This is a genomic window from Streptantibioticus cattleyicolor NRRL 8057 = DSM 46488, assembly GCF_000240165.1.
GTDB lineage: Bacteria > Actinomycetota > Actinomycetes > Streptomycetales > Streptomycetaceae > Streptantibioticus > Streptantibioticus cattleyicolor.
Genome location: NC_017586.1, coordinates 6,106,545 through 6,163,253 on the forward strand (window position 1 = coordinate 6,106,545; position 56,709 = coordinate 6,163,253).

The following is a 56,709-nucleotide window of genomic DNA, read 5'->3' on the forward strand; positions in this document are numbered from 1 at the left end:
GCCGGCCACGACGGGGCACCCCGCGCGTTCCGCAGGTTCCAGATCGTCAACGTCTGGCGGCCCCTCGTCGGACCCGTCCGGAACTACCCGCTCGCGCTGTGCGACTACCGCTCGCTGGACCTCACCGCCGACCTGGTGCCGACCCGGCTCCGCTTCCCGGCCTGGCTCAAGGACCGCGAGAACTACTCGGTACGCCACAACCCCGCCCACCGCTGGTACTACTGGGGCTCGCTCACCCCCGACGAGGTGGTGCTCTTCAAGTGCTACGACAGCGCCAGCCGAGGTCTGGCGCCCCTGGGAGGGGAGGCGGCACGGTCCGGGCTGCTCGATGTGGCCGGCCTCAGTCCGCACACGGCGTTCTACGACGAGACGGCGGCCGGCACCGGACACCTGCGCACGTCCCTGGAGATGCGCGCGCTCGTCTTCCACCACTGAGTACCACTGCGCACCATTGAGAACGCGGCCGAAGGAGCAGGTGACATGGCGGACACCACGGTACCGATGTTCAGCCTCGCCCAACTACGGGACGACGCCCACCGGGAGGCGTTCCGCGCCTGCCTGACCGGGATGGGGGTCTTCTACCTCACCGGCTACGGCATGGACGAGCGCGACCACCGCCTGGCCACCCGGACCGCGCTGGACTTCTTCGAGCACGGCACCCCGGCCGAGAAGGAGGCGGTGACCACCGACAACCCCACCATGCGCCGCGGCTACTCCGCGCTCGGCGCCGAGAGCACCGCCCAGGTGACCAACACCGGCTCCTACACGGACTACTCGATGTCCTACTCGATGGGGGTCTCCGGCAACGTCTTCCCCTCCCCGCGCTTCGCCGAGGTGTGGACCGGATACTTCGACCGGCTCTACGCCGCCGCGCGGGAGACCGCCCGCCTGGTGCTCGGCGCCACCGGCACCTACGACGCGGGCGACATGGACACGCTGCTCGACTGCGACCCGGTGCTGCGGCTGCGGTACTTCCCCGAGGTCCCCGAGGAGCGCGCCGCCGAACGGGTGCCCCGGCGGATGGGACCCCACTACGACCTGTCCATCATCACCCTGATCCACCAGACGCCGTGCGCCAACGGCTTCGTCAGCCTCCAGGCGGAGATCGACGGGGAGATGGTGGACCTCCCGGCGGTGCCGGACGCCGTGGTGGTGATGTGCGGAGCCATCGCGCCGCTGGCCACCCAGGGCGCCCTGCCCGCGCCCCGGCACCACGTGCGGGCCCCCGGATCCGGGATGCGGGCCGGCAGCGACCGCACCTCCAGCGTCTTCTTCCTGCGCCCCTCCACCGACTTCACCTTCTCCGTCCCCAAGGCCCGCGCCTACGGCCTCGACGTCAGCCTCGACACCGCGACCGCGACCTTCGGGGAGTGGATCGGCGACAACTACGTCACCATGCACGCGGTACCCGACGCCCCGCGGCCGTTGCCGGGGCAGCGGCGCTGAACCGCACCGGAACCCGACCGACCGACCATGGTCCACCCCGTGGGAAGGACAGGAATGCTCGTCGTTGCGTTCAAACCGGGTCACGACGGCGCCGTCGCCGCGATCGGTGACCGCACCCTGCTGTACTCGCTGGAGTCGGAGAAGGACTCCCGCCCGCGGTACACCCCGCTGCTGCCGGCGACCCTCCTCGACATCGCCGAACGCCTCGACGCCGTACCCGACGTGGTGGCCCTCGGCGGATGGGCCGACCTGCGCCCCAACCGCGTCGCCCCCATCGGCGCCGGGTACGAGGGCGTCCAGGAACCGACCGTCACCACCTCCCGCTTCTTCGGCAAGGAGGTGAGGTTCTTCTCCTCCACGCACGAGCGGTCGCACATCTACATGGCGCTCGGCATGGCGCCCCGGGACGACACCGCCCAGCAGCGGACGGTCCTGGTGTGGGAGGGCGACGTCGGCGCGTTCTACCTGGTCGGCCCCGACCACCGCGTCATCCGCACGGTACCGGTGATGACCGCGCCCGGCGCGCGGTACTCCTTCCTCTTCGGCCTCGCCGACCCCACGTTCCCCGCCACCGGCGCCAAGCCGCGCCTCAACGACGCCGGCAAGCTGATGGCGCTGGCCGCGTTCGGCGACGCCCGCGACGCGAGCCCCGACATCAGACACGTCGTCGAACGCATCCTGAAGCAGGACTCCATGTACCCGGCGCCCAAGTCCGAGTACCAGGACTCCGTGCTCTACAACGCCGGTGTCCAGTCGCCCGAGTGCAAGACCGCCGCCGCGCTGCTGACCGAGCGGCTCTTCGAGACGTTCGCGCGCGCCGCCCGTGAGCACCTGCCGGCCGGCGGTCCGCTGTACATCTCCGGCGGGTGCGGCCTCAACTGCGACTGGAACAGCCAGTGGGCCGAACTCGGCCACTTCTCCTCGGTGTTCGTCGCCCCCTGCACCAACGACTCCGGATCGGCGCTGGGCACCGCCATCGACGCGCTGACCACGTTCACCGGTGATCCGCACATCGAGTGGAGCGTCTACAGCGGACTCGACTTCGTCACCGACACCACACCCGACCCCGCCCGCTGGCGGTCGGTCCCGCTCGACGACGACGCCCTCGCCGCGGCGCTGGCGTCCGGCCGCGTCGTCGCCTGGGTGCAGGGGCGGTGGGAGATCGGACCGCGCGCGCTGGGCAACCGGTCACTGCTGGCCGAGCCGTTCGGCGCCGCCACCCGCGACCGGCTCAACGCCGTCAAGCAGCGCGAGGACTACCGCCCCATCGCCCCGGTCTGCCGCGTCGAGGACCTCGCCACCGTCTTCCACGAGGACTTCGAGGACCCGCACATGCTGTACTTCCGGCGGGTCCGCGCCGCCAGCGGCCTGCGCGCGGTCACCCACGTCGACGGCTCGGCCCGGGTGCAGACCGTACGGGACTCCGGCAACCCGCGGCTGCACCGGCTGCTGACCGCGTTCGCCGCCCGCACCGGGGTCGGCGCCCTGTGCAACACCTCGCTCAACTTCAACGGCGAGGGGTTCATCAACCGCATGTCCGACCTCACGCTCTACTGCGAGTCGCGCGGCATCGACGACATGGTGGTGGGCGAGACCTGGTACCGCCGGGTGGGCGCCCCTGACGCCCTCTGACGCCACGGCGAGCGGCCCCGGCCCGATCACCACCGGGCCGGGGCCGCTCGCACGGCGGCGGACCTCAGGTCTGGCCGTTCTTGACGATCAGCGCCCGCAGCCCGTGCTGGAGGTATTCGCCGTACGGCAGCGGCGCGTTCTTCACCGGCTCGGCGGCGCCCTCCGGCACGAACGGGTCGATGACGGCGTGGTGCCCGGCGTTGAGGAAGAACGGCAGCGAGAGCCGTTCGGCGTTGACGAACTTCACCCGGTGGTTGGGGGCCGGGAAGTAGTCGTTGGTGACGTGGCCCAGGTACGTGCCGCAGTTCACCAGGAAGTCCTCCCCGGACGTCGGCAGGTCACGCCAGCCGTCCACCGTCTCCACCTGGAGGTTCTGCACCTCCGTCTGGAACAGCACGGTGATCATCGACACGTCCAGGTGGTCCTCGAAGCTCAGCTTCGTGCCGTCCGGGCCGGTCTTGACCGGGGGGTAGTCCTCCAGGTACGGGTAGCGGATCAGGGAGACCGAGGAGAGCGTGTCGGCCTCGGCGAGCGCGGCGTCGAAGAAGTGCTCCGGCTTCCCCAGCGCCAGCGCCAGCCCCCGCATGATCACCGTGGAGAGCCGCAGCATCTGCCGGTAGTAGCTCTCGCAGAACGACCGGAACCGCGGATGGCGTTCCTCGTCCGGCCACCGGTTCACCTCGTGCAGGGGCGTACCGGCCTTGATCATCGGGTGGTCGTCGGTGAAGGCCGGGTTGAGGTAGCAGAAGGACTCGACGGCCTTCTTCCCCTTCACCGCCATGTAGTAGCCGTTGCGGATGTGCGGGTTGGCCTTGTTGTACGCGTGGATCGCCAGGTCGTACTTCTCCTGGTCGGTCATGGTCCGGTGGAACTCGTTGACCACGTCCTGGAGCAGCTGGACGTCGACGCCGTGGTGCGAGGCGTAGAAGAAGCCGGATCCGCGGCACGCGTCGTGGATCTCCCGCGCGACCCGTGACTTGGCGTCGGCGTCGGACCCGGACAGCGGCGAGATGTCGATGGTCGGCACGTGGGCCGAGGGCATCGGGATGGGCATGTGACCTCCGTGAGTGTGCGCCTGGCGGCGGGGCCGCGTCATCGCCGCGCCGACCAGGCGTCCGACAGCGACGCGGCGACCCGTTCGCAGATGCCGGCCACCAGACGCTCGTCCCGTACCCACGAGTGGTGGGTGGCGCCGGGCAGCGGACGGACCTCGATCGATCCGGCCGGCAGCAGGGCGTCCAGCCCGTTGCAGGACGACCGCTGGTAGAACGCGAACAGCCGGCGCTGCCGGTCGTCGCGGACGACGTCGTTGACCTCACCCGCCTTGAACAGCACCAGGCTGCCGACGCGGGCGCCGAGCCGTTCCAGGTCGGCCGGGTCGGGGGTGTAGTGGTAGTTGATCGGGTCGAGGATGTCCTCGTCGGCGGGGAGCCCGATGCGGGCCGACGCGTGGCGCACGTCGAAGTACGGGTCGATGAGGAACAGGTTGTCGATCTTCTCCCCGGCCCGCGCCAGTTGGAGCGAGACCTCCACCGCGAGCACCCCGCCGAAGCTCCAGCCGAGGAAGCTGTAGGAGCCGGACGGCTGGAGTCGCCGGATGTGGTCGAGGTGGTACCGGGCCAGCGCCTCGAAGGACTCCATCGGGGTGTGCAGGTGCACGTTGTTGAAGAGCACCAGCCGGTAACCGGGCAGCCGCTGGGCGATGTTGCTCAGATAGCTCTCGGCGCCCCCCTCGCCGGGCGGGAAGACGAACAGCGTCCGTTCGGCCTGCCCGTCGTCGATGAGGATGTACGGGTCGAAGCCGTCCTCGGGGGCGGTGAGCGGGCCGGTCCGCCGGGCCGGTGCCTCCTCGCCGGCCACGGTCGAGGTGTGGGCGGTCAACCGCTCCAGCCACGACCGCAGTTCGGTGGTGAACCGCTCGGTGACGGCCGGGTCCAGGCGGCTGTCGACCGCGGTGACCAGGCGGCCGTCGGCACACCACATCGTCACGTCGAGCGCGGACCGGTCGGCGCCCCGGTCGCGTCCGGAGACGTCGGCACCGCACAGCGCGGGGTCGAGCTGCCAGCCCGTCCGTGCCCGCGGTGCCGCGCCGGAGACCCGGCCCAGGTAGTTGAAGGAGACCGGCGGCAGCGGTGCCCGGTCACCGCCGTACCGGCCGAACAGGGCGCCGTACCCGATGCCGTGGTGCGGCACCCGCCGGCCGGCCGCCTTGGTGGCGAGGACGCTGCCGGCGATGTCGTCGGGGTCGGCCGTCACGGTCAGCGGATGCATCGTGGTGAACCATCCGACGGTGTCCCGCACCTCCGGGGCCCCCGCGAACCGCTCACGGCCGTGCCCCTCCACCGTGACGTGGTGGGCCGCCCGCCCGGTGACCGACCGCAGCGCGTAACCGGTCGCCGTCAGCAACAGGTCGTTCATGGTGGTGTCGTACGCCCAGTGGCTCTCGGTGAGCAGGGTCCGGGTCTCCGCGGCGCTCAACGCGAACTCCTGATGCCCGGTCACCGCACCGGCCGCCGGGGTCAGCGCCTCGGGCCACCCCGCGGCGAGATCCCCGGTCACCTCCGCCCACATCCGCCGCTCGTCCTCCTCGGCGACGTAACGGCGCAGCGCCTCGGCCCACTGCCGGTAGCTGCTGGTCTTCTCCTCCAACCGGCCGCCGTGGTACAGGATTTCCAGGTCCTGCGCGAGGATGTGCCAGCTGACGGTGTCCACGATCAGGTGGTGCAGGGCGAACCAGACCCGGGCGCCGCCGTCGGGGAAGCCGTGCAGATAGGCCACGCTGTGCAACGGGCCGTGCGCCAGGTCGAAGCCGCTCTGCCAGCGCGCGAGCCGCCGCCGGATCTCCTCGTCGCCCAGGCCGCTGACGTCCAGCTCGTGGAGGACGGTCCGTGGATCGTCCGCCTGGTAGGACTGGGTGACCTGGGTGCCGGACGTGGTGTACCGCAGGCGGAACGCGTCGTGGTGGCCGATCAGCCGCGTCACCGCCTCCCGCAGCCTGGCCACGTCGAGCGGCGGGACGCGGACCGCGAAGGTCTGGTTCCACCAGGCGCGGTCCGTCAGCGGTTTGGCGAAGAACCACTCCTGGACCGGGAGCAGCGGGGCCTCGCCGACCGGCCGTGCCTCCGGCGCCGCCTCCCCGGCGTCCCCGGTGCCGGGCCCGTCCTCCGGCGCGGCCAGGACGTTGTCGGCCAGCCGCCGGACGGTGGGGAAGTCGAAGATGTCCTTGACCCCGACCCGGCGGCCCAGTTCACGCTGCATCCGGCCGGCCAGGTGCAGGGCGCTGATGCTGTCACCGCCCGACCGGAAGAAGTCGTCGTCGATGCCGACCGTGTCACCGGGCAGGTGGTCGCCCCACAACCGGCACAGCCGGGCCTCGGTACGGCTGCGCGGGGGCGCGTACGCCGCGCGCCGCGCCGACCCGGACGGAGCCGGCAGCGCCTTGGCGTCCAGCTTGCCGTTGACGGTCATCGGCAGCGGCCCGTCCAGCCGGACCAGCAGCGACGGCACCATGGCCGCCATCAGCCGGGCCCGCAGCGCGGTGAAGACCGCGTCCTCGTCCACGGCCGCGCCGGGCTCCGCCACGTAGTAGGCGACCAGCCGCCTGCCGTCCGGTGAGCGTTCGTCCGGCGCGGCGACGACGGCGCACTCGCCGATCCCCGGGCAGCCGGCCAGCACCGACTCCACCTCGCCGGGCTCGACCCGCACTCCGTGGATCTTGACCTGCGCGTCGTTGCGCCCCACGTACCGCAGCTCGCCGTCCCGGGTCAGCCGTACCAGGTCACCGGTGCGGTAGACCACCGGGTACCGGCCGGCCGCGCGCTCGGCCTCGGTGCGCAGCGGGTTGGGAAGAAACCGTTCCCGGGTGAGTTCCGGCCGGTTGAGGTATCCGTCGGTGACGCACTCACCGGCCAGGTACAGCTCACCGACGGCCCCCGGGGGCAGCGGACGCATGCCTGCGCCGAGCACGTACAGCCGGGTGTTGCCGAGCGGTGCGCCGAGGCTGTTCCGGTAGGGCTCACCGGGCTCGAAGCGCCGGACCGTGTTGTACACGGCCGTCTCCGTGGTCCCGTAGGCGTTGACTATCGGCCCGGAGAACTCCGCGCGGATCTTGGCGAAGTGGCGCTCGTGGAACGCCTCCCCGGCGACCAGCACGCAGCGCAGCCCGGTCAGCCGCGCCAGGTCGAGCTGCTGGATCTGGGTGGGCGTACCGCTCAGGTACGTCACCCCGGCCCGGTTGGCGTAGTCGGCGAAACCGTCGTCGTCGGCGGGGGAGACCGGGGGAACGACGAGTGCGTGGCCGGCCAGCACCGACAGCGCCAACTGCTCGACGGAGAAGTCGAAGACGTAGTTGGCCAGGAAGAGCACGCCCTCGCGGGAGGTGTCCGGGCCGCCGAAGTAGCGGCCGGTCAGCTGCCGCCGGAAGCTGTCCACCGCCCGGTGCGGGACCAGCACCGCCTTGGGCCGGCCGGTGGTGCCGGAGGTGTAGATCGCGTAGGCCGGGTCGGCGGCGGTGACCTCGGTGACCGGGGCGGACGCCGGGTGCCCGTCGAGCGGCAGCCGTTCGACGTCCAGCACCGGCAGCCCTCCGGTCGCGGGCAGCGTACGCAGCCGCTCGCCGTGGACGTGGTTGGCGACCACCAGACGGGCGCCGGTGTCCTGGAGCATGAAGGAGATCCGGTCGTCGGGGTAGCCCGGGTCGATCGGCAGGTACGCCGCCCCGGCCTTCCACACCGCCAGGATCGCGACGACCATCAGCTCGCTCTTGTCCAGCACCAGACCCACCAGCTCGCCCGGGCGCAACGCCACCACGGACCGCAGCTGGTGCGCCAGCGCGTCGGCCCGCTCATCGAGCTGACGGTACGTCAACTCCACGTCTCCGCAGACCACCGCCGTCCTGTCCGGCCAGACCGCCGCCGTCTCCGCGAAGACCTCGTGGAGCGTGCGAGGAGCTGCCGGGACCGGCGTGCCGTCGGTCGCGCCGGTGACGGACGGCGGGGTGACGTCGACGTACCCGACCTCCGTCAGCCGGGACTGTTCGCCGCCGCCGGAGGAGAGGCGGGCGAACTCCCGCAGGACGTGCCGGAAGGTGGTGATGAAGCCGTGCGCGCTGTCGTCCTCGAAGAGGGACGCGGCGTACGTGAGGTTGCCGGTCAGGCCTTCCGCGGTCTCGGTGAGGGTGGCCGACAGGTCGAACTTGGTGGTCGTCCACCCCCCGGCGTCCGGCGTGTAGTCGCTCAGCGCCGACCCCTCGTCCGTGGTCCCGGCGTCCTTCCGCAGCGTGAAGTTGACCTGGAGCACGGGGTGCCGGCTGGGGTCCTTGCGCGGATCCAGCTCCTTGACCAGCTGCTCGAACGGCAGCTCACCGTGGACCTGCGCCGCCACCACACCGGCGCCGACCGCCCTGACGTACTCCGCCAGCGTGGCCCCGGTCTCCACCCGCACCCGCAGCGCGAGCAGGTTGGCGAAGAACCCCACGGTACGGTCGAACTCCGGCCGCCCCCGGTTGGCCGACGGCGTACCGACCACGAAGTCGTCCTGGCCGGTGTACACGTGCAGCGTCAGACACCACGCACCCAGCAGCACGCTGTACAGGCTCACCCGGGCCGACCCGGCCAGCGCCCGCAGCGCCCGCGTGACCGGCTCGTCGAGGGCGAACTCGATCTCCCGGCCCCGGTAGTCGAACCGGGCCGGACGCGGACGGTCCAGCGGCAGCCGGACCGTCTCGTACCCGGCCAGGGCCCCGGTCCAGAACTCCGTCAGCTCGGCCGTCCGCGATCCGGTCAGATGCTGCCGCTGCCACACCGCGAACTCCGCGTACGTGCCCCGGACCGGTGGCAGCTGTGTCTCCGGCACCCCGCGCAGCAGGGCCGCCAGCTCCTCGCGGAAGGTGTTCCACGACCACCCGTCGAAACAGGTGTGGTGGAACACCAGGCCCAGATACGTGCTCTCCCGTGCCCCGGCGAGCCGGAACAGCTCCGCCCGCACCGGCAGTTCCTCGGCGGGCCGGAAGACGTGTCCGGAGCCTTCGACGAGCCGCTCGTCCAGTTCCGCCTCGCCGTCGACGGTGCGCACCGGCACGTCGAACCCGGCGGACGCCTCCTCGGCCGGCATCACGTGCTGGCGGCGGACGCCGTCCTCGTCGGTGCGCAGCAGCGTGCGCAGCGCGGGGTGGCGGCGCAGCAGGGTGTGCAGCGCGCGGGTGATCCGATCGGTGTCACCGGTGGCGATCCGCAGCGCGAACGGGATGTTGTACGCGGCGGTGCCGCCCTCGAACTCGTCGATGAACAGCAGGCGTTCCTGGGCCGGCGACACCGGCACCCGGCCGGTGCCGGCCGCCGGGCGGAGGTCTTCGTCGTCGGCGCGGGCCGCGGCCTGCCGGATGTGCCGGGCCTGGGCGCCGAGCGTGGTGTGCTGGAGGACGGTGGCGACCCCCAGTCCACGCCCGAAGGCGGTGGTGACGGCCTGGGCGAGCACCATCGCGCGCAGGCTGTCGCCGCCGAGCGCGAAGAAGTCGTCACGGACGCCGACCCGTTCCGCCGGTACGCCGAGCACGGTGGACCAGATGCCGCACAGCCTCGCCTCGACGTCGTCGGAGGGCGCCACGTACGCCACGCCGTCACCGGAGGCGAAGTCCGTCTCCGGCAGGCGCCGGGTGTCCAGCTTGCCGCTGGGGGTCACCGGGATGTCGGTGATCCGCAGCACCCGTGAGGGCACCACCGCCTCGGGCAGTTTGCCCCGCATCCACTGCTTGACCTCGTGCTCGTCCAGGTCGCGGTCGCAGACGTAGAAGCCGACGAGGTACTTCTGCGGCGCGGTGAACCCCGCCGCGTGGTGTTCGCGGGCGACCACCAGCGCCCGGGTCACCCCGGGGTAGGAGGACAACGCCGCCTCCACCTCGCCGAGTTCGACGCGCTGACCGCGGATCTTGACCTGGAGGTCGGTGCGGCCCAGGCACTCCAGCTCGCCGCCCGGAAGCCACCGCACCAGGTCGCCGGTGCGGTACAGCCGTGCGTTGTACCCCGCCGCCTTCTCCCGCGGGGTCTGGAACGGGTTGGCGATGAAGCGTTCGGCGGTCAGCTCGTCGCGGTTGAGGTAGCCGCGGGTGACGCCGACGCCGCCGATGTACAGCTCGCCCATGCCGCCGACCGGCACCCGCCGCAGGTGCCTGTCGAGCACGTAGGCCGTGGTGTTGGCCACCGGATGGCCGATGCTCTTGGTGGACCGCCGCTCACCGGGCGCGTACGGCCGCTTGTGGCTGGTGATGGAGATCTCGGTGGGCCCGTACCCGTTGATGATCGTGCCGGGGAACGTTCCGCGGATCTTGTTGAACACCGGCTCGGTGAAGTCCTCGCCGATCGCGTCGATGCGGGTCAGCGAGGTGGTGGTGGACCAGTCGTAGAGCGACAGCACCGACGGCGTGCCGGACAGGTAGGTGACGTCGTGGTCGTTGATGTACTTGTACAGCCGCTCGGCGTCGGTGCGCATCGTGTCGTCGAGCACCACCAGCTTCTGGCCGTTGAGCAGGGCGTCGGTCATCTGCTCGACGAAGTGGTCGAAGACGTAGTTGGAGAACGACAGCAGCGCCTCGTCGCCGGCGCCCTTGTCCAGTCCGAAGATCTTCGCCAGGGACACCTGGAGGTTGACGACACCCTGGTGTTCGACGAGCACCGCCTTGGGCCGGCCGGTGGTGCCGGAGGTGTAGATGGCGTAGGCGAGGTCGGTGGCGGTGACTGCGGTGACCGGGTCGTGCGCCGGGTGCTCGTCCAGCGGCAGCCGTTCGACGTCCAGCACCGGCAGCCCGTCGGTGTCCGGCAGCGCGCGCAGCCGGTCGCCGTGGACGTGGTTGGTGACCACCAGGCGGGCGCTGGTGTCCTGGAGCATGAAGGAGATCCGGTCGTCGGGGTAGCCCGGGTCGACCGGCACGTAGGCGGCGCCGGTCTTCCACACCGCCAGGATCGCGGTGATCATCAGTTCGCTCTTGTCGAGGACCAGGCCGACGAGGTCGCCGGGGCGCAGCCGGGCGACGGAGAGCAGGTGGTGCGCGAGCCGGTTGGCCCGCTCGTTGAGCTGACGGTACGTCAGTGAGGTGTCGCGGTACACCACGGCGGTCTCGTCCGGCCAGGCCGCCGCCATCTCCTCGAAGATCCCGTGCAGGGTCCGGTCGGCCGGGAACGCGGCCCGGGTGCGGTTCCAGGCGTCGAAGCGCCCGATCATCGCGGCCGGGACCAGCTCCAGTTCCGCCACCGGACGCGTGACGTCCTCGGCGACCTGGACGAACAGGGTACGCGCCACGTCCAGCAGCGTCTCGACGGTGGTGTCGTCGAACAGCTCGCCCGCGTACCACAAGGTGACCGTCAGCTCGTCGTCCTCCTCCCGCGCGACGACCGCCAGGGGGTAGTCGACCTTGTCGGCGTCGTACGCCTTCTCGTAGCGGAGCAGTTCGCGGTGGGCCCGCTCCTCGTCCTCGGCGAGCAGCCGCGGATAGTTCTCCAGGACCAGCAGCGTGTCGAAGAGCCGCCGCTTCATCCCGCCGGTCTCCAGCCGCCCCAGCTCCACCGTGCACCTGGCGTTCATGGTGTTCACCGCGGCCTGGATACCGCCGAGCGCGTCGGCCACGCTCCCGGTCTCCTGGTCGTCGTGGTCGACGATCAGCGGCAGGGTGTTGATGAACAGGCCCACCGAGTTCTCGATGCCGTCGACGTGCGGGTCGCGCCCGGAGACGATGGTGCCCACCACCGTGGTGTTGCCACCGCCGATGGCATGCAGCACCTGGTGCCAGACGAACTGGAGCACCGAGTGCAAGGTGACCTGGTGGGCGGCGCACACCGCCTTGAGCGCGGCGGTGGTCTCCGCGCCGAGCGCCAGCCTGCGCGTGCGGTGCTCCCGCACGTGGTCGTACTCGCCCAGCGCGACCTGGTACCGGATGTCCTCCTTGACCAGCCCGGCGAAGTCACCGCGTTCGTCGATACGCTCCACCTGGCGCGTCCAGTACCCGACGTGGTCACCGCGGCGCGCCGCCCAGTGCCGCTGCGCCGCCAGGTACGCGCCGTCCACCGCCGGCTCGATCTCCTCGCCCCGCAGCAGCCGCAGGTACATCCGGTGCACGTCGTCGTGGAGCACCGGCAGGCTCCACCCGTCCAGGATGATGTGGTGGCAGCTGAGGATCAGCGAGAACAGGTCGGCACGCTGCTTGATCAGGTACACCCGGAACAGCCGCCCGGCACCGGGGTCGTACGGCTCGGTGCGGTCGCGCTCCTGCAACCCCCGGATGCGGGCGTCCTGTTCGCCGGGGTCGGCCGTCCCGCTCAGGTCGACGTACCGCCAGTCGAACGGCTTGTCGTCGTTGTCGACGACCTGGAGCGGTTCGCCGTCCCACTCGAAACGCAGCCGCAGCGCGGGGTACTTGCGGCGGGCGTGCTGCCATGCCTCACGCATCAGCTCCGGGTCGATACGGCAGTGGTAGCGGTGCACCGACTGCATGACGTAGGCGTCGTCGCCGTGCCTGCGCTTGAGGGCGTGGTAGAGCAGCCCCTGCTGGAGGCCGCCGGCGAGCAGCCGGACGGGCTCGCCGTCGGCCGGCTCCGGTACGGCGTCCGGGCCGGGATCCGGCGCGGGGGTGTGGCGTTCCCGCCGCTCCAGGTGGTGTGCCAGCTTCTCCAGGGTCCTCAGCTCGAAGACGTCCTCGACGCCGACGAAGACCCCCAGCTGCCGCCGGATGCGGGCCACCAGCAGGATGCACGAGATGGACTGGCCGCCGAGCCGGAAGAAGTCGTCGCCGTCGCCGATCCGCCCGGCCGGCACCCCCAGAACCGCGCTCCAGATCTCCCGCAGCCGGCCGAGGACACCACCGGCCGCACCCCCGTCCGCCGCCGCGCCGCCCGGCCGGGCCAGGTCCACCTCGGGCAGCGCACGCCAGTCGGCCTTGCCGTTGACGTTGACCGGGATCGCGTCCATCCGCACCATGCGGGCCGGGACCATGATGCGGATCAGCCGCTGCTCCAGGAAGGCCAGCAACTCCTCCTCGGTCACCTCCGCCGCCGGCTCGGTCACGTAGTACCCGACCAGATGGCGCTCCCCGGTGCCGGCGGTCCCCTCCCGGGCCACCACGACACACCTGCGCACCCCCGGGTACTCGGTCGCCCGCGCCTCGATCTCGCCCGGCTCCACCCGCACCCCGTTGAGCTTCAGCTGGAAGTCGCCGCGCCCCATGAACTCCACTTCGCCCGAGGGCAGCATCCGGGCCAGGTCACCGGTGCGGTAGAGCCGGGCGTTCATGCCGCGTGCCTTGTCCCGCTCCGACTGGTACGGGTTGGCGAGGAACCGCTCCGCCGTCAGCTCGTCCCGGTTGAGATAGCCCGGGGCCACCCCGCAGCCGCCGATGTACAGCTCCCCGATGGCACCGATCGGCAACTGCTTGAGGTTCTGGCTCAGCACGTACCACTTCACGTTGCGCACCGGCCGGCCGATGCTGCGGTCCGGCCGCTCCGTCACCCCCGGCGCGAACTCCTTCACCGCCGTGACGAACGCCGCCTCGGTGAAGGCGTACTCGTTGACGATCCGCCCGGAGAACGTCTCCCGCAACCGCCTCAGCCCGGCCGCCGTCAGCTCCTCGCCGACCAGCAGCAGTTTCTTCAGGCTGGTACAGCGCCGCAGGTCGAAGTGGTGGAGCACCGACCCGGTGGCGTTGAGGTACGTCACCCGGTGGCGCTCGATGTACGCGGGGAACCGGTCGGGGTCGAGGCGGACGTCCTCCGGCACGATCACCAGCGTCTGCGAGTTGATCAGCGCGATCAGGGTCTGCCGCAGATGCGGTTCGAAGACGTAGGAGGCGAAGAGCGCCACCCGCTCCTCACCGGGCCGCCGCATGTCGTACCGCTCGGACAGGTCCGTGATGCTGTTCACCACGCTGTCGTGGTACTTGGGCACCCCCTTGGGCACCCCGGTGGTGCCGGAGGTGTACGTGACGTAGGCGAGGTGGCGGCTGCTCACCTCCGGCCGCGGCAGGTCGCCCGGGGACGGGTCGGCGGCGGAGCGGGCGAGGACGGTCTCGATCTCGATGACGCGGACGCCGGCATGGCGGTCGCCGAGGATCTCCCGCAGCCGCTCCGCGTGGTGGCGGTTGGTGACGACGGCGGTGAGACCGGTGTCGCCGACGGTGAACCGGACCCGTTCGGCCGGGTACGCCGGGTCGATCGGCACGTAGGCGGCGCCCGCCTTCCAGATCCCGAGGGTGGCGACCACCCCCAGGTCGCTCTTGTCGAGGTACAGCCCGATCAGCTCCTGCGGCGCCACCCCCACCTCGGGGCCGATCAGCCACCGCGCGAGCCGGTCGGACCGCTCGTCCACCGTCCGGTACGTCAGCGTGGTGTCGCCGAAGACCACGGCCTGCTGGTCCGGGGAGCGCCGGGCGGCCCGCGTGAACAGGTCCTCCAGGCGCACGTCCGCCGGGAAGTCGCCGTCGGTGGCGTTCCACTCGCGCAGCCGCTCGCGTTGCTCCGCCGATGCCAGCTCGATGCCGGCCACCGGTTCCGCGGGCCCGGTGACGTACTGGCCGAACACCTCGCGGACCACGTCGAGCACCCCGGCGATCGTCCGGTCCTCGAACAGCTCGCCCGCGTAGGCCATCGTCCACCGCAGACACCCCTCGTCCGCGGCGTCCCGGACGATCACGGCGAGCGGGGCCGACGGCAGTTCGGCCGGCGGGATCTCCCGGTCGGCGAGCACCAGCAGCATGTCGAACAGGCCCCGCTGCAACAGCGCGTCGGGGGCCGTCCAGGCGTCCCGGTGCCGCAGCTCCGCGTCGATCTCCCGTACCGCCGCCGCACGGCTGAGCCGGCCCTGCGCCTCGTGGTCCACGATCACCGGAAGCACCCGGGCCCGCCGCATGTCGTCCGTGCCGGTGGCGTCGACCAGCGCCGCCACCGTGCGGTTGCCGTGCCCGTACGCGCGCATCACGCTGTGCAGCGTGGCCAGCGCGAACGCCGCCACCGACACCCCGTCGCCCGACGCCCGGCGCAGCGCCTGGTGGACGGGGCCGCCGATCGCCAACTCCCGCCGCCGGGTGGCCCGGACACCGGGGTCGTCGTCGCGCACCGCGATCCTGTTGCGCCACTCGTCCTTGAGCAGCATCTCCAGGTCGCAGCGCTCACCGGAGACTCCTTCGATGCGGGCAGTCCAGTCCGCCGCGGTCCTCGGGTACCGTGCTGACATCATTCGTGGGCTCTCCGTGACGCGGGATGGGGGCGAACGGGCCGTCGGGACGTGGGGTGGCGCACGGGAGGTCAGGCGGCGAGCGGTTCGACGCTGCGGGCCAGCGCGTCCAGGGCCTGGTCGATCTCGCTCTCGCCGATCGTCAGCGCCGGACGGAACCGCAGGCCCCGCTCGCCGCACGGCAGGGCGATCACCTGGTGCTCCCGGTACATCCGGCGCAGCACCTCGTCCCGTGACCGGGTGCCGGGCAGGTCGACCGCGCACATCAGGCCGCTGCCGCGGGCGTTGGTCACGGTGCCGGGGTAGGCGCCGGCCAGGGCTTCCAGCCCGTCGCGGAAGTACTTGCCGCGCCGCACGACGGTCTCCAGCAGCTGGGTGCGCTCGATCGTCTCCAGGATCCGGGTGGCCCGCACCATGTCGGTGAGGTTGCCGCCCCAGGTGGAGCTGATCCGGGAGGACACGGTGAAGACGTTCCGCGGCACCTCGTCGATCCGGCCGCCGCCCATCACCCCGCACACCTGGGTCTTCTTGCCGAACGCCACCAGGTCCGGGCGCAGGTCGAGTTGCTGGTAGGCCCACGCGGTGCCGGTGATCCCGCAGCCGCTCTGCACCTCGTCCAGCACGAACAGCGCGTCGTACGCGTGGCACAGCCGCTGCATCCCCTGGAGGAAGCCGGCGCTGAGGTGGTTGTCGCCGCCCTCGCCCTGGATCGGCTCGGCGATGAAGCAGGCGATCATGCCGTCGGCGGCCCGGAACTCCCGCTCGGCGGCGGCCAGCGCCCGCCGCTCGGCCTCCCGGTTGGCGGCGGCGTGCTCGGCCAGCGGATGCCGCAGGGCCGGGCACGGGATGCGCGGCCAGGCGAACTTGGGGTAGCGGACGGTCTTCGCCGGCTCGGTGTTCGTCAGCGACATGGTGTATCCGCTGCGCCCGTGGAACGACCGCTCCAGGTGGAGCACCTTCAGGCCGTCGACCGCCCGCTCGTCGAGCCCCAGCCGCTGCGCCTTCCAGTCGAACGCCGCCTTGAGCGCGTTCTCCACGGCCAGCGCCCCGCCGTCCACGAAGAACAGATGCGGCAGCCGCGGATCACCGAGCACCCGGGCGAAGGTCCGCACGAACCGGGCGTACGGCACCGAATACAGATCAGGGTTGGACGGCTTGTTGACCGCCACCGCGGCAAGCTCCTGAAGAAATTCCGGATCGTCGGTCAGGCAGGACGGATTTATGCCGAGCGGCGCCGAGGCGAAGAATGAAAAGAGGTCCAGATACCGTTTCCCGGTGACCGCGTCGACAAGCCAGGCACCCGAACTGGCGGAAAGGTCGACAACCAGGTCGTAGCCGTCTACAAGCACGTGGGGTTCGAGCGCGCGATGCACGTCCCGCGCGGTCAGATCTGCCGTTTCCGGGGCGGAGTGGTCGGGACAGCGTACGTCGTCGCCCATGTGTGAAGACTCCTGTAGCGCAGGATGAATAGTCACGACGGTCAAGCAATCGGCTTGCCACGGTGGTGAGCTGCAGGTTCGGCACGACCATCCTGCCCGGCGCCGCTCTTGCACGGCTCTTTGGGCGCTCTCTGGGTTCTCTTCGTGGATTTCCGGGGGCGGCAGAAAACGCCCTGTCCGGAAGCGCGGCACGGCTGCTACGCTGCTGTGCGTCGATCGAATACCCGGCAGGCCCCTGTTTTTCCGGAATATTTCCGAATTTCGCGGGAGATCACGACATGGCCGTGGCCGACTGGGAACGCGCCCGCCGCCGCATGCTGCTCGACGGGACCGTCGTCAACCTCAACACCGGTTCCGGCGGACCGCTGCCCCGCCCCACCTACGAACGCGTCACCGAGCTGCGCGCCCGGCTCGCCCGGGCGCCGATGGAGTTCCTGCTGCGCGAAGTCCCCGCGCTGCTGTGGACCGCCCGCGAAACCCTGGCCCGCTTCGTCGGCGGCGACCCGCACCGCCTGCTGCTGACCACCAACGTCACGGCGGCCGTCAACCTGGTGGCCGCCTCGCTGCGCCCGGCCGCCCCCGGCGAGATCCTGCTGACAGATCAGGAGTACACCCCGATGCGCTGGTGCTGGGAGCGTATGGCCCGGCGCCGCGGCCTGCGGCTGCGCACCTTCCGGCTGCCCGCGATGCCGGCCGGCCCCGAGGAGATCGTCGAGGCCGCCGTCGCCGCCATGAACCCCCGCACCCGGCTGCTCTCCTTCAGCCACGTGATCTCCGCCACCGGACTCGTCCTGCCCGCCCGGGAACTGTGCGCACAGGCCCGCCGGCGCGGCATCGTCACCGTGATCGACGGCGCCCACGCCCCCGCCTTCCTCGACCTCGACCTCGACGCGACCGGCTGCGACTTCTACGCCGGAAGCGGCCACAAATGGCTGCTGGCGCCCACCGGCACCGGCTTCCTGCACCTCGCCCCCGGCCGCCTGGAACACCTCGAACCGGCCCAGGTCAGCTGGGCCTACCAGCCACCACCCGACAGCGGACCACCCGACCGGCGCGACCGCTTCGGCAGCACCCCGCGACTGCGCCGGCTCGAATGCGAGGGCACCCGCGACATCTGCCCCTGGCTCGCCGTCCCGGAATCCGTCGCCTTCCACGACGAGTTGGGGCACCACGCCATCGACGCCCGCCGTCGGCAACTCACCGACCACGCCCGCCGCCGGCTCACCGACCGGCACGGCCTGCCTGCCGCCACCCCGAGCGATCCCGCCCTGTCCGGCGGCATGGTCGCCTTCCGGCTGCCGCACGGAACCGACGCGGAGAAACTGCGCCGCGCCCTGCGCGACCGGTTCCGCATCGAGACCGCCGTCGGCGACCGGCCGGGCGGCCCCCTGCTGCGCGTCTCGGCGAACTTCTACAACACCGAAGCGGAGATCGACCTGCTGGCGGACGCGCTGACCGAACTGGCGGAGCTGCCGGGGCCCTGACCCCCGCCGACCCCCTCACCCACCACCGCGTCACCGGCCGGCCCGGCCACGAGAGGAGCAGTGAGCGCCGATGGACACCACCGTGCCGACGTTCAGCCTGAAGGACCTCCAACACGGCGCACGACAGGAGGAGTTCCGCACCGCCCTGAAGGACAAGGGCGTCTTCTACCTGACCGACTGCGGCCTGACCGACGCCGACCAGCAGGCCGCCAAGGACATCGCCGTCGACTTCTTCGAACACGGCACCGAGGCCCGGAAACGCGCCGTCACCAGCACCGTCCCCACCATCCGCCGCGGCTTCACCGGGCTGGAGTCGGAGAGCACCGCGCGCATCACCAACACCGGCAGCTACTCCGACTACTCGATGTGCTACTCGATGGGGCTTACCGGCAACCTCTTCCCCACCCCCGAGTTCGAAAGCGTGTGGACCGGCTACTTCCACCGCATGTACGACACGACCAAGGAAGTGGCCCGGCAGGTGCTGAAGACCACCGGGACCGAACCGGCGGGCGGCGTGGAGAACTTCGTCGACTGCGAACCACTGCTGCGGTTCCGCTACTTCCCGGAGGTCCCCGAAGACCGCAGCGCCGAGGAGGAACCGCTGCGGATGGCACCCCACTACGACCTGTCGACGGTGACCGTCATCCAGCAGACCCCGTGCCCCAACGGCTTCGTGAGCCTGCAGAGCGAGGTCGGCGGCGCCTTCGTGGACCTGCCGGCCAAGGCCGACGCCGTCCTCGTCTTCTGCGGGGCCGTGGCGACCCTGGTGACCGGCGGCCAGGTGAAGGCACCGAGGCACCACGTCGCCGCGCCCGGCCGGGACCGGATCGCCGGCAGCAGCCGCACGTCCAGCGTCTTCTTCCTGCGCCCCGACTCCGACTTCGCCTTCTCCGTCCCCCTCGCCAGGCGGTGCGGGTTCGACATCTCCCTCGACGGCGAGACCGCCACCTTCAAGGACTGGATCGAGGGCAACTACGTCAACATCCGCACCACGGCCCAGGCATGAGGGGAACAGCCGCCATGGCGACAGCAGCGGTCACCGGCACCGACGACATCCGCACCAGGGCGCAGACGGCCCTGGCCCGCTGCGGGGCCGACCTCGCCGGGTACAAGGGCGACGCGATCACCGCCCGCACCCCGATCACCGGCGCCGCCCTCTTCGGCCTGCGCGCCGACACCCCCCAGGACGTCGACCGCGCCGTGGAAGGCGCCCGCACGGCGTTCCGCACCTGGCGCACCACCCCGGCACCGCTGCGCGGCGCACTCGTCAAACACCTCGGCCACCTGCTCACCGAACACCAGCAGGACATCGCCGACCTGGTCACCATCGAGGCGGGCAAGATCCGCTCCGAAGCGCTCGGCGAGGTCCAGGAGATGATCGACATCTGCGACTTCGCCGTCGGCCTCTCCCGCCAGCTCTACGGCCGCACCATGCCCTCCGAACGCCCCGGCCACCGGCTGATGGAGACCTGGCACCCGCTGGGCGTGGTCGGCGTCATCACCGCCTTCAACTTCCCCGTCGCCGTCTGGGCGTGGAACACCGCGGTGGCCCTGGTCTGCGGTGACACCGTGGTGTGGAAGCCCTCCGAACTCACCCCGCTGACCGCCCTCGCCTGCTCCGCGCTGCTCGACCGCGCCATCGCCGCCACCGGCGCCCCGGCCGGCCTGGGCCAGGTCGTCCTCGGCGCGGCCGACACCGGCGAACGGCTCGTCGACTCCCACCACGTCCCGCTGGTCAGCGCCACCGGCTCGACCCGGATGGGCCGCGCCGTCGCCCCCCGGGTGGCCGCCCGGTTCGGCCGCGCCGTCCTCGAACTCGGCGGCAACAACGCCGCCGTCGTCACCTCCTCCGCCGACCTCGACCTCGCCGTGGACGCCGCCGTCTTCGCCGCCTCCGGCACGGCCGGCCAGCGCTGCACCACGCTGCGCCGGCTGATCGTCCACGAGGACCTCGCCGACCCCGTCGTCGACCGGCTCACCCACGCCTACCGGCAACTCCCCGTCGGCGACCCGTTCCAGGCCGGCACCCTGGTCGGACCGCTGGTGAACGAGGCCGCGTACACCAGGATGCGCGAGACCCTCGACCGCGCGACCGCCGACGGCGGCACCGTGCGCGCCGGCGGCGAACGCCGACTCGCCGAGGCCGCACCGGGCGCCTACTACGTCCGCCCCGCCATCGTCCGGATGCCCGCCCAGACCGCCGTCGTCCGCGAGGAGACCTTCGCACCCGTTCTCCACGTCCTCACTTACCGCGACTTCGACGAGGCGATCGCCCTCCACAACGACGTACCCCAGGGGCTCTCCGGCGGGATCTTCACCACCGACCAGAGCGAGGCGGAACGGTTCCTCGCCGCCGACGGCGCCGACTGCGGCATCGTCAACGTCAACATCGGCACCTCCGGCGCGGAGATCGGCGGAGCCTTCGGCGGCGAGAAGGAGACCGGAGGCGGACGCGAATCCGGCTCCGACGCCTGGCGTTCCTACATGCGCCGCGCCACCAACACCGTCAACTACTCGGGCCGGGTGGCCCTGGCCCAGGGCGTGGACTTCTCCCGCCCCGCCGACGACCGGTAACCGCCGGTGCGCACTCGCCACGGCACGCACCATCGTGCCACCGGCCGAAGACCGCGAAGACAACGAGGACCACGGGGGGATTTTCGGCCATGCCTGAGAGATCCGCCGCCACGACGGCGCTCGCGTTGGCGTGCACAGCCAACTTCCTGGTGCTCTTCGACGTATCGGTGATGACCGTCGCGCTGCCGTCGATCCAGGCGGATCTCGGGTTCACCCCGACCGGCCTGCAGTGGGTGGTCAGCGCCTACGCGCTCGCCTTCGCCGGGCTGCTGCTGCTCGGCGGCAGACTGGCCGACCTCTACGGGCACCGGCGGGTCTTCGTCGGCGGACTGGCCGTCTTCACGGCCGCCAGCCTGACCGGCGGGCTCGCCGGCACCCCGGCCACGCTGATCGCGGCCCGCGCGGCGCAGGGCACCGGCGCCGCCGTCCTCGCCCCGCTGGCCCTGACCATGGTGACCACCGGATTCCCCGAAGGGCCGCCGCGCACCAGGGCGTTGACGGTGTGGACCGCGGTGAGCCTGGTCGGCGGTGCCTGCGGCAACATGCTCGGCGGCGTGCTGACCCAGTACCTGTCCTGGCGCTCGGTGCTGCTGGTCAACGTGCCGGTCGGACTTCCGATACTGCTGTTCGCCCGGCGGGTCCTCGCCCGGCCCGCCGTCCCCCGCCGACGCGTCCGCCTCGACCTGCCCGGCGCCGTACTGGCCACGGCCGCCTCGACGCTGCTCACCCTCGGCGTCGCCGAAGCCGACAGCCACGCCTGGTCCGCCCCCGGCACGGCGCTGCCGCTGCTCGGCGGGGTCCTCGCCCTCGCCGCGTTCGTGGTGGTCGAGACGAGGTTCGCCGCGGCCCCGCTGATACCGCCACGGCTGTTCGGGCTGCCCGGGATCGGCTGGGGCAACCTGGCGATGCTGCTGGCCGGGGCGAGCCAGGTCCCGCTGTGGTACTTCCTGACGCTGACCATGCAGGACGTGCTCCACTACAGCGCCGCGCAGACGGGTCTGGGTTTCGTGCCGCACGCGGTGGTGATGCTGCTGGTCGGGCTGCGCCTGATCCCCTGGCTGATGCGACGGGTGCAGGCCCGGGTGCTCATAGCGGCCGGGGCGCTCATCGCCGCGCTGGGCTTCTGGTGGCAGAGCGCGGTCACCCCGGACAGCGACTACGTCACCGGCATCCTCGGCCCCGCCGTGGCCATATCGTTCGGCGGCGGCCTGGTCAGCACCCCGCTGACCACCACGGTCACCTCAGGTGTCCGCTCCGCCGACGCCGGCGCCGCCTCGGGGCTGATGAACACCACCCGCCAGTTCGGCGGCGCGTTCGGCCTCGCCATGGTGGTCACCCTCACCGCGTCCGACACCGGCGGCACGCCCGCCGCCCTGGCCGCCGGATACCGCGCCGCGTTCCAGGCCATCGCGATGATCCTGGTGCTCCTCGCCGTGCTGACACCGGTGCTGCCAACCCTGCGGGACAGCCGGTACGTTCCGCGGAGTTGAGCCGACGGGGGCGTACGGGCCGGGGCGAGCGCCCAACATCATCATGTGGCCGACGTGCGTCCCCCGCCGGCCCGCCCGTGAGTACCCTGGGCGGGCCGGACCGCCGGGGACGACCGTCCGTCCCGCGCAGGCATCACCCCTGTCTTCAGGTCACCTGACGCAGCCGGTCCGAGCGCGCACCACAGTCGCCGTGCACGAAGGAGACCTCGATGGCGGGCCGATCCCCCGACACGCCCGACAGCAACGACCCGCCCCCGGCGGCCACGTCCGGCGCCGGATTACCCCCGTCGCCGCCCCGCGAGAAGACGCCCGAGGGGGCGGACGGGGCCCAGAGCGCTCCGTCGGAGGGAAAGGCGCCGGAGGCGCCGGAGCCGTCGGATTCGGCCGAGGCGCCTGAGCCCGCCGAGGCTGCGCCCACCGAGCCGTCCGGGCCCGCCGGGTCGAAGTCGTCGGAGTCCACCGAGTCCGTCGAGCCGCCTGAGCCCGCCGAGGCTGCGCCCACCGAGCCGTCCGGGCCCGCCGGGTCGAAGTCGTCGGAATCCACCGAGTCCGTCGAACCTCCGGCCCCCACGGAGCCGGTCAAGCCGACCGAGTCCGCCAGGTCGACGGAGTCCTCCGAGCCTGCTGGGCCGAAGCCGTCGGAGTCGGCCGAAGCGCCTGAGTCCGCCGGGCCGAATTCGTCGGTCGAGTCCGTCGAGGTGCCTGAGCCTGCCGGGCCGAAGGCCCCGGAACCCACCGAGCCCACCCAGCCGACGCCGTCCGAGTCGGCCGAGCCTACTGAGCCCGCCGAACCGACGAAACCCACCGAAGCGACGTCCACCGAGCCTCCGGCACCCCCCGCGCCGTCCGAACCCCCCGCCCCCGAACCAGAACCCCCGACCGAACCGGCACGGCCGGGGCCGCGGAACGCCGCACGGTCGGCGGGAGAGGGCGCCGACGCTCCGGCGGAGAAGGCCGCCGAGCCGCCAACTTCCCAGGCCGTCACGCCCGTTGCCGTCCAGACCACACCCGACACAACACGGTCACCCATCGCGCTGCTCGCCGAACTCACCGGTGAGGCCGTGCCGGTCAGGGCGCGGATCCGGGCCCTCGCGCCCCGGGTGTGGGGCGCGGTGGTGGCGTTCGTCGCGTTGGTGTTGCTGATCGTGCAGATGGTCCGGCCGCTTCCGGAGCCGGTTGTGGGCCTGGACCGGGCGGTGTCGTCGTTCACGGTGCCGGGCGGCGGGTTCGCCGTGCCGTGGCCGGCGGAGGGGCAGGGCGCCGTCGCGGTCGTGGGCTCGGGGGTGGTCGGGACGTTCGGGACGCAGCGGCCCGTTCCGACGGCGAGCATCGCCAAGATCATGACGGCGTACGTGATCCTCCGCGACCACCCGTTGGGCAGGGACGAGCAGGGGCCGCGGATCCCGGTCGACGCCCAGGCCGTGGCGGACGGGAAGGCCGAGGACGAGTCACGCGTCGAGGGCCTGCGGGAGGGCGAGACCTTCAGCGAGCAGGACATGCTGCGGATGCTGATGATCCCGTCGGGCAACAACATCGCCCGGCTGCTGGCCCGTTGGGACACCCATTCCTCGGACGTGACGGTGTTCGCCGCTCGGATGAACCAGGCGGCGAAGGACCTCGGCATGCGGAACACCACGTACACCGACCCCAGCGGCCTGGACCGGGGGACCGTCAGTACCGCCGTCGACCAGCTCGTCCTGGCCGAGCAGGTGATGAGGTACGACGCCTTCCGTGTCGTCGTCGCCCAGCCCGACGCCGACATCCCCGGCCTCGGACGCATCTACAACAACAACAGCCCGCTGCTGATGGCCGGGCTGAGCGTACGCGGCATCAAGACCGGCTCCAACACACCGGCCGGCGGGACGCTGTCGTGGGCCGCGTACAAGACCGTGGACGGCGCGGACCGGCTGATCCTCGGCGCGATGCTGGGCCAGCACGTCACCGGACCGGACCCCAACGGTGCCAACAGCCTGGCGTTGGTGCTGAACAACAGCAAGAAGGTCATCGCCGCGGTGCGGGACGCCCTCACCTCGGCCGTCGCGGTGCGCAAGGGGCAGGTCGTCGGCCATGTCGACGACGGCCTCGGTCACCGCGCACCGGTCGTGGCCACCGCTGACCTCACCGTGGTCGGCGTCCCCGGCCAAAAGCTGACCGTCACCCCTCGCGGGGTCCGCGGCCACGTGCCCCGCACCGCGAAGGCGGGCACCGTGCTCGGCGAACTGACCACGGGCACCGGAGCCACCGCGCGGCGGGTACCGATCGCCCTCGCGGCCGACCTCGTCGGGCCGTCCTTCTGGACGAGGCTGACCCGGTTCGGATGAGCGGCGAAGCCGACCGGGCGCGGGCGAACAAACGGCCGGGCTTGTCCTCCGATCGCTGCGAGTGTTCCGTTTGATGACGGTGTGCGCCGTATTGTTCCGTCAGGTGGTGTAGGAAGGGGACGCGTCCGTCCGACGAGTCCCCGCCCCTTCTCCACCGGCCGCGCCCCGGGCAAGTGAAAGCAGGTACCACCGAATGTCGTTCGAGCAGTCCGGCCCGTCCCGTCGCGCCCTGGTGACGCTGGGGGCCCTGCTGCCCCTGGCCGGATGCGGCACCACCGACCGCTCGGTCACCGTGTCGTCCACCGTGCCGAGCCGCCGCCCGTCGCCGCGCCCGTCCCACCGTACCGATCCGGCGAAGTTCGCCGCGCTGGAGCGCAAGTACGCCGCCCGGCTCGGCGTGTACGCGGTGGCGACCGGCACCGGGACCACGGTGACCTACCGCGCGGACGAGCGCTTCGCGTTCTGCTCCACGTTCAAGACGCTCGCCGCGGCGGCCGTTCTGCACCGCAACCCCCTCAGCTACCTGGACAAGCGCGTCACCATCCACGCCGCCGACGTCAACTCCATCTCGCCGGTCACCGAGGACCGCGTCGACACCGGGATGACCATCCGGCAGCTGTGCGACGCCGCCATCCGCTACAGCGACGGCACCGCGGGCAACCTGCTGATGCGGGACATCGGCGGCCCGGCGGGGCTCACCGCCTACCTGCGCGGTCTCGGAGACACCGTCAGCCGCATGGACCACTACGAGCCCGAGCTGAACCGGAACCCGCCCCGCGACCCGCGTGACACCACCACCCCCGAAGCGCTGGCCGGCGACTACCGCGCGCTCGTACTCGGCAACGCCCTGCCCGCGGAGAAACGCGCCCTGCTCAAGGGGTGGCTCCAGCACAACACCACCGGCGCCGAACGCATCCGCGCCGCGCTCCCCGCCGGATGGACCGTCGCCGACAAGACCGGCACCGGCGACTACGGCCGGGCCAACGACGTCGCCATCGCCTGGCCCCCGCACACCGCACCAGTCGTCGTCGCCGTCATGACCGAACGCTCCGGATACCACACCCCGGCCGAGGACCCCCTGCTCGCCGACGCCACCCGCCAGATCCTCGCCGACCTCACCCACTGACGTGCACTCCACGATCACAACTCCGGCGGACGCCCCCACGAACCGGTGAGGAACCCCTCGGCGGGCGGCCGTCGTTCGCGGCGCGCGGTCTCCCGGGAAGGCGACGGTTCCGGCACCGGCGGCACCGCGACCGGCCACGGACGGCCTGGTGGAAGATGTGCGCCATGGATATCAGCGGGAAGCCCACAGCCGTCGGCCGACTCCAGGCGCTGCGCGCGAGGACGGACGCGATGGTGGCCGATCTGGCGGCGCTGGTGGGGGTGGAGACGCCGTCGGAGGACCTGGACGCCTGCGCGGCGGGGGCGGAGGCGGTCGCCGCGCTCGCGTACGAGGTGTTCGGTGAGGCCGGTGAGGTGGTCGAGGTCGAGGGCCGCCGCCATCTGCGGTGGCGGTGGCCCCAGGCGCCGGGCCGGCCCCGGATAGCCCTGGTCGGCCATTACGACACCGTGTGGCCGCTGGGCACGCTGGCGCGGTGGCCGTTCACCGTGGACGAGGCGACCGGACGGGCCAGTGGCCCAGGCTGTTTCGACATGAAGGCCGGCATCGTCCAGCTCTTCCACGCCGTCGCGGCGCTCGACGACCGCGGCGGCCTGGAGATCCTGCTCACCTGCGACGAGGAGGTGGGCTCGCGGACCAGCCGGGCCCTGGTCGAGGAGGCCGCGCGGGGGGCGCGGGCCGCGTTGGTCCTGGAGGCGTCGGCCGACGGCGCGGTGAAGGTCGGCCGCAAGGGCACCGGCATGTACCGGCTCGACGTGGACGGCCGGGCGGCCCACGCCGGACTGGAGCCGGAGCGGGGCGCCAACGCGCTGACCGCGCTGGCCCGGGTGCTCACCGCGCTGGAGGCGGTCGCCGCCCCGGAACGCGGCACCACCGTCACGGCGACCCTGGCCGGGGCGGGCACGGCGAGCAACGTGGTGCCCGCCCACGCCTGGGCCGAACTCGACGTACGCGTGGCCGAACCACGGGAGGCGACGCGGGTGGACCGGGAACTGCGGGCCCTGACCACCGGAGTCGAGGGCACCCGCCTGCGGATCTCCGGCGGCCCCAGGCGGCCCCCCATGCCCGCCGGGGCCGGCGCGGCGCTGCACGCCCGACTGGCCGTGCTGGCGGCCGAGTTGGGGCTCGGCCCGATCGCCGGGGTCAGCGTCGGCGGCGGCTCCGACGGCAACTTCACCGCCGCCGTCGGCTGCCCGACCCTCGACGGCCTCGGAGCCGTCGGTAACGGCGCGCACGCCGAGGGGGAGTGGGTGAGCGTGGCGGCGATGCCCGAGCGGGCCGCCCTGCTCGCCCAGCTCGTCGACGACCTGCGCGGCTGACGACGCGGAGCCCCGGCGCGGCCGGCTCAGCGGGCTTTGCGGGCCACGCCGCCGTAGAAGCCGATCTCCCCGGGCTTCGTGGCCGGCGGGGCGTCCGGGCGCCAGAACGGGACCTGGGCGAGACCGGGATCCACCAGCTCGAAGCCGTCGAAGAACCGCTCCACCGCGCCGTGCGACCGCAGGTTCAAGGTGGCGGTGGCGTTGGTGTAGACGGCCTGGGCCCCGCTGCGGTCGGCGAAGTCACCGGTGGCGTGCGACAGCACCAGGAAGCTCCCGGCCGGCAGCGCGTCGCGCAGGGTGGCGACGATCTGCTCGGGCTTCTCGGCGTCGGTGAGGAAGTGCAGGACGGCGACGAGGAGGAGGGCGACCGGCTGGTCGAAGTCGATGACCCGGCGCACCTCGGGGTTGTCGACGACGGCCTGCGGGTCGCGCAGGTCGCCGAGGACGACGCCGGTCGCCCCGGCGCCGGTGAGCAGCGCGTTGGCGTGCACGTTCACGATCGGGTCGTTGTCGACGTAGGCGACGCGGACGTCCGGCGCGACCTGCCGGGCGATCTCGTGGACGTTGGGCGAGGTGGGCAGTCCGGTGCCGATGTCGAGGATCTGGCGGACGCCGCCGCCGACGACGTACCGGACGGCCCGCCGCATGAAGTCACGGTTGGCCTGCACGCCGATCCGCACCTCGGGGGCCGCGGCGGCGAGCCGGTCGCCGGCCGCGCGGTCCACCTCGTAGTTGTCCTTGCCGCCCAGCAAGTAGTCGTAGATCCGCGCGGGGTGCGGCCGGCCGGTGTCGATCTCCTCGGCGCGGAAGCCGTTCTGTCTCAACGCTGTGCTCCTCTCGGCGACCGCCCGCGGCGTCGGTGCCCGCGGCCGGCTGCCGACAGCATTCCACACCAATTCCCGTGTACCTACCCGTAGTTGCCGCCGGTTCCGGCTCTCACCTGCCGGTCAGCCGTGCGATCAGGCGGGAGAGCAGGCCGACGCAGTCGCCCAGCCGCTGCCGTTCCTCGGGGCTGAAGGTGTCGCGGATGGCGGCGTCGAGGGCGCCGGCGCGCTGGGCGCGTTCGCGGCGCAGGCGGGCGCGGCCGGCGTCGGTGATGTGGAGCAGGAGTTTGCGGCCGTCGGCGGGGTGGGGTTCGGCGCGGACCAGGCCGGCGCCGACGAGTTCCTTGACGGACTTGGCGGCCGACTGGTGGGTCACGCCGCGGCGGTGGGCGAGGTCGGCCGTGGTCAGCGGGCCGCCGCGGTCGAGGAAGCCGAGGACGGCCGCCTCCCCGGGGGGCATGGTGTCCACCACACGTACCGCCCGGACCAGTTCCCCGACCGTCTGCCGCAGCCGCTCGGCCAGCGCGTCGTCGTCCATGGACCCATCCTACCCGGATTCATGGAATGAAGTTGTACAGTTTGGTTGTACAGTTTCAGCGGAAGGACCCCGCCATGCACCTCACCAAGTTCGGCCACGCCTGCGTCCGCGTCGAGAAGGACGGCCGCCGCCTGGTCATCGACCCGGGCGGTCTGACCGAGCCGGCGGCGCTCGACGGCGCCGACGCGGTCCTGGTCACGCACGAGCACTTCGACCACTTCTCGGAGGAGACGCTGCGCCGGGCGGCCGAACGCGACCGGGGCCTGCGGATCTGGGCCAACCCCGCCGTCGCCGCGCGGCTGGACGGCCTCGGCACCCGGGTCACCGCCGTCGGAGAGGGCGAGGCGTTCACCGCGGCCGGCTTCGAGGTGACCGTCCACGGCACCTGGCACGCGGTCATCCACCCCGACATCCCGCGGGTGGCCAACGTCGGCTTCCTCATCGACGGCGCCCTCTTCCACCCCGGCGACGCCCTCACCGTCCCCGACGCCGCCGTCGACACGCTGCTGCTGCCGGCGCACGCCCCGTGGTCCACCGTCGGCCACCTGATCGACTACCTCCGCGAGGTCGCCCCCCGGGACGCCTACGCCATTCACGACGGCGCCCTCAACGACACCGGCACCGCGATGGTCGGCGGCCTGCTGGGCGACAACGGCCCCGGCACGCCGGCGCGTTACCACCGCCTCGCCCCGGGCGCCACCGTCCGCGTCGACCGCCTCAGCGCGACGGACGCCGGTCGTCGTGGGCGACGGTGATGTGGCGTTCCACGCCGGGGGACCGGAGTTCGTCGAGCACGGCGACGGCCAGGTCCTCGGCGCTGATCCACGAACGGCCGTCGGCGTCGGTGAGCAACGTGCCGGTGCCGCGCCGGTAGCGTCCGGTGCGCCGGCCGGGCTCCAGCAGGGCCGGCGGGCTCAGGTAGACCCAGTCGTCCCCGGGACGCTCCCGGCAGGCACGCAACTGGGCGACCCCGGCCGCGGCGACGGCCCGGAACTCGGCGGGCACGTAGGCCGGATCGTCGGCGACCAGCAGGGCCGGGTCCCCGGGGCTGCGCAACGCCCCGGCGCCGCCGACCACGAGGACGCGGGCCCCGGTCCGCGCCGCGGCGTCCAGCACCGTACGGGTGGCACCGACCAGGAAGTCCTCGTCGGCCGGGTCGGTCCGCACTGTCAGCACGACGGCGTCCACGGCGCCGTGCGAGGCGGAGCCGGCCAGCGCCTGCCGTACGGCGCCGGCGTCGGTGACGTCGACCGCGACCGGCGTCACGCCCGGGTCGTCGCTCGCCGGCTTCCGGGCCAGCGCCAGCACCCGGTGCCCACGGGACCGGGCCTCGCCGGTCACGCGGCTGCCGACCATGCCGGTGGCGCCCAGCACGGCGATCGTCCTCGCTGACGTTCCCACTGTGGTCATCGCATCCGTCCTTCTTCGATCAGGTCCTTGCGGATGGTGTCCGCGGCCGTCCCGCCGCGCGTGCGGCGGCCGGACAGGCGCGGCGGGTCGAGCTGCGCTCCGAGCAGAGCGGCCAGGGCGAGGAGGAAGCCGGAGGTCTGCAACGCGTTCAGCGCCTCGCCCGACGCCGTGCCGATGACCGTGGCGACCAGCGGGGAGAGCAGCACCAGCGGCGCGGTGGCGCCCACCGGCAGCTTCCCGATCCCACGGAACCACAGCGTGTACGCGATCAGCCCGCCCATGCTGCCGAGCCACAGGTAACCGCCGACCGCCCCGGCGCCGATGTGCGGCGGCACCCCCTCGAACGCCAGGGTCAGCGGCAGCAACAGCAGCCCGCCGACGGTCAGTTGCCACCCCGCCAGGGCCAGCGGGCCGACCCCCGCCGGGCGCCCCCACCGCTTGGTGAGGACCACCCCGCCGGCCATGGCGGCCGTGTGACCGAGGCCGGCGAGCACCCCGACCGGGTCCAGCCGGGCCCGCGGACCGAGCACGACCAGCCCCACCCCGAGCACCCCGAGCACCCCCCACGCAAGCCGCCAGGCGGTCGGGCGGTCGCCGAGCAGCGCGACGGCCAACCCCGCGACCAGCAGCGGCTGCGCCGCGCCGAGGGTGGCCGCGACCCCGCCGGGGAGCCGTTCGGCCGCCACGAACAGCAACGGCATCCCGCCGATGTTGAGCACCCCCAGGACGGCGGCCTTCCACCACCACTGCCCGCGCGGCAGCACCCGGGTGATCGCCAACGCGAGCAACCCGGCGGGCAGGGCGCGCATCAGCCCGGCGAACAGCGGATGCCCGGGCGGCAGCAGCCTCGTCGTCACCACATAGGTGGTGCCCCAGGAGGCGGGGGCGAGCGCGGTCAGTGCGACGGCCGCCGCCCGCCGCGCGGACGGGACGCGCGGCGGGCCGGGTGACCGTGGGATCGAGGAACGCATGAGGTGAACTCTCGCCACCAGGCCCCATGACTCCAATACATGGTTGTGATCGCAGCCATGAACGGAAACGATGGCCGGATGGACCTCCAGCAGATGCGGTACGTCGTCGCCGTCGCCGAGACCCGCAACTTCACCCGGGCCGCCGAGCGGTGCTCGGTGGTGCAGTCGTCACTCAGCCACCGGATAGCCGGCCTGGAACGGGAACTCGGGGTCAAGCTGTTCGCCCGCTCCAGCCGCCGCGTCGAACTGACCAGCGCGGGAGCGGCGTTCGTGGCCGGGGCGCGTGAGTGCCTGGCCGCCGCCGACCGCGCCGCGGCCGACGCCGCCGCGGCGACCGGCGTGGTCCGCGGCCGGCTCGCCGTCGGCGTGATCGTGACGACGGCCGCCGTCGACATCCCCGAACTGCTCCAGCGGTACCGCGCCAAGCACCCGCGGGTCCGCGTCGCCCTGCGGTCCGGGCGCAGCGACGACCTGGTCGCGGCGATCCGCGACGGCGACCTGGACATCGCCTTCCTCGGCCTGCCGCGCGGCGACCGCCCCCTCGGCGTCGAGAGCGTCGTGCTCGACGAGCACGAACACGTCCTGGTGGTGCCCTCCGGCCACCGGCTCGCGGGGGCGCCCCGGGTCACGCTGCGGGAGATCGCCGACGAGACGTTCGTGGACTTCGTGGCCGGGACGCCCGCCCGCGCCCAGTCCGACCAGGCGTTCGCCGCCGCGGGCCTGGTCCGCCACGTCGCCTACGAGGCCGGGGTCGTCGAGCTGATCACGGGGCTGATCACGCGCGGGCTCGGGGTGGCGCTGCTTCCCTCGGCGTTCATCCGCCCGCTGGTCGCCGACGCCCCCGGGCTGGCGCTGGTCCCGGTGGCCGACGGGCCGGGTCGCGTCGAACACCTCGCGTGGAGCCGCTTCAACCCCAGCCCCGCGACCCGGGTGATGCTCGACGTCCTCGGGGTCCGGCCACCGTCGGCCACGCGCGCCGCTCAACGGTCGGGTACGACCGCGACCGGACACCGCGCGTGATGCAGCACCGCGTGGGCGACCGGTCCGAGGCGCAGCCCGGTCGGGGTGCGCGGGCGGTGCGCCGCGACCACCAGCAGGTCGGCCCGCGCGGAGGCGTCCACCAGCGCGGCGGCGGCCCCGCCGTCGACCACCTCGCGCTCGACACGCAGCCCGGGAACGCGCGCCGTCACCTCGGCCGCCGTGAGCGACTGGAGCAGCGACCGGACGTGCTCGTGCCGCAGCTCACGCACCGTGTCCACGCGCGGCACCAGGTGGCCGACCTCGCTCACCGGCTCCCAGGCGTGCAGCGCGAGCAACCCCGCCCGCCACCGGGCCGCGGTCTCGGCGGCGAACAGGACGGCTTCGGCGTCGCGGACGTCCTGGACCCCGGCGACGACACGGCGGGCCGGTTCCCGGACGGCACGGCCGCGTACCACCACCAGCGGGCAGGTGACGTGGGAGGCGACCCGCAGACCGACCGAGCCCAGCAGCAGCGTGCTGAAGCCGCCGCGCCCACGGGTGCCGAGCACCAGCAGTTCGGCGCCCTCGGCCGCCGCCAGCAGGGGTCCCTCCGGGTCGTCCGTGGTCAGCGTGGTCTCCACGCACAGCCCGGGGTGGCCGGCGGCGACGCGGTGGCGTGCGTCGTCCAGCAGGGCGCGGGCCGCCCGTACGGTGTGCCGGTACCCGTTGTTGCGGGGCGCCGGGCGCGGGGGCTCCGGGCCGGTCCCGGTGGCGTGCAGCACCCGCAGCCGGCATCCACGGCGCCGGGCCTCCGACGCGGCCCAGTCCGCGGCCCGCTCGGAGTCCGCCGAGCCGTCGACGCCGACGACCACCTCACGGGCCGGGCCGGTGGCGTCCATCGCCGTGTCCTTCCGTGGTCCCTCCGGATGCCGGGTCACCCCGCACGACGGCGACGGGGCAGGGCGCGTGATGGGTGCAGTGCAGACCGACCGAGCCGATCAGCGCGCCGGCGAAACCGTGGCCCCGGTGGCCGACCACCAGCAGCTCGGCACCGCGCGCGGCCTCCAGCAGGACGGCGGCCGGGTTCCCCTCGGCGACCCGGGAACGCACCCGGGACGCACGGGCCGCGTCCACCGTCTCCGCCAGCGCCCTCGCCAGGACCCCGCCGGCCGCCTCGCGGTAGGCGTCCAGGGTCCCGGCGGGCGGCACCAGGCCGTACCACGCGTCCGGCGGCTGCCACGCCAGGACCGCCTCGACCACCGCACCGGTCAGCTCCGCCTGCCTCAACGCCCAGGTCAGCGCCGCTCTGGAGGACGCGGAACCGTCGACCCCGACGACGATCCGGGGCTCGTTGCCGGCCTGCTCGCCCATGCCCACCTCCCGCGCGCCGCGTTTCCTCCCTCCACCTTCCCCGGGCCGCCGGCGTACGGCCACCGGAGCCCGGCCGGCGCCGTGGCGTCAGCGCGCCGGGGCCGCCCGGTCGCGGCCGGCGGCGAGGACGTCCCGCACCTCGCGCACCGCATAGCAGACCAGCACGTAACCGGCGGCCGGATCGGCCCACCACCAGCCGACCACGCCGTTGAGCACGAGACCGAGCAGCACGGCGAGGGCGAGCAGACCGTCGACCAGGGTGACCCGGCCCTCCGTCCTGAGCACCGGATCGTCCAGCGCCGCCCCGACGCGGGCCTTGCCCCACGCCAGGGCGAACATCACCACGGCGGTGGCGGCCGTCCAGCCGGTGCCCAGCGCCGAGGGACGCGGACGGAAACCGACGGCCAGCACGAACGTGGACTGCGCCAGCAGATACAGCGCCAGCAGCCCGAACCCGGCGCCGAGCAACCGCAGCGCCCCGCGCCGGCGCTCCTCCCCGCCGCCGGACAGCTCCCGGATCACCACGACCGAGGCGCCGATCTCGATCAGCGAGTCCATCCCGAACCCGGCCAGCGCCACCGACCTCGCCGCGACCGCCGCGACGGCGAGCACCACGAGGCCGGCCACGTTCCAGGCCAGCGTCGCGTACTCCAGGGCGAAGCCCCGGCGCAGCAGCACGGGGCGGGCGGCGGCGTCCACGCGGGTCATCACAGCAGTCTCCCGCAGGCGGCGGTCGGCCCGGCACCAACCGGACGGCTCACGCGGGCGGCACCAGCTCCAGGCGCACCTTCGCCTTCTCGAACCTTCCCTCGGCAAGGTCCTCGGGGCGCATCAGCCAGAAGACGGTGTTCTCGATCGGCTCCCGCGAGATGGGGGAGACCCGGGCCTGGGCCAGCAGGCGCCACGGTTGGTCGTCGCCGCCCGGATACGGGGGCAGGCACGGGTCGTCGTAGGCGGGGCAGGCGTAGCCGCCGAGGGTGAGTTCACCGGCGCCGGAGGTGTCGGACCACAGGCCGTCCTCGTACTCCTCCCACACCAGGCGGCGTTCCTCGTGGGATTCGATGACGTCGTGGCCGGGGACGGGCATGTTCCAGTCGACGTGCATGTGGAGGGGAACGGTTCGCGGACGAACTCGGCGTGTTTTCCGGCGGGTCGGCGTTCGGCGGTCACCGTTCCGGCCGGGACGTGGAGGACGAAGCCCTCGGTGTCCTCGGAATCCTCTCCCCACTCCGGTTCGTCCATGGTGCCGAAGAACAACAGGTGCCCGTCGGCGGGGAGCGGGAAGTCGAGGGCACCCGGCGGCAGCGCGGCGCAGTCGACCGAGGCGATGAAGTGCGGGAAGCCGGACCACTCGACATCCGCCGGCAGCGACGGCAGGCCCCCGTACCGTCCGGCGACCGGACCGTTGTTGTGTCCGGGGGGCCGCAACTCGACGCGGGGGAGGGCGAGTTGAAGGGCCTCGTCGACGATGTGCCCGGGGACCCCCTTCTCCAGGGAGCGCGCGCGGAATTCCTGACGTCTGTCCATGGGTCAGGCAGTGTGCCACATCACACGGCGCCCGGCGGACGCCCGTTCGGGTCCGCCGGCCACGCGTCGGGTCCGCCGGCTACTCGTCGGCGCGGACCAGTTCCAGCTTCGGGAAGGCGACCGGCTCCGGCCCCCGCCCGTGCTGGGCCAGGTACGCCCGGCCGGTGTCGCCGCCGGCCACCACCTCGGCCACCATCGCGGCGATCTCCGCCGGTTCGGCCAGCGCGTACCCCGCCGAGCGGATGTACTCCACCGCCTCCGCCGGGAGGATCGGCGTCGAGACGAACCCCGGGCACACCGCGTTGATCCGCACGCCCGCCTTCTCCCACACCGGGGCCAGCGACCGCACCAGCCCGATCACCGCGTGCTTCGTCGCCGCGTACACCGGGTCGAAGTCGGCGAGGGCGAGGCCGGCCATGCTGGACGTCACCACCACCGCGCCGCCGCCGTGGGCGGCCAGCGCGGGCAGGGCCGCCCGCAGCCCGTACATCACCCCGAGGAGGTTCACCGACACCACCCGGCGCAGTTGTTCCGGCCGGTAGTCGTCGTCGCCGAAGCCGCCGCCGTCGCCCACCCCGGCGTTGAGGTGCACCAGGTCGAGCCCGCCGAACTCCTCGACCGCCGCCCGCACGGCCGCCGTGTTGTCGTCCTCGCACGACACGTCCGTGCGCACGAAGCGCCCGCCGACCTCCGCGGCGACCGCCTCGCCGCCGGCCACGTCGACATCGGCCACCAGCACCCCGGCGCCGAGGCCGCCCGGGGCCCGCCCGTAGTGCCGTGCCACCGCGGCGCCGATGCCGCTCGCCGCCCCCGTCACCAGTACCGATCGCACCCCGACCGCCTCCTGTTCGTCGTCCGTCCTCATGCCCGCGCCGCCGTCTCCGCGGTGATCCGCGCCACGACGCTCCGGCGCCGCCCGTACACCCGGCTGACGCCCTCCAGCAGCAGGAACGCCGCCACGTACTGCAGGTTGCCCGCCAGCGGAACGGCGTCCACCGGCAGCGCGTACGCCAGCACGATCCGCACCACCGCGTCGGCGACCAGGCCGACCCCCCACACCACCGTCAGCACCCGCATCACCCGGCGGAACGTCGGCGACTTCTGCCAGTGGGCCACCAGTTTCGCGCGCCGTTCCCCGGCCGTGAGGGAGATCAGCGTCGAGGCGATGAACGGCCGCCGCATCAGCAGCGTCGCCAGGACGCACAGCCCGGCCGCCCCCGTCATCGCCCCGTCCTTGGCCAGCAGGAACCGCGCGCTACCGGTCAGCAGCGAGGTGGCCACGCCCAGCGCCAGCAGCAGGAGCGTGATCGCCCCCAGGACGTCGACCCGCCGGGTGCGGGCCATCGTCACCACCGCCCGGACCAGCGGGGGAACCGCCCCCGCCAGCAGCGCCCACCACTGTCCGACCCCGACGGCGCGCAGCCCGTAGAACACCAGCAGCGGCGCCGCCACGTTGACGCCCAGGTTGGCCGCCAGCGCCCGGTAGGGCGACCTTTCGGCCGGCGGCCCGGCGGGGCCGGCACCGGTGTCCTCGACGGTGGGTACGGCACCGGTGGCGGGCCGGAAAACTTCCTCAGTCCTCATCTCGATCACCTCGCCATCGACGCTACGGACCCGCCATGCCACGGGTAATGAGTCTGGCCACCCGACGGGGGTGTATCCAGCCCCACCCCCGTCCGGGGCCCCGGCCCACCCCGGGCCGCCCCGCCCTGGTCCAGACTGAACGGGCCGGGCGCATCCGTGACGCGTACCGGGCACGGACGAGGAGGACCACGCCATGACGACGAAACCCGCCGGACCGGTGCGCCGGACGCTGCGCCGGCTGGGCCCCTACCACGTCGACCTGGCCTACTCCGTCTCCGTCGGCTTCACGCTCGTCACCCTCGCGCTGTGCGCCGCCCCCGTCGCCGCCGTCGCGTTCGCCGCCCCCGGCACCGGCGCCGGCCGCCGCGCGCTGCGGGCCACCCGCAGGGCGGCCCGGTTCGTCCGCGCCTACGGCGCCAAGTGGCACGCGGCGGGCCACCCGGACGACTACCTGCCCGACCCCTACCTCCCGCGCCCGCCCCGCCAGGACCCCGCCACCCGACGCGACCTCGCCTTCTTCGCCAGCGAACCGCTCGTCGGCACGGTGCTGCTGCTCCTGCCCGCCGCGCTCGCCTGGTGCGGGCTGTTCTGGCTGACCGCTCCGGCCATCGGCGCCTACTTCGGCGGAGACCACAGCGCCTTCCACGGCGCGCTGTTCGGCTCCACGGCGGCGGCCCTGCCCGGTGGTGTCGCCGTCTACCTCGCCGCGCTGCCGCTCGCCCGCGCCGGGCGCGTCCGCCACGGCCGCTGGCTGCCGGTGCTCCTCGGCCCCGCCCCCGCCGTCGCCTCGGACGTCGCCGTGGAGCACGAACGCAGACGGCTCGCCGCCCGCGTCGCCGAACTCACCGAGACCCGCACCGCCACCCTGGACACCGCCGCCGCCGAACTGCGCCGCATCGAACGCGACCTGCACGACGGCACCCAGGCCCGGCTGGTCGCCCTGGGCATGAACCTCGGCGCGCTCGGCACACTGATCGACACCGACCCGGCCCGCGCCAGACAACTGCTCGGCCAGATGCGGGACGACTCCGTCAAAGCCCTGACCGAACTGCGCCACCTGGTCCGCGGCATCCACCCCCCGGTGCTCGCCGAACGCGGACTGGCCGACGCGGTACGGGCGTTGGCGCTCGACGCCCCGCTGGAGGCCGAGGCCGACGTCGTACTGCCCGGACGCCCGGAGCCGCCCATCGAGTCGGCGCTCTACTTCGCCGTCTCCGAACTGCTGACCAACGCGGCCAGGCACAGCGGCGCCACGACGGTGCGGATCACCCTGCGCCATGAGGACGGACTCCTGCGCTGCGCCGTCCGGGACGACGGCCGCGGCGGCGCCGACCCCGACGCCGCCCACGGCAGCGGACTGCGCGGGGTGCGCCGCAGACTGTCCGCCTTCGACGGTAGGGTCACGGTGCACAGCCCGCCGGGCGGCCCGACCGTGGTGACGATGGAGATCCCATGCGTGTTGTCCTCGCCGAGGACCTCTTCCTCCTCCGGGACGGACTCGTCAACCTCCTGACCGCGCACGGCTTCACCCTCGCCGCGGCCGTGGCCAGCGGCCCCGAGCTGGAACGGGCGCTGCGAGAGGAGGAGCTGGACGTCGCCGTGGTGGACGTCCGCCTCCCGCCCACCTTCACCGACGAGGGCCTCCAGGCGGCGCTGGCCGCGCGCCGCGAACGCCCGGGGCTGCCGGTGCTGGTCCTCTCCCAGCACGTCGAACAGCTCTACGCGCGCGAACTGCTCGCCGATGGCAGCGGAGCCGTCGGCTACCTGCTCAAGGACCGCGTCCTCAACGCCGACCAGTTCATCGACGCCGTACGGCGCGTGGCCGCCGGCGGCACGGTGATGGACCCCGAGGTCATCGCCAAACTGCTGGGCGGACGCCGCCGGGACGACCCGCTGGCCGCGCTCACCCCGCGCGAACGCGATGTGCTCGCCCTGATGGCGGAGGGCGCCTCCAACGCGGCCATCGCCGGCCGGCTGTGCGTCAGCGAGAGCGCCGTCGGCAAACACTCGGCCAGCATCTTCGGCAAGCTCGGCATCGGCGCCTCGGACGACACCAACCGCCGCGTCCTCGCCGTCCTCGCCTACCTCGACGGCACCGCCGCCCGGGACCCCGACCGCCCGTAGCCCGCCCGACGCGAAACGCGCGGCGTCAAGGGCGGGAACCGAGCGTGACCTCGACCAGCTCGCGCCACGGGGCCCGCGCCCCCTCCCGCGCCGCCTCGGCGAACGCCACGTCACCGAGGCGGTGCCGCGCCGCCCGCTCGATACGGGCCGCGTCCGGATGGGAGCGGTCCTTCAGGCCGCGTACCCCCTCGCTCGCCGCGAGCAGCCGTGCCGCCTGCCCGTGCTCGTCGCCGCGCAGCGCCAGATCGGCGACGCCGACGAGCACCTGGGCGACCAGCGGCGCGTATCCGGCCCGCGCCGCCGCCTCGCAGGCCGCCGCCCGGTGCGCCCGCGCCTCGCCCAGGTCGGTGGTGAGGTAGCCGAGCAGGTCGTGCCGCACCGCCCGGATGCTGGCCCACTCCGCCCCGTCGCCCAACAGGGCTGCGGCGGCGTCGAGTTGCCGCAGCGCCTCCTGGGCGTCGCCGCGCCACCGGGCGAGCTCGGCCCGGGCGAGGGCGAGTTCGGCCAGCGCGTCCGGCCAGGTGACCCGCTCCGCGTACCGCTGCGCCTCGGCGATGGCGGCGGCGCAGGCGTCCTCGTCGCCCATCAGCCGGTGCAGCCGCGCCTGGGCCGACCGCATGCGGATGACGTCCTCGGTGGCGCCCAGCTCGGTGACGGCCGCGACGGCCCGCTCGTAGTGGTCGCACGCGGCGGCGAACTCGCCGCGCACGGTCAACCGGTCGGCCAGCTCCGTCCGCGCGAACGAGATCCCGAACCGCTCACCCAGCGCCTCGAACTCGGCGAGCGCCGTCTCCAGGTACACGTCCGCGTCCCGCCCCTCCTGGCCGGTCACGACCCGCATCTTGCCCATGTGCAGCCGGGCCAGCGCGCGCACCCAGGGGTCCTCGTCGTCCAGCAGCGGTTCGAACGCCGTGAGCATGGCGTCGGGCCCCTGGAGCAGGCGTTCCAGCGCGCCGGCCAGTCCCAGCAGCGGGTTGCCGCGCCCGCTGCGCCGGCTGAACCGGTACGCCTCGTGGATCCACTCCGCCGCCTGCTGCGCGTCACCGCGCCCGGAGCTGACGAAGAGCACGACCAGCCCGTACACCATGGCCCGCACCTCGTCGGCCGCCTCGCCCGGCATCCTGGCGGCCACGGAGACCAGCTCCATCCCCTCGGTCCGGCGCCCGCTGAGCCACCAGTACCAGCCGGCCGCCGCCGCGAGCCGCATCGCCTCCCGCGCCTCGCCGGCCGCCAGCGCGCCGCGCATCGCGGCACCGATGTTGTCGTGCTCGGCGCCGAGCACGGTGAGCCACCGCAGTTGCCCGGCGCGGCGAAGACACGGCTCGGCGGTCTCGGCCAGCTCGGTGAAGAAGGCCAGATGCGCCCGGCGTGCCGCCTCGAACTCGCCCGCCTCGGCGAGCCGGTGCCCGGCGTACTCCTTGATCGTGCCGGTCATGCGGTAGCGGGGTGCGTCGCCGTCCTCGGCGAGCAGCAGTGACTTCTCGGTCAGCGCGGTGAGCAGTTCGAGCACCTGCTCCGGCCCGGCCCCGGGGCCGGCGCAGACCCGTTCGGCCGCCTCCAGGCTCGCCCCGCCGGAGAACACCGACAGTCTGCGCAGCACCGCCCGTTCGGCGTCGGTGAGCAGCTCCCAGCTCCAGTCGACCACCGCGCGCAGCGTCTTGTGGCGGGGGAGCGCGGTGCGGCTGCCGCTGGTCAGCAGGCGGAACCGGTCGTCGAGGCGCTGGGCGAGCCGGTCGACGGACATGGTGCGCAACCGGGTCGCGGCCAGCTCGATCGCCAGCGGCATCCCGTCCAGCGCCCGGCAGACGCGGGCCATCACCGCCAGTGTGCGGGCGTCGGCCGCCAGGTCCCGGCGCACCGCCCCGGCCCGGTCCCGCAGCAACTGGACGGCGGGGGAGGAGGCGATCTCGTCCGGGTCCGCCTCCTCGGCCGGCAGGGCCAGCGGCTCGACCGGCCACAGCGCCTCACCGGTGATGCCGAGCGGTTCCCGGCTCGTCGCCAGGACGCGCAGCCGACGGCACTCGCCGAGCACCCGGTGGGCGAAGACCGCCGCGGACTCGATCACGTGCTCGCAGTTGTCCAGGACCAGCAGCGCCTCCCGCTCACGGATCGCGGCGACCAGCCGGTCCGTCAACTCCGCGGTCGAGTGGCCGCCGAGCATGGCGTCCCGCAGGCCCAGCCCGGCCAGCGCCGCACGCGCCACGTCACCGTCCGGGCCGACACCGGCCAGCTCCACCAGCCAGGCCCCGCCCGGCAGTTCGCCGACGAGCGTGCGCGCCGTCTCCGTGGCCAACCTGGTCTTTCCCGAACCGCCCGGCCCGGTCAGCGTGGTGAGCCGGTGCGCGCCGACCAGCTCACGCACCGCGGCCACGTCGGCGTCCTTGCCCACGAAACTGGTCAGCTCGGCCCGCAGATTGGTCCGCCGCTCCGCCTCCCGCCGCCCCAACTCCCCCCGCAGCAAGGCGACATGGACCTTCGACAGCTCCGGCGACGGATCGACGCCCAGCGTGTCGGCCAGGGCCGCGCGCGTCCGCTCGTACACCAGCAGCGCCTCGCTGTCCCGGCCGGCCGCGGCGAGCGCACGCATCAGCGCGGCGACGAGCCGTTCCCGCACCGGGTGCGCGGCCACCAGGTCGGACAACTCCGCCACCATCCGCGCGCCGTCCCCCAGCGTGACCTCCGCCTCGGCCCGCTCCTCGACGGCGGTCAGCCGCATCGCCTCCAGCCGGGCGACCGCGGCGTCGAACCCGGCGCTGTCCCGCAGACCGACGTCCTGCAGGGCCGCCCCGCGCCACAGCCCCAGCGCCGCACGCAGCGGCTCCACCCGCCGGGAACCGTCCTCCGCGCCGCCCCGCGCCGCGCCGACGAGACGCTCGAACCGCACCGCGTCCACCGCGTCGGGCTCCACCGCCAGCCGGTAGCCGTCCGTATGCCCCTCGACCACCCCGTCCGGCAGCGCCTTCCGCAGCCGGGACACCAGGCGCTGCAACGCGTTCACCGCGTCCGCCGGCGGCTGCTCGCCCCAGATCCAGTCGACCAGCGACGCCTTCGGGACCACCTGGCCCGGCTTGAGCGCGAGGGCGGCCAGCAGCCCGCGCAACCGCGCCCCCGGCACCTGGGCCGAGCCGCCGTCGTCCCCGTGAACCTCCAACGGCCCCAGCAACCCGATCTGCACCCGCCGATTTTGCCACGGGGGAGCCGGCGGACCTCCCCCGCTCACCCCGGCGCTGGCAGACTCCTGGGCCATGGCGAACAGCGGACTGTGGGTCGGCGTCCTCACCGCGCTGACCGCGCTCGGGGCGAGTTACATCACCGCGCGGGCGACCTCCCGCGCGGCGCTGGTCCAGGCCCGGACCACGGCGACGGCACAGGCGCTGCGCGAACAGCGCGAGCGGCGCCGGGCCACCTACCGGGAGATGATGAACCGCGCGCACGCCTTCTCGGAGGTCACCTGGGAGATCGACGCCGTCGACGCCGCGCCCGACCGGCACACCAAGGACCGGCTCCTGACGCGCATGTACGAACGCATCGGCCCGGCCATCGGCGCCATGAACCGGGCCACCCACGAGGTCCGCCTCGACGGGCCCGCCGAGGTCTCCGCCGCCGCGGAACGGGTACGGCAGGCGGCACGCGGCGTCCAGCCCCGGCTCAAGGCGCTCATCGGTGACGGCGGCCCCGAGCGCAGGGCGGAGTACGACGCCGCGTACGTGGACTTCCGGGACGCCTTCATGGCCTTCGTCGGCCTGGCGAGGCAGGCGCTGGAGGTCGAGGAGGGCTGACGCACGGGGGGCGGGACGGCGGGGCGGCCCCCGTGCGGTGGTGCTCAGCGCAGCCGCAGCGCCTCGCGGACGGTGGTGAACAGGTCGGTCTGGTTGGTGACGCCGAGGACGCGGTAGGCCAGCGGGCCCTGGGCGGCGATGCGGACCTGGGTGCCGGTGTGCTCCTGGGACCGGCCCGGGGTGTTGGTCGAGTAGTTGACCTTCAGCTGCTGGCCCTCGTTGGTGACGAGGGTGGCGGAGAGCCCGGGCGGGGTGGCCTCCAGCGGGACGATCTGGCTGGTGTGGCCGTGGTCGGCGGTGGTGACGACGAGGGTGTCGGGGTGCTGGGCGGCGTAGGCGCGGGCGACCCGCACCGCCTTGTCGAAGGCGGCGGTCTCGCCGATCTGGCCGCAGGGGTCGGCGGCGTGGTCCTGCTTGTCGATGGAGGCGCCCTCGATCTGGAGGAAGAAGCCCTGCCGGGAGTGCTTCTGCTTGGCCTCCAGCAGGCGGATGGCCTTCGCCGCGGAGTCGGCCAGGCTCGGGGTGGCCGCCGGGCGGCCGGGGTTGGAGGTGACGCACCGCTGCGGGTCCGTGCCGCCGACCGCGGCCGGCTTGCCGGTCCACTCGGTGGGCACGTTGCCGGGGGCGAAGAGACCGAGGACCGGCCGCCCCGGCTCGGCCGCCTTCATCGACGCGTCGTCGGTGACGACCCGGTAACCGAGCCTGCGTGCCTGCTCGGTGACGGTGAGGCCCTTGTACCTGCCGTCGGTGACCTTCTGGTCGAAGCGCTGCCTGCCGCCGCCGAAGAGGACGTCGACCTTGTGACCGACCTCCTGCTCGGCGATGGAGCCCGGCCCGCCCGCGGCGATGGTGTCGGTGGGGCACTTGGCCATGTCGGCCGGGCCCTGGCAGGAGCGGTCGGTCACGTGCGAGGCGAGCACCGCCGGGGTGGCGTCGGTGAGTTCGGCGGTGGTGACGTCACCGGTGGCGTAGCCGTTGCGCTGGGCCAGCTCCAGCAGGGTGCGCACCGGCTTGTCGGTGCCGGGGGTCTTGGAGACGCGTCCGTTGACCGTCTTCACGCCGGTGGCCCAGCCGGTGCCGCTGGCGGCGGAGTCGGTGACGTAGTCCGGCGTGCCGTCGGCGTGCACGGCGTACGTGGTGTACGCGCCGGTGAGCGGGAACGCGTCCATGTTCAGGCGGCCGTTGGCGCCGACCGTGTAGTCCCGGGCGAGGGTGATCTCCGAGTCGCCCATGCCGTCGCCGATGAGCAGGATGACGTTCCTCGCCTTCCCGCCCTGGATCGCGGACTTCGCCCGGTCCTTGCCGTCGAAGGCGCCGGCGGTGGTGGTCACGGCCACGGCGGCCGTGGTGGCCGCGATCAGCGCGGTGGCGACGGTGAGGTGACGGCGGGTGGGTCTGGGCATGGGAACGACTCCTTGTGGTGCCCGTCGTGGCGTTCGACGGGCGGATGCGGGGAACGACGGACGTCAGATCACCATGCGTTCGCAAAGCGAAGGTAAACGAACGGTCGAGAACGGCTGGCCAGGGCATGATCAGCGGTGACCGCCGGGCCGTCGGCACCGTGCAACCTTCCGCCGTCCTCACGAGTCTCCGCGCTGTAAGGGCAACACCTGGACCACCGGCCCCGTCACCGCCGATGGCGAGACCCGCCACTACCGGGTCCTCGTCACCAACGACGGCGGCACCACCACCTACAGCGCGGTCGGCCTCGTCGCCTACGCCCCGAACGAACTCTGGCTCGACGTCCCCGACACCGTCGCCCCCCAGTACGCCCCCGACCTGACGCTGCGCCGCTGCGCCGACGGCATGCAGGCGACCGCCTCGGACAGCGCTCCGGCACCGTTGCGTGACTTCACCGGCTTCGAGATCGAGCGCCGCGAGGCGACCTCCGACACCTGGTCGGTCGTCCTCCACCACGCCTTCGACCCGCGTTCCGCCTCGGCCACCGTCTGCGACCCGCTCCCCGCCGACGGGCACCGTTACGAGTACCGGGCCCGGTCCTACGACGCGGCCGGCAACTACTCGCCGTACAGCGTGACCGTCACGGCGTCCCTGCCGGTCCCCGCGCCCGCCGGGCCCGGCCGGATCAGCGGTACGACGGCGGCGCGGGAGCGCTGACGCGACCTACGCGGCCGGTTCGGCCCGGGCCTGCGCCTGGCCGGCCAGCCGTGCCGCCAACTCCTCGGCCAGCCGCGCGGCCGGGCCGCGACGGCGACGGGAGAGGGCGAGCCCCAGGTGGCGGCGGGGGCTCAGCGCGGCCAGCGGGAGCGCGACCAGCCCCGGGTGGCGGGTCAGCCCGATCTCGGGGATCAGCGCGATGCCGATCCCGGCGAGGACGAGCGACTGGGCGAAGTCGTAGTCGGTCGCGGTGCACGAGATCCGCAACGCGACGTGGGCCAGATCGGCGTAGTGGACGAGCTGGTCGGCCGACTTGCGGCACCCCAGGATCCAGCGCTGATCGGCGAGTTCGGCCAGGTGCGGTGGCTCGGGACGGGACCGGTGGCGGGCCGCGGCCGGATGGTGGCGCGGCAGCACGACGCGCCGCCCTCGACGCGGGCGTGCGGCTGATCGACACCGCCGACTGCTACCAGTGGCACGCGGACGAACTCGGCCACAACGAACGGCTCGTCGCCCGCGCGCTGGCCGCCTACGGCAGCGGCGCGGACGACGTCCTGGTGGCCACCAAGGGCGGCCGGGGCCGCCCCGGCGACGGAACGTGGACGGTCCACGGCGACCCGCGCCACCTGCGCCGCGCGGCCGAGGCGTCGGCGGCCCGGCTCGGGGTGGCGGCGATCGGCCTGTACCAACTGCACAAGCCGGACCCCGCCGTCCCCTTCGCCGACTCCGTCGGCGCGCTGCGCGACCTGGCCGACGCCGGAACCATCCGGATGGTCGGCCTCTCCAACGTCGACCCCGACCAGATCCGCACCGCCCGGGAGATCCTCGGCCCACGCCTCGTCTCCGTGCAGAACCGCTTCTCCCCGGCCCACCCCACCACCCGCGACACCCTCGACCTGTGCACCGCGCTCGGCCTCGCCTTCCTGCCGTGGAGCCCGCTCGGCGGAATCTCGGTCAGCGCCGTGGACGACCCGGGGACCACCACACCGCCCCCGGACACCCCCTTCCACGCCCTCGCCCGCGACCGGGGTGTCAGCCCGCAGCAGATCTGCCTCGCCTGGCACCTGGCGCTCTCCCCGGTGGTGATCCCCATCCCCGGCGCCCGCCGCCCGGCCTCCATCCGCGACTCCGCCGCGGCGGCCCGGCTCACGCTGTCGCAGGCCGAGTTGGCGAGGCTGAGCCCCGGTACGTGAGAGCCCGGGCGCGGTGTCAGGGCCGTGACAGTCGTATGTCAGCCCCGTCCGGGATCGTGATCGCAACAAGCGTCACGAAAGGACTTCCGATGAGCCAAGCGCTTCCCATCCCCGAGGGCCTTCCCGCGGAGCGCGACGCGGGCCCCTTCGACCCGCCCCGCGGCATCACCCGGATGCGCGAGGCCCGCCCGGTCATGCCCCTGATCTTCCCCGACGGCCACGAGGGCTGGCTCGTCACCGGTTACGACGCGGTCCGCCAGGTCATGGCCGACACCCGGTTCAGCTCCCGCCTGGACATCGGCATCGTCCACGTGCCGTACCAGACCCCCGGCATGCCCGCCCCCACCGAACCGTCCCCGCAGATACCGGGGATGTTCATCGCCATGGACCCGCCGGACCACACCCGGCTGCGCCGCAAGCTCACCGGTGCCTTCACCGTCAAGCGCATGAAGATGCTCGAAGAGCACATCATCGACATCACCGAGCGGCAACTGGACGCCCTGGCGCGGCTGACCCCGCCGGTCGACCTGGTCAAGGAGTTCGCCCTGCCGGTGCCCTCCCTGGTGATCTGCGAACTCCTCGGTGTCCCCTACGAGGACCGGGAGACCTTCCAGAGCAACTCCGCCCAGTTCCTGGTCAAGGACCAGACGGTCGAGGAGAAGGTGGGCGCGTACAACGCGTTGACCACCTACCTCGCCGAACTGGTCACCCGCAAGCGCGCCGAGCCCGGCGACGACATCCTGTCCGACCTCGCCCGCCACGACGACCTCACCATCGAGGAACTGACCGGCATCGCCTTCCTGCTGCTGCTCGCCGGCCACGAGACCACCGCCAACATGCTGGCGCTGGGCACCTTCGCACTCCTGGAGAACCCCGGACAACTCGCCGAACTGCGCGCCGACCCCGGCCTGATCCCCGACGCCGTCGAGGAACTGATGCGCTACCTCTCCCTCGCCGACGTCTTCTACCGCTACGCCACCGAAGACATCGAACTCGGCGGCGAGACCATCCCGAAGGGGTCGACCGTCGTCGTCTCCCTGCTCGCCGCCAACCGCGACCCCCACCGCTTCGACGACCCCGACACCCTCGACATCCACCGCAAGGCCCGCGGCCACCTCTCCTTCGGCCACGGCGTCCACCAATGCCTCGGCCAGCAACTCGCCCGCATAGAGATGCGCGCCGGCTTCGACGGCCTCCTCCGCCGCTTCCCCACCCTCCACCTCGCCATCCCCGCCGACCAGGTGAAACTCCGCACCGACATGAACATCTACGGCGTCCACGAACTGCCGGTCGCCTGGACGGAGACGCCCCGGTGACCCCGCCGGCCGGGCATGCCACCCCACCTGGGAACGCGCCGCATGCCCGCCCGCGGTGTGGGCAGGCGATCGCCCATGGGACCGTTCAGCCGGTGTGAAGAGGCCATCGAACGTGTCGAGCGGGCACTGGTGCGGAAGGTGCTCGGGAGGGAGCAGGTGGAGCTGCTCGATGTGTTGCGGCGGGAGTGTGACGGCAAGGCGGTGGTGTGCGGTCGCGGCCGGGTCGTCGTGCCCAACGTCTACACCGTGGAGATCGCTGACGATCGCTATGCCGCGCTCGTCCGGCACGGCGACCGCATCGGGGAGGAGCTGACCGACTCCCTGGCCCGCCATGGTGAACACAAGGGGTACGAGTGGGCCGGACCGCTCACCGTACACATCGACCATGCCGCGCGGGTGCCCAACGGCCGCTACCGGGTCAGCAGCAGCCCGATGACGCACATCCGCGCGGACGCGCTGACCCCGGCGGGGTAGGCGGGGGCTTCGGCGCCCCGGGCCTTCTCGCGCCGGGGTCGGAAAGAGGCAGAGATTCTTTCCGGATCGCTGTCACATCCGGGCGATCCGCTCCGTCGGTGTGGTGAGGACGTTGACCAGCTGACGCGAAGGAGTGCGGTCATGACGGCCACCACATCGATCTCCCGGATGCCGAACCCGGCGGAGTTCGTGCCCGAGTTGAACGACATCAGCGCCGCAATGTTCCGGGCCACGGGCAACCGCTCGGTGGCGCGCACCACGGTGAGCCTGGTCCACCTGCGCGCCGGGCAGATCGTCGGCAACACCTACCTGACGGTGCTCAACACCGGATTCCTGCGCAAGGCCGGGGTGTCCGAGGAACGCATCACCGCCGTCGCCTCGTGGCAGGACGCCACCTGCTTCACCGACGCCGAACGCGCCGCGCTCGCTGGTCGAAGCCACCCTCCAGCCCGCACCGCCCGGCCGGGAACGCGTCACCGACGAACTGTACGCCGAGGCCGCCCGGCACTACGACGACAAGGCCCTGGCCACCCTCACCATCGCCATCGGCCAGATCGGCTTCTTCATCGCCCTGGCCGTCATCGGCAAGCCCCAGCCCGTCACCTCCCTCGCCGACCAGCAGTGGGACTGACCACACGGAGCGCGCGAGCGGGAACCCGCCACCGGGCTCCCGCTCGCCCGCCCGGCCACGGAATCCGCTGTACGGGCACCGTGGCGCGGTGGTAGACATCCGCGGTGGAAAAGACTCCCGGGTTCCCCGATCTTCTGCGACTGATCGACGAACGGTCGACCGCCTTCCGTGCCGCGGTCGCCGCCGCGCCCGACCTCGACGTGCGGGTGCCCACCTGCCCCGAGTGGACACTGCTCGATCTGGTGCGGCACCTGGGCGGGCGACGCCGCTTCTGGGCCGCCACCGTCGCCGCGGGGCCTGCCGCCGCGCCGGCCGAGCCCCCGGCGGAGAACGCCTGGGCCGCGCCGGAAGAGCGCGATGCGCTGGTGCCCTGGCTGGCCGAGTCGACGCGGGAGATGCTGGACGCGCTGCGGGAAGCCGGCCCGGACCGGGGCTGCTGGACGTGGTGGGGTGCGTCCCAGTCGCCGAAGACCTGTGGTGCCGTCGCCCGGCACCAGCTCCAGGAGATCGCGGTGCACACCTACGACGCCCAGCTCACCGTGGGCGCCGCGCAGGCACTGCCGGAGGAGGTGGCACTCGACGGTGTCGAGGAGTTCCTGTCCACCTGTTGCGCGACGACGAGCCCCTGGCCGCACCAGTCCGCCGCCGTCGACTTCCACGCCACCGAGGGCCGCTCCTGGCGTCTTTCGCTCTCCCCCGACGGCGCACGGGCCACCCGTCTGTCGGCACCGGTCACGGCCGCCGACACCTCCCTCCGGGGCACCGCGGGCGACCTGGTCCTGGCCCTGTACGGCCGCGTTCCGCTGGACTCCCTGGAGGTCGACGGAGACGGTGGTGTCTTCGGCCTTCTGGAGGCGTGGGAGCCGGAGGAGTAGGAGCTGACGTTACGTCAGGTGGACCGGTGCCCCGGGCGGACGCCTCGGGCCTGACGCCGTTGGGCCCGGGCGCCGGGAAGGTCTCGTCCAGCGTGGCGAGCGGGCCGGCGTCGGGCGATGTGCCGTCCGGTGAAGTCGGAGGAGCCGAAGTGGAGCACCTTGCCCTGCTGACGCGGCACGGTGAACGCCTCCCGGACCTCCTCCCACGGTGTGTTCCGGTGACGCTCGTCGTGGACACCCCGCACCCCGACCGCGTGCGGTTACCGGGAACCGCACGCCCAGAGGACCAGGGCGGCGCACGCCACGACCGCGCAGGCGAGCAGCCGGCCGGCCAGGCGGCGCTTGAGGGCCGCGTACACCGCCTCGTACTCCGCCCGCAGTTCGCCGCTGCGTTGTGCGATGCGCACCAGACAGGCCCGGGAGAGGTCGAGCTGGTCGCGTACGTAGCGCTGTTCGAGGTCGGCCCGCTGGGAGTCGGTCAGCCAGGGCAGGCCGGAGGCGAACGCGTGGGCCCGTTCCCGTGCCCGGTGTTTCTCGCCCTCCCACAGCAGGAACCCCTCGATCTCGTTGAGGGCTTCGGCGGTGGTCTTCATGCCAGGGCGTCCTTCCGCTCGTCGGTCGGGACGGCGGGGGCGTCGATCCCGGGATGGTGCAGGTCGAAGGCGGGCGATTCGGAGCGGATGCGCGGCAGGCTGAGGAAGTTGTGCCGCGGCGGCGGGCAGGAGGTCGCCCACTCCAGCGAGCGGCCGTAGCCCCAGGGGTCGTCCACCTCCACCCTCGGCGCGTACTTCGCGGTCTTCCACACGTTGGAGAAGAACGGCAGGATCGACAGACCCAGCAGGAAGGAGAAGATCGTCGAGACGGTGTTGAGGGTGGTGAGGCCCTCACCGGCCAGGTAGTCCGGGATGCGCCGCTGCATACCTTGTGTGCCCAGCCAGTGCTGCACCAGGAACGTGCCGTGGAAGCCCACGAAGAGCGTCCAGAAGGTGATCTTGCCGAGCCGCTCGTCGAGCATCTTGCCGGTGAACTTCGGCCACCAGAAGTGGAACCCGGCGAACATCGCGAAGACCACGGTGCCGAAGACCACGTAGTGGAAGTGGGCCACCACGAAGTACGAGTCGGAGATGTGGAAGTCCAGCGGCGGCGCGGCCAGGATGACGCCGGTCAGACCGCCGAAGACGAACGTGATCAGGAAGCCGATCGCCCACAGCATCGGGGTCTCGAAACTCAGTGACCCCTTCCACATCGTGCCGATCCAGTTGAAGAACTTCACGCCTGTCGGCACCGCGATCAGGAACGTCATGAAGGAGAAGAACGGCAGCAGCACACCACCGGTGACGTACATGTGGTGGGCCCACACCGTCACCGACAGGCCCGCGATGGTGATGGTCGCGGCCACCAGGCCCATGTAGCCGAACATCGGCTTGCGGGAGAAGACCGGGATGACCTCGCTGATGATGCCGAAGAACGGCAGCGCGATGATGTACACCTCGGGGTGGCCGAAGAACCAGAACAGGTGCTGCCACAACAACGCGCCGCCGTTGGCCGCGTCGAAGACGTGCGAACCGAACTTCCGGTCGCATTCGAGGGCGAAGAGCGCGGCGGCCAGCACCGGGAAGGCCAGCAGCACCAGCACCGAGGTGAGCAGCACGTTCCACACGAAGATCGGCATGCGGAACATCGTCATGCCCGGCGCGCGCATGCAGATGATGGTGGTGATGAAGTTGACCGCACCGAGGATCGTGCCGAAGCCGGAGAGCGCCAGACCCATGATCCACATGTCGGCGCCCGCACCGGGTGAGCGGACCGCGTCCGACAGCGGCGAGTAGGCGAACCAGCCGAAGTCGGCCGCGCCCTGCGGGGTCAGGAAGCCGCCGACCGCGATCAGCGAGCCGAACAGGTACAGCCAGTACGCCAGCATGTTCAGTCGCGGGAACGCCACATCCGGCGCGCCGATCTGCAACGGCATGATCCAGTTGGCGAAGCCGGCGAACAACGGCGTCGCGAACATCAGCAGCATGATCGTGCCGTGCATCGTGAACGCCTGGTTGAACTGCTCGTCCGACATGATCTGCAGGCCCGGACGGGCCAGCTCGGCACGCATCAGCAGGGCCATCACGCCCCCGACGCAGAAGAAGGCGAACGACGTCGCCAGATACAGCGTGCCGATGGTCTTGTGGTCGGTGGTCGCCAACCACTTCACGGGAGACTTCATGCCCGGTACGTGTCCGGGACGGCCCGGCGCTTCACCGTCGCGGCCACAACGGGGCTGCGGCACAGGTCACATCATCGGTGTGTGAAGATCCGGTCCATGCCGGACACCAGCCGGTCATGAGCACGGAGGAAGCCTTCGCCGCCGCGTACCGCGAGCACTACTGGGCGGTGAGCCGCTTCGTCGCACGGCGGCTGAACGGGCGGGCACACGAGGTCGAGGAAGTGGTGGCGGAGGTGTTCTCGGTCGCGTGGCGGCGCCGTGGCGAACTGCCCGACCCACCACTGCCCTGGCTCTACGGGGTCGCCCGCAACTGCCTCGCCAACACCGTGCGCGGCATGTCCCGTTACCGGCGGCTGCTGCTGCGACTCGGCCACCACGAGGCCGCGCACCGCACGCAGACCGTGGAGAGCCCGGACGCCGATCGGCCGGGCGCCTGGGTGCACGAAGCGCTGGCCCGGCTGTCACCCAACGACCAGGAGGCGCTGCGCCTGACCGCCTGGGAGGAGCTGACCCTGGACGAGCTGGCCGTGGCCCTCGGATGCGGCCGCAGTGCGGCGGCCATGCGCCTGCACCGTGCCCGCCGCCGACTGGCCGCGGAGATCGAGCGCCTGCGGCCCGCCGTCTCCGTAGGGTGGACAACAGGAACCGACGTGTGCGCCGGAGGCGACAAGCATGCATGACGAACTGGACCTTCTGCGCGCCGTCGACCCGGCCCCCGCCGACGAGGGCCCCTGGCGCGACCGCCCGCTCGACGCCCACGCCGAACGCGCCCTCAACCGGCTCGTGCACACCGCGCGACTGCGCCGGGCCCGCCTCCTGCTCGTCGTCCGGGCGGAAGCCACCGTCGTCGCCCTGGCCGGCGTCCTCACCCTGGGGCTGACGGCACTGCACTGAGCCCGGTCCACGCGGGTCCGCGCCGTCGCCCCGCCGGGCCGCGGCACCAGGTGTAGGACCCCTTCGCGGGGGCACCCGATCGGCGCACTATGCCCCATATCGTCCCGTGAGGTAGCCATGGTGATCAAGAAGCTGCACGATGCCGGGATCCGCAGTGAACACGCCTACTGCGCCGCCGTCGCCTCCATCGGTCTGACGTTCCTCTCCTGGGCCACCAGCATCAAGGCCGAGAACGTGGAGAGAGCCGACCGGTGGGGCATCTTCGTCGGCGAGTGGGCCCCCACCTTCTTCGGCCTCGGCCTGGCGCTCGCCCAGTACGAGGCCCAGGAGTCCTGAGCCCGGAGCCACGACACGGCGAGGCCCCTGACCGCCGCCGGCGGGGGTCTCGCCGCTCGCGGACGGAAAACCGGGCGTGGATGCCGGCCGGGGTGGCGGCCCCCGGTCAGGTCAGCGACGCGGTCGCCGCGCGCAGTTCCTCCAGGGCGGCCAGGGCGTGCGGGGCGAGCCCTTCCGTGTCGTCGCGATCGCCTTCGCACCACCGGGCGTAGCCCCGTTTGAAGGCGAGGACGCCCAGTTCGCCGGCGAGGTGCGCGGTCGGCTCGGGGACGCCGCGGGCGACGAGCGCGGCGGTCATGGCGGCGGCGAGGCCGACGCTCTTGAGGGCGTCGCGCTCCTGGAGTTCGGTGCTGGCCGCCACGGCCGCTTCGAGCCGGGGACCGATCTCCCGGTTGGCCGGACCCATGGCGCTCGACGCGCGCTCCAGACCGGCCGCCACCGCCTGGAGCGGGCCGGCGCCCTCCGGTGCCTCGGTGATGCCGTCGGCGAGCAGCCTGCTGAGCGTCTCCTGGCCCGCGACCAGCAGTTCGCGCTTGTCGGAGAAGTACCGGAAGAAGGTGCTCTTGGTGACGCCGGCGCGCTCGGCGATCTGGGTCACCGTGGTGGCGTCGTACCCCTGCTCGGTGAACAGGTCGACGGCCGCGACGACGAGTCGCTGGGCCGCACCTGGTTGCCATCTAGCCATGGGAACAGGATATGTGATGGGACCGTTGTCCCATCACCGTGTAGGGTTGGTGACGGGACAACGGTCCCATCACTTCAGGGAGAGCCCATGCACGTCTTCATCACCGGCGGTACCGGCACCATCGGCTCCGCCGTCGTCGCCGAGCTGCTCGGCAACGGCCACACCGTTCTCGCGCTGGCCCGCTCGGACGGCTCCGCGCGGGCCCTCGAACGCGCCGGCGCCGAGGTGCTGCGCGGAGACCTCGCGGACCTCGACGTCCTGCGGTCCGGCGCCGCGCGCTCCGACGGCGTGATCAACCTCGCGTTCGGCCGCGACTACAGCAGCCCGGACGCGCTCTCCCGGGCCATCGCCGAGGAGGGCGCCGCCCTCACCGCGCTCGGCGAGGAACTCATCGGCAGCGACCGCCCGATCGTCACGGTCTCGGGGACACCGTGGGTGCCGGGGCGCGCCTCCACCGAGGCCGATCCGCTGCCGACCGACGGACCGGTGGCCGGCCGGGGCCGTTCGGTCACGGCCCTGCTGGACCTCGCCTCACGCGGTCTGCGCGGCATGGCCGTCCGCATGCCGCGCACCGTCCACAACGAGGGCCGGGGCGGATTCGCCGGCCTGCTGACCGAGGCGGCGCGCCGCACCGGCGTCGCCGGTTACCCGGGCGACGGCACCCAGCGCTGGCCGGCCGTGCACGCGCTCGACGCGGCGGTGCTCTTCCGCCTCGTCCTGGAGTCGGCGCCGGCCGGGACGTCCTGGCACGCCGTCGCCGACGAGGGCGACGCGGTGCGGGACATCGCGGCGGTCATCGGCCGGCGACTGGGCCTGCCGGTCAAGCCGGTCCCGCAGGAGGACTTCGGCCCCTTCGGCCCGATCTTCGCCATGGACCAGCCGGCGTCCAGCGCCCACACCCGCGACGCCCTCGGGTGGCGGCCGGTCCACGCCGGCCTCCTGGAGGACCTGGAGAACCTCCAGCCCTGACATGCGCCCGCTCGTCGGGCAGCCCCAATGACGTGGGCCCACGGCCAGAAGTGGCGGCCGTGGGCCCACGCCCTCGTCCGCCGAGCACATGTGCAGCCTCAACTAACGTCAATCGCGAGGCAGTTGTGGCCGGACGCCGCGAATCCCCGTACTCGTGCCCGATCCGGTCCCCGGGTCAGACCGCCAGGAGCCGGGGGCCGCCGCGATCGCGTAGGCGGCGCAGGAAGGTGAGGACGCCGGCCGTGCCGGTGGCCCAGGAGGGGGCGGGGGCGGTGAGGGTGTTGCCGGGGAAGACCGGTCGGGCGGGGGTGCCGCCACTGCGGGCGAGGACGAGGGCGGCCACGTCGTCGGCGGCCCGCCACAGACCCTTGTCACCGGTGGCGTGGGCGGCGTCGATGAGCAGTTCCCCGGCACCGGAGAGGCCACAGCACCGGGAGACCGGGCTCATGCGGGGGGCGAGCGCGTGGCAGGCACGGGCGCACCGCACCGCGAGGTCGAGCAGGGCCGGGTCGTCGTCGTGGACGGCGGCGTCCAGCAGTACACCGCCGATACCCGCCAGACCGCGGCACCAGGAGCCGTAGCGGCGGGTGGCCGCGGGGTGGGCCGCGGCCTCCAGCAGAGCGGGCGTCCGGGCCGCGAGGGCGGTCAGGGCGGTACGGGCGGCGGCGCCGGCGGCCTGGTCACCGGTGATCCGGTGGTAGGCGGACAGGAAGTGCACGACGCCCGCGCCGCCGTGTGCGAAGCCGTACCGGTAGGCCGCCAGGGACCCGGTGACGGGCGCCGGGCCGGGGTCCTGCGGTATCTGCGCGCCGTCCGCCGCCAGCAGCTCGGCGGCGCACGTCCCCGCCGCCGCCAGGAAGGCGGCGGCCCGTGTCTCGTCGCCGTCCGCGCCCGCTTCTCGCGCCAGCAGCAGATACCCGGTGCCGCGCCCCGCCGCGCCGCCTATCTGGTCGCCGGAGCCGTCGTCAGCGGTGCCACCACCGGTGTCGGGGACGTACGGGCGCACCGGTCCGTACCCGCGCGCGGACACGCGGGCCAGGAACAGCTCCACCCCGGTGCGGCCGGTGTAGAGCGCCTCGGACACGGTGCGCGACGCCGGGTGCGTGGCGGTTCGGCGGGCCAACCCGTCGAGTGCTTTGCCCACTTCCGGCGGGCCGTCGTGGTGCAGGAGTTCCAGTCCCACGCCCGCGGCGCCCGCGTAGAGGGTGACGGCCGAGCTTCCGGCGCCGTCGGGGAGCGCCGCGGCATCGCGTGCGCAGACGGTCGCGGTGTACGCGACCACCTCGTCCAGCAGCGCGGGCGTGACGCGCGGTGCGGTCGGCGAACGGCGGCGGCCGGCCGGCTCCGCCACCGGACGTGCGGCCCGTAACCGGCCCGCGAAAACCTCCGCCGGCGGCGGGCACGCCGGACCCGGACTGGGCGCTACCGGTCATCGTGTGCGGCTACAACCCGCCCAGAACGTGCGTCATCTGCTCGACCGTGAGCCATGGTTCTGCCTCGACGTCTGCGACCACGCCGACGTCATCGTCGTACAGCCGCCCGCCGCGCCGCGGGTGCGTGGCCGGACCGGACTTCCGCCCGCCGGTGTCACCGGGAGTGGCCCTCGACGACGTACGGTACGTGGGTACGCCGGTCCACGGGCGGGTGGGGCCACTGGGCGCGGCGCGGTGCTCGCGGACCCGGCACGGACAACGCGTCGCACCGGCCGCCCCCGTACCCGACGCGCTCCTGTCGGCCGTCGACGCCCGTGCCACCGCCGTCCACGACGCGACAACCTGCCGAGGGACCCTTCGATGCTGCACACCCGCACCACCCCCGCCCAACGCCGCCGTGCCCTGCGGGACCGGCTGGCCACCGGCCGTCTGCTGCTCATGCCCGGCCTCCTCAACCCGCTCACCGCGCGCCTCGTCCAGGACACCGGGTTCGAGGCCGCCTACCTCTCCGGCGCCGTCCTCGCCGCCGACCTGGGACTGCCCGACATCGGGCTGACCACCTCCACCGAGATCGCCGCCCGCGCCCAGCAGACGACCAGTGCCACCGACCTGCCCGTCCTCATCGACGCCGACACCGGATTCGGTGAACCGATGAACGCCGCCCGCACCGTCCAGCTCATGGAGGACGCCGGTCTGGCCGGGCTGCACCTGGAGGATCAGGTCAACCCCAAGCGCTGCGGACACCTCGACGGCAAGACGGTCGTCCCGCGCGAGGAGATGACCCGTCGGGTCAGGGCCGCCGTGGAGGCCCGCCGCGACCCGGACTTCCTCCTCATGGCCCGAACCGACGCGCGCGCCGTCGAGGGTCTGGCAGCCGCGATCGACAGGGCGAAGGCATACGTGGACGCCGGGGCGGACGCGATCTTCCCCGAAGCCCTCGCCGACGAGAAGGAGTTCGAGACGTTCCGCGCGGCGGTCCACGTACCGCTCCTCGCCAACATGACCGAGTTCGGCAAGGGCCGGCTCCTGGACGCGCGCACGTTGGAGAACCTCGGCTACGACATCGCGCTCTACCCGGTCACCCTCCTCCGGCTCGCCATGGGCGCCGTCGAGGACGGTCTGCGCACCCTCGCCGCGGAAGGCACCCAGGAGTCCCTGCTGCCGCGCATGCAGACCCGCTCCCGCCTCTACGAACTCCTCCGCTACGAGCGGTACACCGCCTTCGACTCGGCCGTCTTCGACTTCACCCTTCCGCCCGGCGCCTGACGTCCCGGCGCATCTCGGCCTCGACGCGTTCTTCGTACGTGGCGGTGTCGATCCGTCCGGCCCGCAGGCAGGCGCGGGCGGTGCGCACTTCGGCGCGTTGGGCGGGAGCACCGTCACGTCCGCGACGTGACGGTGGACAGTTTGCTGGTGAGGTGTGACCCGAGTCGTTCCACGGCCG

Annotated in this window: 47 protein-coding genes and 2 pseudogenes (2 of these 49 running past the window's edge); 26 read left to right on the forward strand and 23 right to left on the reverse strand. The window is 73.0% G+C overall.

All coding sequences use genetic code 11. The features are described from left to right. The 3 genes in view from SCATT_RS26885 to cmcH are tightly spaced (at most 54 nt apart) and all read left to right on the forward strand, a layout consistent with a single transcriptional unit that may run on beyond the window. Positions 1-435, forward strand: the end of a protein-coding gene (locus SCATT_RS26885) for a CmcJ/NvfI family oxidoreductase (protein WP_014146381.1). The gene continues 438 nt to the left of window position 1, outside the view; only the last 435 of its 873 coding nucleotides appear in the window; the start codon falls outside the window, past its left edge; its stop codon occupies positions 433-435. 45 nt (positions 436-480) lie between these two features. Beyond that, the gene (locus SCATT_RS26890) at positions 481-1,446 is read left to right on the forward strand and encodes a 2OG-Fe(II) oxygenase family protein (protein ID WP_014146382.1); all 966 of its coding nucleotides are present in this window, start codon (positions 481-483) and stop codon (positions 1,444-1,446) included. Positions 1,447-1,500: 54 nt separating this feature from the next. Beyond that, complete coding sequence (gene cmcH, locus SCATT_RS26895) at positions 1,501-3,078, forward strand: 3'-hydroxymethylcephem-O-carbamoyltransferase (RefSeq protein ID WP_014146383.1); 1,578 nt, start codon at positions 1,501-1,503, stop codon at positions 3,076-3,078. Positions 3,079-3,142: 64 nt separating this feature from the next. Here the strand turns inward: cmcH and SCATT_RS26900 are convergent, their stop codons facing one another. The 3 genes from SCATT_RS26900 to lat all read right to left on the reverse strand — a co-directional run bounded on the left by SCATT_RS26900 (position 3,143) and on the right by lat (position 16,727). Next, positions 3,143-4,132, reverse strand: coding sequence for a 2OG-Fe(II) oxygenase family protein (locus tag SCATT_RS26900; protein ID WP_014146384.1), 990 nt, complete (start codon positions 4,130-4,132; stop codon positions 3,143-3,145). A gap of 38 nt (positions 4,133-4,170) precedes the next feature. Continuing rightward, positions 4,171-15,291 carry a non-ribosomal peptide synthetase gene (locus SCATT_RS26905; protein ID WP_014146385.1) on the reverse strand — a complete coding sequence of 3,707 codons (11,121 nt, stop codon included), beginning with the start codon at positions 15,289-15,291 and terminating at the stop codon, positions 4,171-4,173. A gap of 68 nt (positions 15,292-15,359) precedes the next feature. Further along, positions 15,360-16,727, reverse strand: coding sequence for an L-lysine 6-transaminase (gene lat / locus SCATT_RS26910; RefSeq protein WP_014146386.1), 1,368 nt, complete (start codon positions 16,725-16,727; stop codon positions 15,360-15,362). 278 nt (positions 16,728-17,005) lie between these two features. On the opposite strand from lat, the gene SCATT_RS26915 reads away from it, so the two are divergent. From SCATT_RS26915 to SCATT_RS26930, 4 genes are all read left to right on the forward strand, one after another. Beyond that, positions 17,006-18,211 carry an aminotransferase class V-fold PLP-dependent enzyme gene (locus tag SCATT_RS26915; protein ID WP_014146387.1) on the forward strand — a complete coding sequence of 402 codons (1,206 nt, stop codon included), beginning with the start codon at positions 17,006-17,008 and terminating at the stop codon, positions 18,209-18,211. 70 nt (positions 18,212-18,281) lie between these two features. Next, positions 18,282-19,217 (forward strand): 2OG-Fe(II) oxygenase family protein, encoded by a 936-nt coding sequence (locus SCATT_RS26920; RefSeq protein ID WP_014146388.1) that lies wholly within the window; start codon positions 18,282-18,284, stop codon positions 19,215-19,217. 14 nt (positions 19,218-19,231) lie between these two features. Beyond that, positions 19,232-20,785: an L-piperidine-6-carboxylate dehydrogenase gene (gene amaB / locus SCATT_RS26925; RefSeq protein WP_014628764.1), complete on the forward strand. Its 1,554-nt coding sequence runs from the start codon at positions 19,232-19,234 to the stop codon at positions 20,783-20,785. Positions 20,786-20,874: 89 nt separating this feature from the next. Further along, the gene (locus SCATT_RS26930) at positions 20,875-22,275 is read left to right on the forward strand and encodes an MFS transporter (RefSeq protein ID WP_014146390.1); all 1,401 of its coding nucleotides are present in this window, start codon (positions 20,875-20,877) and stop codon (positions 22,273-22,275) included. 145 nt (positions 22,276-22,420) lie between these two features. On the opposite strand, the gene SCATT_RS26935 is transcribed toward SCATT_RS26930, so the two are convergent. After that, entirely contained in the window at positions 22,421-23,095 is a 675-nt protein-coding gene (locus SCATT_RS26935) for a hypothetical protein (RefSeq protein ID WP_014146391.1), read from the reverse strand. Between the two features lie 241 nt (positions 23,096-23,336). Between SCATT_RS26935 and SCATT_RS26940 the strand changes: the two genes are divergently transcribed. The 3 genes from SCATT_RS26940 to SCATT_RS26950 all read left to right on the forward strand — a co-directional run bounded on the left by SCATT_RS26940 (position 23,337) and on the right by SCATT_RS26950 (position 27,038). Continuing rightward, positions 23,337-24,596, forward strand: coding sequence for a D-alanyl-D-alanine carboxypeptidase family protein (locus tag SCATT_RS26940; protein WP_014146392.1), 1,260 nt, complete (start codon positions 23,337-23,339; stop codon positions 24,594-24,596). A gap of 193 nt (positions 24,597-24,789) precedes the next feature. Continuing rightward, on the forward strand, positions 24,790-25,722 hold the full coding sequence (gene bla, locus SCATT_RS26945) for a class A beta-lactamase (RefSeq protein ID WP_014146393.1): 933 nt from the start codon (positions 24,790-24,792) through the stop codon (positions 25,720-25,722). A gap of 164 nt (positions 25,723-25,886) precedes the next feature. After that, positions 25,887-27,038: a M20/M25/M40 family metallo-hydrolase gene (locus tag SCATT_RS26950; RefSeq protein ID WP_014146394.1), complete on the forward strand. Its 1,152-nt coding sequence runs from the start codon at positions 25,887-25,889 to the stop codon at positions 27,036-27,038. A 26-nt stretch (positions 27,039-27,064) separates the two neighbouring features. Here SCATT_RS26950 and SCATT_RS26955 read toward each other — a convergent pair whose 3' ends face one another. Then, a complete protein-coding gene (locus SCATT_RS26955) occupies positions 27,065-27,862 on the reverse strand; it encodes an SAM-dependent methyltransferase (protein ID WP_014146395.1) in 798 nt (265 codons plus the stop codon). A 112-nt stretch (positions 27,863-27,974) separates the two neighbouring features. After that, the gene (locus tag SCATT_RS26960; protein WP_014146396.1) at positions 27,975-28,400 is read right to left on the reverse strand and encodes a MarR family winged helix-turn-helix transcriptional regulator; all 426 of its coding nucleotides are present in this window, start codon (positions 28,398-28,400) and stop codon (positions 27,975-27,977) included. 74 nt (positions 28,401-28,474) lie between these two features. On the opposite strand from SCATT_RS26960, the gene SCATT_RS26965 reads away from it, so the two are divergent. Then, on the forward strand, positions 28,475-29,155 hold the full coding sequence (locus SCATT_RS26965; protein ID WP_014146397.1) for an MBL fold metallo-hydrolase: 681 nt from the start codon (positions 28,475-28,477) through the stop codon (positions 29,153-29,155). Here SCATT_RS26965 and SCATT_RS26970 read toward each other — a convergent pair. Together SCATT_RS26970 and SCATT_RS26975 are read right to left on the reverse strand one after the other, a co-directional pair. Then, a complete protein-coding gene (locus SCATT_RS26970; RefSeq protein ID WP_014628765.1) occupies positions 29,118-29,810 on the reverse strand; it encodes an NAD(P)-dependent oxidoreductase in 693 nt (230 codons plus the stop codon). The genes SCATT_RS26965 and SCATT_RS26970 overlap by 38 nt on opposite strands. Next, on the reverse strand, positions 29,807-30,781 hold the full coding sequence (locus tag SCATT_RS26975; protein ID WP_014146399.1) for an EamA family transporter: 975 nt from the start codon (positions 30,779-30,781) through the stop codon (positions 29,807-29,809). The genes SCATT_RS26970 and SCATT_RS26975 overlap by 4 nt, the downstream gene beginning before the upstream one ends. Positions 30,782-30,859: 78 nt before the next feature. Here SCATT_RS26975 and SCATT_RS26980 point away from each other — a divergent pair, with 78 nt between their 5' ends. Continuing rightward, positions 30,860-31,801: a LysR family transcriptional regulator gene (locus SCATT_RS26980; RefSeq protein ID WP_014628766.1), complete on the forward strand. Its 942-nt coding sequence runs from the start codon at positions 30,860-30,862 to the stop codon at positions 31,799-31,801. Here the strand turns inward: SCATT_RS26980 and SCATT_RS26985 are convergent. From SCATT_RS26985 to SCATT_RS27010, 7 genes and pseudogenes are all read right to left on the reverse strand, one after another. Next, positions 31,762-32,640, reverse strand: coding sequence for a universal stress protein (locus tag SCATT_RS26985; protein ID WP_014146401.1), 879 nt, complete (start codon positions 32,638-32,640; stop codon positions 31,762-31,764). The two genes, SCATT_RS26980 and SCATT_RS26985, sit on opposite strands and share 40 nt — an antisense overlap. Beyond that, entirely contained in the window at positions 32,615-33,112 is a 498-nt protein-coding gene (locus SCATT_RS26990) for a universal stress protein (RefSeq protein ID WP_014146402.1), read from the reverse strand. The genes SCATT_RS26985 and SCATT_RS26990 overlap by 26 nt, the downstream gene beginning before the upstream one ends. An 87-nt stretch (positions 33,113-33,199) precedes the next feature. Then, positions 33,200-33,820 carry a cation transporter gene (locus SCATT_RS26995; protein WP_014146403.1) on the reverse strand — a complete coding sequence of 207 codons (621 nt, stop codon included), beginning with the start codon at positions 33,818-33,820 and terminating at the stop codon, positions 33,200-33,202. A gap of 49 nt (positions 33,821-33,869) precedes the next feature. Continuing rightward, a complete protein-coding gene (locus SCATT_RS39765) occupies positions 33,870-34,217 on the reverse strand; it encodes a YwqG family protein (RefSeq protein WP_042507592.1) in 348 nt (115 codons plus the stop codon). 107 nt (positions 34,218-34,324) lie between these two features. After that, positions 34,325-34,639 (reverse strand): annotated as a pseudogene (locus SCATT_RS40790) (DUF1963 domain-containing protein); the annotation flags it as partial. Positions 34,640-34,718: 79 nt separating this feature from the next. After that, a complete protein-coding gene (locus tag SCATT_RS27005) occupies positions 34,719-35,504 on the reverse strand; it encodes an SDR family NAD(P)-dependent oxidoreductase (RefSeq protein WP_014146405.1) in 786 nt (261 codons plus the stop codon). Then, entirely contained in the window at positions 35,501-36,223 is a 723-nt protein-coding gene (locus SCATT_RS27010; protein WP_014146406.1) for a VC0807 family protein, read from the reverse strand. Before SCATT_RS27010 ends, SCATT_RS27005 begins: the two co-directional genes overlap by 4 nt. A 193-nt stretch (positions 36,224-36,416) precedes the next feature. On the opposite strand from SCATT_RS27010, the gene SCATT_RS27015 reads away from it, so the two are divergent. Both SCATT_RS27015 and SCATT_RS27020 read left to right on the forward strand, forming a co-directional pair. After that, positions 36,417-37,736, forward strand: a complete 1,320-nt coding sequence (locus SCATT_RS27015; protein WP_014146407.1) for a sensor histidine kinase — start codon at positions 36,417-36,419, stop codon at positions 37,734-37,736. Further along, entirely contained in the window at positions 37,676-38,347 is a 672-nt protein-coding gene (locus SCATT_RS27020; RefSeq protein ID WP_014146408.1) for a response regulator, read from the forward strand. The genes SCATT_RS27015 and SCATT_RS27020 overlap by 61 nt, the downstream gene beginning before the upstream one ends. Before the next feature lie 25 nt (positions 38,348-38,372). On the opposite strand, the gene SCATT_RS27025 is transcribed toward SCATT_RS27020, so the two are convergent. Next, the gene (locus SCATT_RS27025; RefSeq protein WP_014146409.1) at positions 38,373-41,522 is read right to left on the reverse strand and encodes a BTAD domain-containing putative transcriptional regulator; all 3,150 of its coding nucleotides are present in this window, start codon (positions 41,520-41,522) and stop codon (positions 38,373-38,375) included. A 70-nt stretch (positions 41,523-41,592) separates the two neighbouring features. On the opposite strand from SCATT_RS27025, the gene SCATT_RS27030 reads away from it, so the two are divergent. After that, entirely contained in the window at positions 41,593-42,126 is a 534-nt protein-coding gene (locus SCATT_RS27030; RefSeq protein ID WP_014146410.1) for a vWA domain-containing protein, read from the forward strand. Between the two features lie 44 nt (positions 42,127-42,170). Here SCATT_RS27030 and SCATT_RS27035 read toward each other — a convergent pair whose 3' ends face one another. Continuing rightward, entirely contained in the window at positions 42,171-43,529 is a 1,359-nt protein-coding gene (locus tag SCATT_RS27035; protein ID WP_014146411.1) for an alkaline phosphatase, read from the reverse strand. Positions 43,530-43,932: 403 nt separating this feature from the next. Here SCATT_RS27035 and SCATT_RS27040 point away from each other — a divergent pair, with 403 nt between their 5' ends. Continuing rightward, the gene (locus tag SCATT_RS27040) at positions 43,933-44,244 is read left to right on the forward strand and encodes a fibronectin type III domain-containing protein (RefSeq protein ID WP_014146412.1); all 312 of its coding nucleotides are present in this window, start codon (positions 43,933-43,935) and stop codon (positions 44,242-44,244) included. 6 nt (positions 44,245-44,250) lie between these two features. Here the strand turns inward: SCATT_RS27040 and SCATT_RS27045 are convergent, their stop codons facing one another. Beyond that, complete coding sequence (locus SCATT_RS27045; RefSeq protein ID WP_014146413.1) at positions 44,251-44,661, reverse strand: LysR family transcriptional regulator substrate-binding protein; 411 nt, start codon at positions 44,659-44,661, stop codon at positions 44,251-44,253. Between SCATT_RS27045 and SCATT_RS27050 the strand changes: the two genes are divergently transcribed. The 5 genes and pseudogenes from SCATT_RS27050 (at position 44,607) to SCATT_RS27065 (ending at position 48,733) form a co-directional block, all read left to right on the forward strand. Further along, a complete protein-coding gene (locus SCATT_RS27050) occupies positions 44,607-45,437 on the forward strand; it encodes an aldo/keto reductase (protein WP_078590833.1) in 831 nt (276 codons plus the stop codon). The genes SCATT_RS27045 and SCATT_RS27050 overlap by 55 nt on opposite strands. Positions 45,438-45,526: 89 nt before the next feature. Next, positions 45,527-46,753, forward strand: coding sequence for a cytochrome P450 (locus SCATT_RS27055; RefSeq protein ID WP_014146415.1), 1,227 nt, complete (start codon positions 45,527-45,529; stop codon positions 46,751-46,753). Positions 46,754-46,828: 75 nt separating this feature from the next. Beyond that, positions 46,829-47,227 carry a DUF3662 domain-containing protein gene (locus SCATT_RS27060; protein ID WP_014146416.1) on the forward strand — a complete coding sequence of 133 codons (399 nt, stop codon included), beginning with the start codon at positions 46,829-46,831 and terminating at the stop codon, positions 47,225-47,227. Positions 47,228-47,368: 141 nt separating this feature from the next. Then, a pseudogene (locus SCATT_RS36865) lies at positions 47,369-47,858 on the forward strand (carboxymuconolactone decarboxylase family protein). Between the two features lie 104 nt (positions 47,859-47,962). After that, complete coding sequence (locus SCATT_RS27065) at positions 47,963-48,733, forward strand: maleylpyruvate isomerase family mycothiol-dependent enzyme (RefSeq protein ID WP_014146418.1); 771 nt, start codon at positions 47,963-47,965, stop codon at positions 48,731-48,733. Positions 48,734-48,993: 260 nt separating this feature from the next. Here the strand turns inward: SCATT_RS27065 and SCATT_RS27070 are convergent, their stop codons facing one another. After that, complete coding sequence (locus tag SCATT_RS27070; protein WP_014146420.1) at positions 48,994-49,326, reverse strand: hypothetical protein; 333 nt, start codon at positions 49,324-49,326, stop codon at positions 48,994-48,996. After that, entirely contained in the window at positions 49,323-50,948 is a 1,626-nt protein-coding gene (ctaD, locus tag SCATT_RS27075) for an aa3-type cytochrome oxidase subunit I (RefSeq protein WP_173405662.1), read from the reverse strand. The genes SCATT_RS27070 and ctaD overlap by 4 nt, the downstream gene beginning before the upstream one ends. Before the next feature lie 116 nt (positions 50,949-51,064). On the opposite strand from ctaD, the gene SCATT_RS27080 reads away from it, so the two are divergent. The 3 genes from SCATT_RS27080 to SCATT_RS27090 all read left to right on the forward strand — a co-directional run bounded on the left by SCATT_RS27080 (position 51,065) and on the right by SCATT_RS27090 (position 52,178). Then, entirely contained in the window at positions 51,065-51,628 is a 564-nt protein-coding gene (locus tag SCATT_RS27080; protein WP_014146422.1) for an RNA polymerase sigma factor, read from the forward strand. After that, positions 51,621-51,842 (forward strand): hypothetical protein, encoded by a 222-nt coding sequence (locus tag SCATT_RS27085; protein ID WP_014146423.1) that lies wholly within the window; start codon positions 51,621-51,623, stop codon positions 51,840-51,842. Before SCATT_RS27080 ends, SCATT_RS27085 begins: the two co-directional genes overlap by 8 nt. Positions 51,843-51,959: 117 nt before the next feature. Beyond that, the gene (locus SCATT_RS27090; RefSeq protein ID WP_014146424.1) at positions 51,960-52,178 is read left to right on the forward strand and encodes a hypothetical protein; all 219 of its coding nucleotides are present in this window, start codon (positions 51,960-51,962) and stop codon (positions 52,176-52,178) included. Positions 52,179-52,284: 106 nt separating this feature from the next. Here SCATT_RS27090 and SCATT_RS27095 read toward each other — a convergent pair whose 3' ends face one another. Then, positions 52,285-52,863 (reverse strand): TetR/AcrR family transcriptional regulator, encoded by a 579-nt coding sequence (locus tag SCATT_RS27095; protein WP_014146425.1) that lies wholly within the window; start codon positions 52,861-52,863, stop codon positions 52,285-52,287. Between the two features lie 87 nt (positions 52,864-52,950). On the opposite strand from SCATT_RS27095, the gene SCATT_RS27100 reads away from it, so the two are divergent. Next, positions 52,951-53,832 (forward strand): SDR family oxidoreductase, encoded by an 882-nt coding sequence (locus SCATT_RS27100; protein WP_014146426.1) that lies wholly within the window; start codon positions 52,951-52,953, stop codon positions 53,830-53,832. A 175-nt stretch (positions 53,833-54,007) separates the two neighbouring features. Here SCATT_RS27100 and SCATT_RS27105 read toward each other — a convergent pair whose 3' ends face one another. After that, positions 54,008-55,183: a lanthionine synthetase C family protein gene (locus SCATT_RS27105; protein ID WP_014146427.1), complete on the reverse strand. Its 1,176-nt coding sequence runs from the start codon at positions 55,181-55,183 to the stop codon at positions 54,008-54,010. 442 nt (positions 55,184-55,625) lie between these two features. On the opposite strand from SCATT_RS27105, the gene prpB reads away from it, so the two are divergent. Next, the gene (prpB, locus tag SCATT_RS27110) at positions 55,626-56,531 is read left to right on the forward strand and encodes a methylisocitrate lyase (RefSeq protein WP_014146428.1); all 906 of its coding nucleotides are present in this window, start codon (positions 55,626-55,628) and stop codon (positions 56,529-56,531) included. Between the two features lie 113 nt (positions 56,532-56,644). Here prpB and SCATT_RS27115 read toward each other — a convergent pair whose 3' ends face one another. Further along, positions 56,645-56,709: the 3' end of a cation-translocating P-type ATPase gene (locus tag SCATT_RS27115; protein WP_014146429.1), read on the reverse strand. It continues 4,510 nt past the right edge of the window; only the last 65 of its 4,575 coding nucleotides appear in the window; its start codon lies off the right edge, out of view; its stop codon occupies positions 56,645-56,647.

Excerpts from the sequence above, each read along its gene's own strand:
- ctaD (WP_173405662.1), bottom strand. The coding sequence starts at position 50,948 with ATGAAGTCTCCCGTGAAGTGGTTGGCGACCACCGACCACAAGACCATC.
- SCATT_RS26990 (WP_014146402.1), bottom strand. The coding sequence starts at position 33,112 with ATGGGCGAGCAGGCCGGCAACGAGCCCCGGATCGTCGTCGGGGTCGAC.
- lat (WP_014146386.1), bottom strand. The coding sequence starts at position 16,727 with ATGGGCGACGACGTACGCTGTCCCGACCACTCCGCCCCGGAAACGGCA.
- bla (WP_014146393.1), top strand. The coding sequence starts at position 24,790 with ATGTCGTTCGAGCAGTCCGGCCCGTCCCGTCGCGCCCTGGTGACGCTG.
- SCATT_RS27005 (WP_014146405.1), bottom strand. The coding sequence starts at position 35,504 with ATGAGGACGGACGACGAACAGGAGGCGGTCGGGGTGCGATCGGTACTG.
- SCATT_RS27080 (WP_014146422.1), top strand. The coding sequence starts at position 51,065 with ATGAGCACGGAGGAAGCCTTCGCCGCCGCGTACCGCGAGCACTACTGG.
- SCATT_RS26900 (WP_014146384.1), bottom strand. The coding sequence starts at position 4,132 with ATGCCCATCCCGATGCCCTCGGCCCACGTGCCGACCATCGACATCTCG.
- SCATT_RS26985 (WP_014146401.1), bottom strand. The coding sequence starts at position 32,640 with ATGGACGCCACCGGCCCGGCCCGTGAGGTGGTCGTCGGCGTCGACGGC.
- SCATT_RS26965 (WP_014146397.1), top strand. The coding sequence starts at position 28,475 with ATGCACCTCACCAAGTTCGGCCACGCCTGCGTCCGCGTCGAGAAGGAC.
- SCATT_RS26915 (WP_014146387.1), top strand. The coding sequence starts at position 17,006 with ATGGCCGTGGCCGACTGGGAACGCGCCCGCCGCCGCATGCTGCTCGAC.
- SCATT_RS27070 (WP_014146420.1), bottom strand. The coding sequence starts at position 49,326 with ATGAAGACCACCGCCGAAGCCCTCAACGAGATCGAGGGGTTCCTGCTG.
- SCATT_RS27010 (WP_014146406.1), bottom strand. The coding sequence starts at position 36,223 with ATGAGGACTGAGGAAGTTTTCCGGCCCGCCACCGGTGCCGTACCCACC.
- SCATT_RS26950 (WP_014146394.1), top strand. The coding sequence starts at position 25,887 with ATGGATATCAGCGGGAAGCCCACAGCCGTCGGCCGACTCCAGGCGCTG.
- SCATT_RS27020 (WP_014146408.1), top strand. The coding sequence starts at position 37,676 with ATGCGTGTTGTCCTCGCCGAGGACCTCTTCCTCCTCCGGGACGGACTC.
- SCATT_RS27015 (WP_014146407.1), top strand. The coding sequence starts at position 36,417 with ATGACGACGAAACCCGCCGGACCGGTGCGCCGGACGCTGCGCCGGCTG.
- SCATT_RS26995 (WP_014146403.1), bottom strand. The coding sequence starts at position 33,820 with ATGACCCGCGTGGACGCCGCCGCCCGCCCCGTGCTGCTGCGCCGGGGC.
- SCATT_RS26905 (WP_014146385.1), bottom strand. The coding sequence starts at position 15,291 with ATGATGTCAGCACGGTACCCGAGGACCGCGGCGGACTGGACTGCCCGC.
- cmcH (WP_014146383.1), top strand. The coding sequence starts at position 1,501 with ATGCTCGTCGTTGCGTTCAAACCGGGTCACGACGGCGCCGTCGCCGCG.
- SCATT_RS26960 (WP_014146396.1), bottom strand. The coding sequence starts at position 28,400 with ATGGACGACGACGCGCTGGCCGAGCGGCTGCGGCAGACGGTCGGGGAA.
- SCATT_RS26975 (WP_014146399.1), bottom strand. The coding sequence starts at position 30,781 with ATGCGTTCCTCGATCCCACGGTCACCCGGCCCGCCGCGCGTCCCGTCC.
- SCATT_RS27085 (WP_014146423.1), top strand. The coding sequence starts at position 51,621 with ATGCATGACGAACTGGACCTTCTGCGCGCCGTCGACCCGGCCCCCGCC.
- SCATT_RS27040 (WP_014146412.1), top strand. The coding sequence starts at position 43,933 with ATGCAGGCGACCGCCTCGGACAGCGCTCCGGCACCGTTGCGTGACTTC.
- SCATT_RS27090 (WP_014146424.1), top strand. The coding sequence starts at position 51,960 with ATGGTGATCAAGAAGCTGCACGATGCCGGGATCCGCAGTGAACACGCC.
- prpB (WP_014146428.1), top strand. The coding sequence starts at position 55,626 with ATGCTGCACACCCGCACCACCCCCGCCCAACGCCGCCGTGCCCTGCGG.
- amaB (WP_014628764.1), top strand. The coding sequence starts at position 19,232 with ATGGCGACAGCAGCGGTCACCGGCACCGACGACATCCGCACCAGGGCG.
- SCATT_RS26890 (WP_014146382.1), top strand. The coding sequence starts at position 481 with ATGGCGGACACCACGGTACCGATGTTCAGCCTCGCCCAACTACGGGAC.
- SCATT_RS27030 (WP_014146410.1), top strand. The coding sequence starts at position 41,593 with ATGGCGAACAGCGGACTGTGGGTCGGCGTCCTCACCGCGCTGACCGCG.
- SCATT_RS26970 (WP_014628765.1), bottom strand. The coding sequence starts at position 29,810 with ATGACCACAGTGGGAACGTCAGCGAGGACGATCGCCGTGCTGGGCGCC.
- SCATT_RS39765 (WP_042507592.1), bottom strand. The coding sequence starts at position 34,217 with ATGCACGTCGACTGGAACATGCCCGTCCCCGGCCACGACGTCATCGAA.
- SCATT_RS27060 (WP_014146416.1), top strand. The coding sequence starts at position 46,829 with ATGGGACCGTTCAGCCGGTGTGAAGAGGCCATCGAACGTGTCGAGCGG.
- SCATT_RS27055 (WP_014146415.1), top strand. The coding sequence starts at position 45,527 with ATGAGCCAAGCGCTTCCCATCCCCGAGGGCCTTCCCGCGGAGCGCGAC.
- SCATT_RS26920 (WP_014146388.1), top strand. The coding sequence starts at position 18,282 with ATGGACACCACCGTGCCGACGTTCAGCCTGAAGGACCTCCAACACGGC.
- SCATT_RS26930 (WP_014146390.1), top strand. The coding sequence starts at position 20,875 with ATGCCTGAGAGATCCGCCGCCACGACGGCGCTCGCGTTGGCGTGCACA.
- SCATT_RS27095 (WP_014146425.1), bottom strand. The coding sequence starts at position 52,863 with ATGGCTAGATGGCAACCAGGTGCGGCCCAGCGACTCGTCGTCGCGGCC.
- SCATT_RS27035 (WP_014146411.1), bottom strand. The coding sequence starts at position 43,529 with ATGCCCAGACCCACCCGCCGTCACCTCACCGTCGCCACCGCGCTGATC.
- SCATT_RS26980 (WP_014628766.1), top strand. The coding sequence starts at position 30,860 with ATGGACCTCCAGCAGATGCGGTACGTCGTCGCCGTCGCCGAGACCCGC.
- SCATT_RS27100 (WP_014146426.1), top strand. The coding sequence starts at position 52,951 with ATGCACGTCTTCATCACCGGCGGTACCGGCACCATCGGCTCCGCCGTC.